The following is a 57671-nucleotide window of genomic DNA, read 5'->3' as shown; positions in this document are numbered from 1 at the left end:
TCGTGGCCACCGCCCCCGGCTGCATGACCGTGGACGCCGACCCCGCCCAGGTTCTCGGTGAAGTCGTCGAAGCCGGAGCCGCGCTGCTGCGCGAGACCGGGCGCCGCTGCGTCGGAGCCGGCCTCGCCGTGCCCTCCGCGGTCGCCGAGCCCGAGGGCACGGCCCTGAACCCGCTGCACCTGTCCTGGAAGCCCGGCGCCCCCGTCCGCGACCTCTTCACCCGCTGCCTCGCCGAAGCCGGCGTCGACGGCCCGCGGCCCGGCACCCCCGCCGCGGGTCACGCCGCCAACGACGTCAACCTCGCCGCCCTCGCCGAGCACCGGCACGGCGCGGGGCGCGGCGCGGCGCACCTGCTCGTCGTCGGTACCGGCCACCGCGGCGTCGGCGGCGCCCTGGTCCTCGACGGCCGCCTGCACAGCGGCAGTTCGGGGCTCGCCCTGGAGGTCGGCCACCTGACCGTCGACCCGGAGGGCCGGCCCTGCCACTGCGGAAGCCGGGGCTGCCTGGACGTGGAGACCGACCCGCTCGCCCTCCTGGAGACCGCGGGGCGTGCCCCCGGCCCCGAGGTGTCGCTGCTGGAGCAGGCACGCACCCTCATCCAGGTCGAGTACCCCCGCGACCCCGCCGTGCGATCGGCGGTGGAGACACTGATCGGACGCCTCGGACTCGGTCTCGCCGGGCTGGTCAACATCCTCAACCCCGACCGCATCGTCCTCGGCGGCCTGCACCGCGTGCTGGTGGAGACTGACGGCGACCTGCTGCGGTCCGTGGTCGCCGACCGCAGCCTGTGGGGCCGCAGCGGAGGCGTACCCGTGCTGGCCTGCTCGCTGGACCACAACAGTCTCGTCGGCGCCGCCGAACTGGCCTGGCAGCCGGTCCTGGACGACCCGCTGGGTACGCTGGGAGCCATGGCGTGACCGGCCCCGCCACTGGCCCGGCCGGGAACGGGCCGCCGTGGCACATCGGGCCCGGGGCCGAGCGGGATCTGCCGGCGCTGCCCGGCCTCGAGGCGGCCGCGGGCGAGGCGTTCCGCGCCCTCGGCATGGACGCCGTCGCCGACGACACCCCGCCCGCCCCCGAGGAACTGCGCCCGTTCCTGCTCTCCGGCGGCCTCCTGGTGGCCCGTGACCGGGAGGACGGCCCACCCGTGGCCTACGCCCTGCTCGAGGTCGTCGACGGCTGCCTGCACATCGAGCAGGTCTCCGTCCGTCCCGACCACGCGCGGCAGCGCATCGGCCGTGCCCTGCTGGAGCGTGCGGCGGTCCGTGCGGTGGCCGAGGGCCTGCCCGCGCTCACCCTCACCACCTTCGCCCACGTCCCCTGGAACGCGCCCTACTACCGGCGCTGCGGCTTCCGCCCGCTCGCCCCGCACGAGGAGACGCCGGGGCTGCGCCGCCTGCGCGCCCGGGAGGCGGCCGCCGGACTCGACCACTGGCCGAGGCTCTGCATGCGCCGGGACCTCGAAACCGCGTCGCGGCAGGGGAAGTAGGCTCGCCGCATGTCTTCTCGACTCCTCGGCGACCACGAGTACGTGAGCCTGGCGACCCACCGCCGCAGCGGCACCCCGGTGCCCACTCCGGTCTGGGCCGTGCGCGACGGCGACGAACTGCTGGTGTGGACCCGCAGCGACAGCGGCAAGGTGAAGCGGCTGCGGAACGACACGCACGTCACCGTCACCCCGTGCGACGTGCGCGGCCGGATCGACGACGGCGCGGTGGCCGTGCCGGGCACCGCGCGGCTGCTGGAGGACGCCGCCGGGCTGCGCCGGGTCCGGCGGGCGATGTCCGGCAAGTACGGCTGGAAGTTCCGACTCGTCGACTCCGGGGGCGCGCTGCTCCGCTTCGGCAAGCGCCCGCACACGGGCATCGCCGTGCGCCTCGTGGAGACGCCCGCGTCCGGCTCCTGAAGCGGGTTACCGAACGGCTCCCGGCCGCCTGTTCACGCACGCCGCCTGCGAGTCCGCGGCGTCACCGCGCGGTCCGGCTACTCCGCCGGGTGCAGCCGGACGGCCGCCCGCCGTACGACGACGCCGCAGGCGTGCCGGGGCCACTCTCGGAAGCGACGCACACACCGCGACCGAAGGAGCCGATCGGCATGAACACTCTGGCGCACTGGGGCGACGGCGGCCCCGGACCCTGGATCCTGCTCTTCCCCCTGCTCTGGGCGGCGGTGATCGCCGGGGCCGTCCTGCTGCTGCGCCGCGTCCTCCCGCCTCGCGGACGCGGCCCCTCGCACGGCGGACCGCCCTGGCAGGGACGGGGCACCGGGGAGGCGAAGGACAGCGCGACCGGTCTGCTGGCACGCCGCTTCGCGGCGGGCGAGATCGACGAGGACGAGTACTGGCTGCGGCTGTCGGTCCTCAACGAGAGCAAGGGCGAACCGGCCTGAGCCGAGGGCGGGCCATCCGCCCCGCGCGCCCGCTCAGGCGCGCTGGGCGCGGGGTCGCCGCTCCCCGAGGGGTGCGGGCCCCGCGCCGTCCGCCGCGGGCACGGCCGCCGGCACCGCCGCCGCCTGACCACCCGCCTCCGGGCGGGCCTCGGCGGCGGTCGCCGCCTCGAACCCCGGCTCGGCGGGTGCCGTGAACGGTGCGGGGAGGGTGAACCAGACGACCTTGCCGGCGCCGTCGTGCTGCTCGCGGATGCCCCAGCTGTCACTCAGCGCCGCCACAAGAGCCAGCCCCCTGCCGTGGGTGGCCGAGGTGTCCGACACGCGCAGGCTCGGCAGTTGCGGGTCGTGGTCGCGTACCGAGACCGTGAGCCGGTCCCACAGGAAGACCATCTCGACCGTGCAGTGCTTGTCCGGCCCGGCGTGCTGGTGGACGTTCGCCAGCAGCTCGGTCAGGCCGAGGGCCACCCGGTCGATCAGCGGATCGAGATGCCAGTAGCGCAGTTGAGCAGAAACGATCCTGCGGACCTGGCCGATCCGCGAGGGCAGCGCCTGGAACTCGACCGCGCAGTGCCTGCTCGGCCTGCTGTCTCGACTCATCACCACTGCGACTCCCAGGAAGGAGGAGGGCCCGATGGAAAACGCCGGAGGGGATCACTGAGGCGTACGCCGCATCCGGCCGTACGCCACGCCCTTCAGAGTGCGTCCGCGCCCGCCCTCCCGCAAATCGGGACAGCCGTTGGGGGTGTCAGCCGCCGAGGACGCCCCGCTCCGCGGCGTCCTTGGCCCGCGCGGTGCGCACCGCGTGCAGCAACCGGTCGCGGTGCCCCAGCCCCAGCCGCAGCAGGTAGCGCGTCCCGTCCACGGTGGCCAGTGCGCGCCGCGCGCCGTACCAGCCGCCGCTGATCCGCACCCGCTCCAGCGGCGCGCTGTCGATCTCCCGCCCGTAGCTGGTCAGCAGCTCCAGCCGGCCGTTGCGCACCAGCACCCGTCCCGCCCGGGTCAGCGAACGCAGCAGGCGCCCGATCCGCACGCCGGTCGCCACGTAGTCGGCCTCGCCCATGCCGCACCGCCCCTCGTCGCTCATCGCACTGCTACCCCGCCACCGCCCTCCGCATCCCTCCGGGCCCTGGCGGTGGCCCCCGCAGCCCGCTCTATGCTCGCCCGATGAGCACCGCAGACGTGGACCGCAGCGACCCCGCCCACCGCACCTGGCTCGCCGACGCCGTCCGCAAGGTCCGCGCGGAGGGCGCGCGGAGCGCCGACACCCACCTGCTGAGCTTCCCGCTGCCCCAGGAGTGGGGCATCGACCTGTACCTCAAGGACGAGTCGACGCATCCCACCGGCAGCCTCAAGCACCGCCTGGCCCGGTCCCTCTTCCTGCACGCCCTGTGCAACGGCTGGATCCGGCCCGGCCGGCCCGTCGTCGAGGCGTCCAGCGGTTCCACCGCCGTTTCGGAGGCCTATTTCGCCGGACTGATCGGCGTGCCGTTCATCGCCGTGATGCCGCGTACCACCAGCACCGAGAAGACCCGGCTCATCGAGTTCCACGGCGGCCGGTGCCACCTCGTGGACGACCCGCGCACGGTGTACGAGGTCTCCGCCGCCCTCGCGGCGGAGACCGGCGGCCACTACATGGACCAGTTCACCTACGCCGAACGGGCCACCGACTGGCGCGGGAACAACAACATCGCCGAGTCGATCTACCAGCAACTGCGCCTCGAGCGGTACCCCGAACCCGCCTGGATCGTCGCGACGGCCGGCACCGGCGGCACCTCGGCCACCCTCGCCCGCTACGTGCGCTACCAGCAGTACGACACCCGCATCTGCGTCGCCGACCCGGAGAACTCCTGCTTCTTCGACGGCTGGGTCAAGGGCGACCCCGGAGTGGTGAGCCACCGCGCCTCCCGCATCGAGGGGATCGGCCGGCCCCGGATGGAGCCCAGCTTCGTGCCCGGTGCCGTCGACCGGATGATGAAGGTGCCGGACGCCGCGACGGTCGCAGCGGTACGTCTGCTGGAACGGGCCATCGGGCGCAGGGCGGGCGGCTCCACCGGCACCGGGCTGTGGAGTGCGTTCAAGATCGTCGCCGAGATGCGCGCGGCCGGGCGCACCGGCTCCGTGGTCACCCTGCTCTGCGACCCCGGCGACCGCTATCTCGACAAGTACTACTCCGACGCCTGGCTCGCCGAGCAGGGCATGGACATCGCCCCGTACACCGCGACGCTCGACGCCCTGCTTGCCACCGGGCGCTGGAGCGAGCGGGCGGGGTGAGTATCCGGGGTGAGCGGGGGCGGGCGGGTCCGGCCGCCCGCCGGTGCGAAGCGTGCCCGTCAGGCGCTCCGGTCCCCCTCCTCGCCGGCCACGAGCATTCCCGGAAGATGCTCCGCCATCTCCGCGCGCGTCGCGTCCGACAGCCCGCCGTCCGTCACCAGGGTGTCGACGTCCGACAGCCGTGCGAACGAACTGAGCCCCACCGTCCCCCACTTGGTGTGATCCGCGACCACCACCACACGCCGCGCCGACCCCACGAACCGCCGGTTCGTCTCCGCCTCCGCGAGATTCGGCGTCGACAGCCCGGCGTGCGGCGCGATGCCGTGCACGCCGAGGAACAGCACGTCGAAGTGGAGTGACCGGATCGCCGCGTCCGCCACGGGCCCGACCAGCGAGTCCGACGGGGTCCGCACCCCGCCGGTGAGCACCACCGTCGCCCCGTGTGCGGCATGCGGGTCGCCAGGCGTCGGCCCCGCGGAGTGGAAGACATCCGCCACCCGCACCGAGTTGGTCACCACCGTCAGGTCCGGCACATCCAGCAGCTGCCGGGCGAGCTGGTAGGTCGTCGTGCCGCCGGACAGGGCGACCGCGCTGCCCGGGCCGACCAGCCGCGCCGCCGCGCGCGCGATCTCCTCCTTCGCGCCCGCCTCCAGCGACGACTTCACCTCGAAACCCGGCTCGTGCGCGCTCGCCTCCGCCACCGGCACCGCGCCGCCGTGCACCTTCTCCAGCGCTCCGCGGCGGGCCAGGACGTCCAGGTCCCGGCGCACCGTCATGTCCGAGACCCGCAGCCGCCGGGTCAGCTCTCCCACCCGGACGCCGCCCCGTCTGCGCACCTCGTCCAGGATCAGCGAGCGCCGCTGCTCCGCAAGGAGGTTGTGGTTGTCGGCCACCGGGCCCCTCCGTTCTTCACCGCACCTGCACCTGGCCGCCGTAACGCCTCATCCTCCCACGGTCCGCGCACCCTGGTCCCGGCACGATTTCCCGTACCTTCCGGGGGAAGGCCTGCGCCGCGCCCCCGGTGGGCAGCATCCTGAGTGCCGACGCGCACATCAGCCCCCGGGGGAGCGACATGCCGACCGAGCCCACGTCCCGCGCCCCGCAGCCCGCCACGCCCGGGGGCGGAGCCGAAGCCCCGGGGCCCGCACTGGAGTTGCTCGTGCATGGCGTCGGCGGCGCCACCCCGCAGGAGATGCTCGGCGACCCCCGCACCGAACGGGTCACCGGCGACGGCACCGCCGCCGTCCACCGCCGCACGGAGGACGTCGGTGCCGAGGACCGCCCCCACTCCGGCGGCACGCCGGCCGTGGTGCCCGAGGCGTACTGCTGGTCCCACCTCACCTCCGGCAACAGCGCCCGCGCCCTCTGGCTGCTCCTGCTGCCGTTCATGATCGTCAACCTCGCGCACTGGATGCGCCCGTCCGCCGCCGGGCGCCCGCGCCTCGTCCGCGCCCACGGCGCGCTGCTGCGGCTGCTGGCGCTCTCCCTCACCGTGCTGCTGGTCGCCGCCGCCTGCGAGGTCGCCCTGGGCCTCGTGGCGTGGCAGTGCGCCGGTTCGCCGGCCTGCGCGGCCGAACGGTCCTGGCTCGGATTCCTCGCGCCCGGCGCCGACGGCAGCGGCGGCTGGTGGTCGCAGCCCGGCCGGCGCCTCGCCCTCGCCGCGTCCCTGCCCACCGCGCTGACCGCGCTCCTGTGGTGGCTCTCCCGCCGCACCTGGAGCGCGTACGAGTCCCAGGCGCCCTGGCACGGCATCGACGGGGAGCCGGGGCCGGACGGCACGGTCCCTCCCGCTCCGGCCCCGGACGGCCCCGAGCGGCCGGACCTGTGCCTGCCCGGCTTCTGGTACGGCAGACGCCTGGTCGCCCGGCTGCGCGCCGCCCACACCGCCGCCGGGCTCCTCACCGTCGCCGCCGCGCTCACCGTCGCGGCCGCCGGGCACGATCTCCGGTCCGGCGGTGCCGCGGCCGTGGCGGGAGGGGTGCTCTGGGCGCTGCTGGCGGCGTCCGCGGCCACCGTCCTGGCCGTTGTGTGCGCACGCGGCCGCGGCGAGGGCTGCCCGGACGTACGGCGGGACGGCCCGCTGGTGCGCCATCTGCCCGCGGCGGCCGCCGTGCTCCTCGCCCTGTCCGTGCTCTACGCCGCCTGGTCGCGGCCCGGCTGGCAGAGCGCGGGGCGGCTGCCCGGCGACGGCACGTTCGCCGTACTGGCCCTCGCGCAGGGCCTGCTGGTCGCCGGAGTCGCCGTGCTCGGCGTGCTGCTGCACCGCACCACCCGGGTGCCCCGCACCGCGCTGCGCGGCCTGGCCGCGGCCGCCACCGCCATGCTGGGGTGCGCGCTGGGGGGTGTCATGTCCGGCGGGGTCGCCCAGCGCGTCGCCGACTGGCTCGACGGCGGCGCCACCCCCGGGGCCGGGGACGGCCCCATCCCCGGCCCGCCGACCGTGCTGACCTGGCAGGCCGCGGCGACACCACTGCTCCTCGTCCTTCTCCTGGTCCTGCTGTGCGTGCACGCCGTACGGGTCTGGCGGACCGGCTCCCGCCTCGCCGCACACGCCCACCTGGCCTACCCGGGCGCCGAACCCGACGCGGCACGCTCCGGCAGCATCGGCCGGACGGTCGCCGCCGCCCGGCTCACCGACTCCGCGCCGCGCGTCGTGGGCGTCACCGCCTTCGCCACCCTGCTGCTGGGCGCCGCAGCCGTGGCGGGCGCGCTGCTCACCGGCCTGGTTCCGGGGGAGGCGGCGGACGGCGCACCGGTGGTGCTGGACGGAGCCGCCGACACCGTGCAGGCGCTGGGCTCCTGGCTGATGGGCTTCGGCTTCCTGCTGCTGCTGACCCTGGGGCGCCGCGCCTACCGGGACGCCTCGACCCGCCGCACCGTGGGCATCCTCTGGGACGTCGGCACCTTCTGGCCGCGTGCCGCCCACCCGTTCGCGCCGCCGTGCTACGCCGAGCGCGCCGTTCCCGACCTCGTGTGGCGCATGGCGACCTGGACCCGCCGTTACGGCGGCGGCCGCCTGGTCCTCTCCGGGCACTCGCAGGGCAGCGTGCTGGCCGCCGCGGCGGTGTGGCAGCTCGACCCCGCCACCCGGCGGCAGGTCGCCCTGCTCACCTACGGCTCACCGCTCGCCCGGCTCTACGGCCGCTGGTTCCCCGCCTACTTCGGGCCCGGCCCGCTCCGCGCCCTGCACCGCGAACTGGACTGCTGGCGCAATCTGTGGCGCGCCACCGACCCCATCGGCGGGCCGCTGCGCCTCCCGGACGGCGACGGGACCGCGGTGGACCGCGGGCCGCTGGCCGACCCGCTCGCCTACGGCCGTACGGCCGCCTCTCCGCTTCCGGCTCCGATCCTGGGGCACGGCGAATACCGGGCCGATCCGGCCTTCGCGGTGGAACGCGCCGGGCTCCTGGCCCGCCTCTGCCCGGAGGCGCTGGGGGGAGCGGAGGCATCCGCGGAGGCCGCAGCGCCGTCCCCTGCCCCCGCACTGCCCGCCCAGCACGCGCCGGCTGGCGCGGTGAGCGAGGGCGCTCACGCCCCTCGGGACGTCCGACCGGGTCAGGACGCGGAGGCGCCCGGCAGGTCCTCCGGGTAGAGCAGCGTCAGGTCGTCGGTGTCCGGCTCGTCCAGCTGCGCCACCCGGCCCGCGTGGCGTTCCACCATGGCCTCGAACGTCTGCCGCGCGGTGCGGCCGTTGCCGAACGAGGGCCCCTTGGGCAGCGCCGCGAAGTGGTCCAGGAGTGCGTCGCCGGTGCCTTTCGCCAGGTGGTACTCGTGCTCGGCGGCCTGCTGCTCGACGATGTGCAGCAGCTCCTCCGGCGCGTAGTCGCCGAAGGTGATGGTGCGCGAGAAGCGGGACCCCACGCCCGGGTTGACGGCGAGGAACCGCTCCATCTCTGTCGTGTACCCGGCAGCGATCACCACGACCTCGTCTCGGTGGTCCTCCATCAGCTTCACCAGCGTGTCGATGGCCTCGCGCCCGAAGTCGCGCCCCGAGTCCTCCGGTGACAGCGCGTACGCCTCGTCGATGAACAGCACGCCGCCGCGTGCCCGGTCGAACGCCTCCTGGGTGCGGATCGCGGTCGAGCCGATGTGCTCGCCCACCAGGTCCACCCGCGACACCTCGACCAGGTGACCGCGCTCCAGCACGCCCAGCGCGTGCAGGATCTCGCCGTACAGGCGCGCGACGGTGGTCTTGCCGGTGCCGGGGGAGCCGGTGAAGACCAGGTGGCGCCGCGCGGACGCCGCCTTGAGCCCCGCCTGCTCCCGGCGGCGGCCCACCTCGATCATGCTGGTCAGCGTCCGCACCTCACGCTTGACGCTGTCCAGGCCCACCAGGCCGTCGAGTTCGCCCAGCACCTCCGCCGCCGGACGGGCCGCCTCCGCGGCCGGTGCCTCGGGCGCGGAGGCGGCGGCGCCGGTCGCCTTCGCACCGCCGCCGCGGGGTGGCGGGACCGCCTCGGTGGCGGTCAGCAGCCCCGCGGTGACCGGAGGGGCGGACGCCGTGGTCGCCGGGGGAGCGGCGGCCGCCGTGGGGACCGCGGCGGGTGCGGCGCTCTCGTCGCTGCTGCAGTCCTCCACCACCGCGCCCTCCTCCGCGAACTCGTACCCGCCGCGTGCGCAGCGTTCGGTACGGCAGCGGCGCAGCGTGCTGCGGCAGCCGTCGATGACGTGGAAGCCGTAGCCGCGCGACCCGGTGACCCGACAGCCGTGGAACGTTCCGCGGCCCTCGGCCGACACGTACACGCCCGCCTCCTCCGGGGAGGTCACCGTGCAGCGTTCGACGACCGGGTCCGCGCCCTTGGTGACGATCATGCCGGTCGCGGTGGCGTCGATGGTGCAGTTGGCCAGGGTGCCGCCGCTGCCGTGGTCGCGGAACCAGGCGCCGGTGGCGGCCTCCCGGACGCGGCAGTCGTCCAGCCGCACCGTGGCCCCGTCGCTCACCGAGACCGCGGTGCCGCGCACCTGCGTCAGGTCGCAGTCGAGCACGTCCACCTGCGAACCGCGGTCGAGGACGAACAGCGCGTCCGGGACGCCGTGCACCCGGCAGGAGTCCAGCACGGCGGAGGCGCCGTCGCTCACCCACACCGCCGGGTAGTCGCCGGTGCTGTCGTGTATCTCGCAGCCGTTGGCGTCGGCACGGGTGCCCGGGTCCCACACCGACAGGCCGTTGCGGCCGAACCGGCGGATTTTGGAGCGGGTCAGGGTGAGCACCGAACGGGAACGCAGGTCGACCGCGTTCTCCGGGATGTCGTGGATCTCGCAGTCCGCCAGGGTGAGCACCGCGTCGGTGTCGAGGGTGACGCCGTCAGCCGTGGTCCGGTGCACCCGGCAGTCGGTGAGGTGCGCGGTCGCACGGGCCGTGACCTGCACTCCCGCGCCCTTGATCTCGTACACCTCGCAGCCCACGGCCTCGGCGGCGCTGCCGTCGCCGTGGAGGGAGAGACCGGCACCCGAGGCGTGGTGGATGCGGCACCGCTCCAGCCGGGGGTGCGCGCCGTCGCCCACCGAGACGCCGGCCTGCCCGGCGGCCACCACCTCGCACTCCTCGTACACGCCGCCGGCCCCGCCGCTGACACTGACGCCCAGTCCGGCCGGGTTGTCCACGGTGCAGCGCCGCACGGTGGGGCGGGCTCCGCCGCGCACCTCCAGCCCTGCGGCGGAACGCGTCATGATGCGGATGCCGGAGAGCTCGGGCGCGCAGTCCTCGACCAGCAGCGCGGGGGCGGAGGCATCCTGACCCTCGATCTGCAGGTCACGGACGGTCGCCGAGGACCGGACGGTGAGCGCGACGCCGTCCGGTGGAGCGATCCGCACCGAGCCACCGCCCGCCCGCTCGGGGCCGCGCAGCGTCACGGCCCGGTCCAGGACCAGATTCTCCCGGTAGGTTCCCGGGGCGACGGTGAGCACGTCCCCGTCGGCGGCGGCCTCCAGCGCCGCAGCGAGCGAACCGTACTCTCCGGTGCGGCGCCGCCAGCGGGAGGTGCCGGTGTGCGTGACCTGGACCGAGGCCTGTCCCATGGACTGCTGCGTCCTCACTTCGTGCGGGGGTTGCCATGACGTGCGGGGGATGCGGGGCTCCACCGTAGCGTGCGCCCACGCCACCCGATGACCGGTCAGCTGTTGCTGCCCGCACGGCCCCAGTCCGGGCCGATCCGCGCCCACTCGTCCTCCCACGCGGCATACCTGCGCCGCAGCAGCCGTGCCATGGCCGCGCGGCGGCCCGCCTCCACGGCAGCGCCGGTCAGCGCCCCCGCGACCAGGCCCGTCGCCACCGCGTAGGCGGCGGCCGTGCCGTGCGCCAGCGGAGGGGACGTCAGGCTGCCCCCGGCGTCCGTCCAGACGCGGAACCGCTCTCCCGGGTTCATGGGTCTCGCGGCGTGCACAGTCCCGGTGTGGGTAACGCCGTCGGGGCCCTTCCAGAAGGCCAGCACCGGGTGGTCCTGCGCCCCCTCGTCGTCGTCCGCTTCGCCGGGAGCCGTGGGCGGGCGGTCCACCGGCTGCTTCGCGGTGGCCCACACCGCGTGGCGCTGCGCGTGCTCCTGCCGCACCAGCGCGGCCAGTTCGCCGTAAGCGGCCGTGCCGCCGACGACGCCGGCCAGCGGCACGCCGAGGAGCAGCAGCGCCAGTCCGCACAACGCGAGCCACGCCTCCGCGAGATCGGAGCGGCGGCACAGAGAACTGCGGCGCCACGTCCACAGTCCCGCGATGCTCCGCACGTCTCGTGCCCCCTTCTGTTCCCCCAGCGGACTCTACTCCGATGCTCCCCTGCGGGGGAGTGGTGCGGAAGGCGCCCGTGTCCGTCGCGCGCCCGGACTCCGTGCGCCCACCCGGACGACGCCCCGCGCAGGCCGTGCCCGTCGCTCACCGTGAAGGACCCCGGGTGCCGTGGTGACGATGCGTCGAGAACGGCACCCCGAAACGCCGCGTTACCCGCGGCACGCGGAGGACATTCCTTGCGGCTGCTTATCTTTCGAGCGATTGCGGACATCGAGAGCGCCTGGCTAACTTCGTCGCGCGGCGCGGGAAATTCCCGCAGCCAGCCGGAGATTGGTGGTCCTCCATGACGACTTCGATGGAATCGCATTCCGATAGCGACTACGTCGAAGACCAGCGCCCCTCGAGCCTCGGAACCGCAGCCGCGCGGAATCTGGCCACCACCACCAAGACGGTCCCGCAGATGCAGGGAATCTCCTCCCGGTGGCTGCTGCGGGTCCTTCCGTGGGTACAGGTGTCCGGCGGCACGTTCCGGGTGAACCGGCGGCTCGTGCACACCCTCGGGGACGGCCGGGTGGAATTCGTCTCCACCGGTTCCGACATCCGCGTGATCCCCGCCGAACTCACCGAACTCCCGTTGCTGCGCGGATACGCGGACCGTCCCGTGCTCGAGGCCCTGGCGGACCGCTGCGAGCAGCGCGACTTCTCCGCGGGCGAGACCCTCGTCGAGGCCGGTGCCCCCGCGGACCGTCTGGTGCTCGTCGCGCACGGCAAGCTGCGCAAGGTCCGGCCCGGCAAGTACGACGAGGACGTCGACCTGGGCGTCCTGGCCGGCGGGGACTACGCGGGGGACGCGGACCTTCTCGACGAGCCGGGGCGCTGGGAGTTCTCACTGCGCGCGCTGACCGGCGGCACCGTACTCACCCTCTCACGCTCCGACTTCGAGGACGTCTGCGGCCGCTCCGACAGCCTGCGTGCCCACTTCGAGGCGGCGCGGGGCGCCCTGCCCGCCCAGCGCACCGCGGATGGCGAGTCCGAGATCGCGCTCACCGCGGGCCACAGCGGCGAACCGGCCCTGCCCGGCACCTTCGTGGACTACGAGACCTCGCCCCGCGAGTACGAACTGAGCGCGGCGCAGACCGTGCTGCGGGTGCACACCCGGGTGGCCGACCTCTACAACGACCCGATGAACCAGCTGGAGGAGCAGCTGCGGCTGACCGTCGAGGCCCTGCGCGAGCGGCAGGAGCACGAGATGGTCAACAACCGGGAGTTCGGTCTGCTGCACAACGCCGACACCCGGCACCGGCTGCACACCCGCTCCGGTCCGCCCACGCCGGACGACCTGGACGAGCTGCTCGCCACCGTCTGGAAGGAGCCCAGCGTCCTCCTCGCCCACCCCAAGGCCATCGCCGCGTTCGGTCGCGAGTGCAGCAGGCGCGGCATCCAGCCCGCCAACGTCGACTTCGGGGGCCACGCGGTGCCCGCCTGGCGAGGCGTTCCCCTCCTGCCCTGCAGCAAGATCCCGGTGTCCCGCGAGGGCTCCACCTCCGTCATGGCCCTGCGGACCGGCGAGGAGCGCGGCGTCGTCGGACTCCACCAGACCGGCATCCCCCATGAGTACCGGCCCGGCCTGTCCGTGCGGTTCATGGGGATCGACGACAAGGCCGTCATGTCCTATCTGGTGAGCGCCTACTATTCCGCAGCCGTTCTCGTGCCCGACGCACTGGGAATTCTCGAGGACGTCGAAATCGGCCACTGATCCTTCCTCCAGGAATCCGCCGCACGGTCCGGAACACGCGACCGCACGCATCCCCGAAGCGCAGAGAGGCAGACGCCCTTGACGACCCGTCCGGAAGCCGAGACCGAGCACACTACCTCCGCGGAATCCGTGCCCACGAGTCTCCCGACCGCGGCAGCACGGAATCTCGCGACCACCACCAAGACGCCCCCGCAGATGCAGGGCATCTCCTCGCGCTGGCTGCTGAAGGTCCTGCCGTGGGTGGAGACCAGCGGCGGCACGTTCCGGGTGAACCGGCGTCTGACCCACACCTTCGGGGACGGCCGGGTGCAGTTCACCAACACCGGGGCGGCGGTGTCCGTCATCCCCTCCGGACTGCGGGAGATCCCGCTGCTGCGCGGGCTGACCGACGAGGACGCCCTGCGGCAGCTCGCCGACCGCTGCGAACAGCACGAGTTCTCCGTCGGCGACACCGTCACCGACGTCGGCGGGCCCGTCGACGCGCTGCTCCTCGTCGCGCACGGCAAGATCCACCGGATCGGCCGGGGCAAGTACGGCGACGAGGCCGCGCTGGGCACGCTCACGGACGGCGACCACGCCGGAGACCAGGCGTTGACCCCCGAGCCGGGGGTGTGGGAGTACGGACTGCGCGCAGGCACCCGCTGCATCGTGCTCTCCCTGCCGCGCTCCGCATTCCAGGAGGTCGCCGGCCGGTCCCCCGCGCTCCGCGACCACCTGCACGCGTTCCTCTCGCGTGCCATCCCCCGCCAGAACCGGCGCGGCGAGGCCGACATCGCGCTGACCTCCGGCCACTCCGGCGAACCCGTCCTCCCCGGAGTGTTCGCCGACTACGAGATCGGGCCGAGGGAGTACGAGCTGAGCGTCGCGCAGACCGTGCTGCGGGTGCACACCCGGGTAGCTGACCTCTACAACGACCCAATGAACCAGCTGGAGGAGCAGCTGCGGCTGACCGTCGAGGCCCTGCGCGAGCGGCAGGAGCACGAGATGGTCAACAACCGGGAGTTCGGGCTGCTGCACAACGCCGATCTGTCCCAGCGCATCCCCACCCGTTCCGGCCCGCCCACCCCCGACGACCTGGACGAGCTGCTCTCCCGGCGCCGCAAGACCGAGTACCTGCTCGCCCACCCCAAGGCGATCGCGGCGATCGGCCGGGAGATGAGCGGCCGCGGCCTCTGCCCGCCGGAGACTGAGCTGCACGGCGCCCGGGTGCGCACCTGGCGCGGCGTGCCGCTGCTGCCGTGCAACAAGATCCCCGTCGCGGACGGCACCACCTCGGTGCTCGCCATGCGGACCGGGCAGCAGAACCAGGGCGTCGTCGGGCTGCACCAGACGGGCATCCCCGACGAGTACCAGCCGGGCCTGAACGTGCGGTTCATGGGCATCGACGACAAGGCCGTCGTCTCCTACCTTGTCAGCGCCTACTACTCGGCCGCCGTGCTCGTGCCGGACGCCCTGGGCGTGCTGGAGGACGTGCAGGTCTGACGGCTGCAGGAGGTGCAGGTCCGGCGACGGCTCCCGGCGGACCCGGGCCGGGCGCGCCCGGGTGGTGCGCCCGGCTCACTCCTCCCACCGCCAGCCCGCGACCTCCGGCAGGTCCGTGCCGTGCTCGAGGATCCAGGCGTGGTGCCGGGACCGCACGTCCGCCATCGCCTGCCGCACGCCGGCCGCCCGCACCGCCAGGCCCGGCACGCGGTCCAGGACGTCCATCACCAGCCGGTACCGGTCCAGGTCGTTGCGGACCACCATGTCGAACGGCGTGGTCGTCGAGCCGGACTCCTTGTACCCGCGGACGTGCAGGTGCGGGTGGACGGCACGGCGGTAGGCGAGCCGGTGGATCAGCCACGGGTAGCCGTGGTACGCGAAGACGACCGGCCGGTCCCGGGTGAAGACGCCGTCGAAATCGGCGTCCCGCATCCCGTGCGGGTGCTCCTCGTGCGGCAGCAGCCGTGCCAGGTCCACGACGTTCACCACCCGCACGGCGAGTTCGGGCACGTGGTTGCGCAGCAGCGAGGCGGCGGCCATGACCTCCTGGGTGGGCACGTCCCCGGCGCACGCGAGCACCACGTCCGGTTCCTTGCCGTAGGTCTCGGTGCCGGCCCATTCCCAGATGCCCACTCCGCGGTCGCAGTGCGCCCGGGCGTCTTCCAGCCCGAGCCAGTCGAAGCACTCCTGCTTCCCGGCAACGACCACGTTGACCGTGTCGCGGGTGCGCAGCACGTGGTCGGCCACGCACAGCAGGGTGTTGGCGTCCGGCGGCAGGTAGACGCGGACGACCTCCGGGCTCTTGTTGAGCACGTGGTCGACGAAGCCGGGGTCCTGGTGCGAGAAGCCGTTGTGGTCCTGCCGCCAGGCGTGCGAGGTCAGCAGGTAGTTGAGCGCCGAGACGGGGAGCCGCCAGGGCACCTCCCGCGCACTGTGCACCCACTTGATGTGCTGGCTCGCCATGCTGTCCACGATGTGCGCGAACGCCTCGTAGGAGGCGAACAGGCCGTGCCGGCCGGTCAGCACGTACCCCTCCAGCCAGCCTTGGCACAGGTGCTCGGAGAGCGCCTCCAGGACCCTGCCGTGCGGGCCCAGGTGCTCGTCGGTGGGCCGGGTGCGCGCCTGCCAGCCCTTCGGGGTCGCGCCGTAGACGTCGTCGAGATGGTTGGAGGCCGTCTCGTCCGGCCCGAACATGCGGAAGTCGCGCCGCTCGTGGGTCGCCGACATCAGCTCGCCGAGCCAGCCGCCCAGCACCCGGGTCGGCTCGTGCATGCTCGCGCCCGGCCGTTCGCGGTCCACCGCGTGCGGTTCGAGCGCCGGCAGCGGCAGGTCGCGCAGCAGGCGGCCCCCGTTGGCCTGCGGCAGCGCGCCCAGCCGGAGGTCGCCGGCCGGTACGCAGTCCAGCACGTGCGGCAGCGGCCGACCGCTGTCGTCGAACAGCTCCTCGGGGCCGTAGCTGCGCAGCCAGCCCTCCAGCTGCCGCAGCCGCTCACGGTCCTCCCGCACCCCGGCGAGCGGGATCTGGTGCGCCCGCCAGGTGTCCTCCACCGGGACCCCGTCGACCGACGCCGGGCCGGTCCAGCCCTTGGGGGTGCGCAGGACGATCATCGGCCAGCGCGGCCGGTCGGCTCCGGTCTCCGCGCGGGCGGCGCGCTGCAGGGCACCGATCCGGTCCGCGGCGCTGTCGAACGCGGCGGCCATCGCCGCGTGCACCTCGAGCCGGTCGCTGTCCGGTGCCGCCGTCACGTGCACCGGGTCGTACCCGTAGCCCCGCATCAGGGCGTCGAGTTCGTCCTCGGGGATACGGGCCAGCACCGTGGGGTTGGCGATCTTGTAGCCGTTGAGGTGCAGTACGGGTAGTACCGCGCCGTCGTGGACGGGGTCGAGGAACTTGTCGGCGTGCCACGAGGTCGCCAGCGGACCCGTCTCCGCCTCGCCGTCCCCGACCACGCAGCAGACCAGCAAGCCGGGGTTGTCCATCGCGGCGCCGTAGGCGTGGGCCAGGGAGTACCCCAGCTCGCCGCCCTCCTGGATGGATCCGGGCACTCCGGGAGCGGTGTGGCTCGGCACGCCGCCGGGCGTGGAGAAGGCGCGGAAGAGCCGGGTCATGCCGTCGGCGTCGCGCGGCACGTCCGGGAACAGCTCGCCGTAGGTGCCCTCCAGCCAGCTCCCCGCGAGCACGGCGGGCGCACCGTGTCCGGGGCCCCACACGCAGAGCGCCTCCAGACGCCGGTTCCGGATCAGCCGGTTCAGGTGGGTGTAGACCAGGCCGAGACCGGGACACGTGCCCCAGTGGCCGAGGAGCCGCGGCTTGATGTGCTCCGGGCGCAGCGGCTGGCCCAGCAGTGGATTGTCGCGCAGGTAGAGCTGGCAGGCGGCGAGGTAGACCAGCGCGCGCCAGTGCGCGTCCAGCCGCTCCGCCTCCTCGTGCGTGAGCCGTGGGGAGGTCTGCATGCCGGAGGAGTACCAGGCCGCCGCCGGGATGACACGTCGCGGGCGGCGCCCTCCCCCTGATGGGTCGCCGCCACGTCGTTCCCCGGCCCCGCGGCGCGGAGTCCGGAGGTCAGTACCCCCGGCCCTGGTACGGACGTCCGTACGGGTCGTCGTAGCCGCCCGGCATCTGCCGCGGCGCGGCGGGACGCGGGGCCACGGGGCGCATCTGGTGCTGCGGCTGCTGGCCGGCGCCCGGGTAGCCCTGCTGACCCTGGTGGCCGCCCTGCGGACCCGGGTGGCCGTAGCCGCGCTGCTGGCTCTGCTGCTGCGGGATGTACGGGGAGGGGGCCTGGTGGAGCGGCGCCGGCTGCTGGGCGGGATAGCCGTGCTGCTGCCCGTAGGGGTGCCCCTGCCCGGACGGGAGCGCGGGGAGCGCGGACGGCAGCGCGGGCAGGTGACTCCCGGTGTCGTACGCGGCGGGCACCCGGATCGGGGCGATCTGCGGGGTACCCCGCTCGGCCACGAGCATGTCGTAGATCGGGGTGTCGGGGAATGCAGGAGCAGCGTAGTAACCGCCGCCGTAGGTGCTGCGGGGGGAGGTCATAGTCCATAAGTTAAGCCCACGATGTGCTGGTTGGGGAGCCTGATAAGCGGGTCATTTTGCGCGTCACACATGACCGGACGTCACCAATTCGAGCGAAAGAGGGAAGAAACGGTCGCACCGGTGCCTTGTGTTCGTGTAAAGGGCATGATCCGGCCAACATCGGGCGGGGACGGGCCGGGAGTCAGGTGCCGGCGTACGTCCGGCCCTTCCACGCGGCACCCGCGCCACGGTGATGCCGGACCGCCGAGTCCACCGTCATCAGCAGGTACAGCACCGCCACGGCGGGCAGCGTCAACACCACCCACCACGGCACCCGGTGGTACCGCACGGCCGGCAGGTAGCTGAGCGTCATCAGCGCCCAGGCCGCCCAGCCGGCGGCATGCCCGGCGAGCGCCGTCGTGGGCGGCGCCACGTACACCAGCAGCAGACCCGCCACAGTCACGGCCAGCAGCGACCGGCTGTACCGCAGCTGGGCGTACGCGCTGCGCGCCACCATCGCCCACAGCGGAGCCAGTCCTTCGTACGGCCGTACGCTCGCCACCTCCTCCGCCAGGCCCAGCCACACCCGTCCGCCGCCGCGCTTCACCGCACGACCCACGGCGACGTCGTCGATCACCGCGCCGCGTACGCTCCCGGGGAGGCCCGCCCGGTCGGCGGAGTCCGCGTGCAGCAGCATGCAGCCGCCCGCCGCAGCCGCCGTACGGCCACCCGACCGGTTGACCCGGGAGAACGGGTACAGCTGCGCGAAGAAGTACACGAACGCCGGTACCACCAGGCGCTCCCAACCGGTGGTCACCCGCAGCCGGGCCATCAGCGAGACGAGGTCCAGGCCGCCGTCGCGCGCGGCGCGGACCAGGGCGTGCAGCGAGTCCGGCGGGTGCGCGATGTCGGCGTCGGTCAGCAGCAGGTACGTCGCCGCACCCCGCGAGCGGGCCACCGCTACGCCGTGCCGGACCGCCCACAGTTTGCCGGTCCAGCCCTGCGGGGGCGGTCCCGGGGAACACACGGTCAGCGGCAGCGCCCCGGGCACCGACGCGGCCAGTGTGCGGGCGAGGTCGCCGGTCTGGTCGCTGCTGCCGTCGTCGACCAGGACCACCTCGGCCGGGCCCGGGTACCGCTGGGTGAGCAGCGAGGGCAGCGTGAGAGGCAGCACGGCCGCCTCGTCGCGCGCCGGCACCACGATCGCCACCGGCGGCCACGGCTCCCCGTCCGCATCCGCCCGGGCCCCTTCGCCCGCCGGGTCGGCGTCCGGCAGCCGCACATCGGTGCGCCAGAAACCGCCGTGGGCGAGAAGCAGCCACAGCCACGCCGCCAGCGACAGCCACGAGGTCCACGTCAGCGCGTTCACCTGCGGCAGTCTGCCGCAGGGCGCCCGCACGCACCGGGAGCGCGGCGTGGCGATCGGTTAGAGTTTCCGCCGTGAAGATCGCGCTCGTGGACTCCGGAATCGGACTGCTGCCCGCCGCGGCCGCGGTACGCCGCCTCCGTCCCGACGCCGATCTGGTGCTCTCCAGCGACCCCGACGGACTGCCGTGGGGACCGCGCACCGCAGGTGACATCGCCGCCCGGGCGCTGGCCTGCGCGCGGGCCGCCGCAGCCCACCGTCCCGACGCGCTGATCGTCGCCTGCAACACCGCCTCCGTGCACGCACTGCCCGCTCTGCGCGCCGAACTTGAGCCGCTGGTACCGGTCGTCGGCACCGTGCCGGCCGTCAAGCCCGCCGCCGCCTCCGGCGGCCCGGTCGCGGTCTGGGCCACCCCGGCCACCACTGGGAGCGCCTACCAGCGGCGGCTGATCGGCGACTTCGGCAACGGCGCCCGGATCACCGAGGTGCCCTGCCACGGCCTCGCCGAGGCCGTCCAGTCCGGCGACGAGGATCGGATCGACGCGGCCGTCGCCGCCGCCGGGCGGCTGACCCCGGCCGGATCCCGCGCCGTGGTCCTCGGCTGCACGCACTACGAACTGGTCGGAGGGCGTATCCGCACCGCCGCCGCGCACGGCGGCCCCCTCCCCGAGCTGTACGGCTCCGCCGACGCCGTCGCCGCCCAGGCGCTGCGCCGCCTCGACACCGCGCCGGCCCCGCAGGCCCCGGCGACCGGCGGACTCACCGTCCTGCTCAGCGGCCGGCCCGGAGAGCTGCCGCAGGCGGCCCGCACCTACGCGGAGGGCCGCCTGCTCGCCGACGTGCTCCCCGCCCCGGCGGGCCGCCGCCCGCCCGCCTGACCCCGGCCCGCCCGCCCTCCGCGCCGAGGTCCCTCTCACGGACGAAGCCCCGCGGGGGAGGACGCCGCCGGCCGCGCTTCACGTCCTAGAGTCGGGCGCATGGCGACACCCGAGTTCATCCGCGCGATCCGTGCCACCGCCGGTCAGCAGCTGCTCTTCCTGCCCGGCGTCAGCGCGGTGGTGTTCGACGACGAGGAGCGGGTGCTGCTCGCCCGGCGCGCCGACACCGGCCGCTGGGCCATCATCGGCGGCATCGCCGAGCCGGGGGAGCAGCCCGCCGACACCATCGTGCGCGAGGTGCGCGAGGAGACCGCCGTCGAATGCGTTCCCGAGCGCATCATCTCCGTCCAGGGACTGGAGCCCATCCGCTACCCGAACGGCGACCGCTGCCAGTTCATGGACATCTCCTTCCGCTGCCGCGCCGTGGGCGGCGAGGCGCGGGTGAACGACGACGAGTCGCTGGAAGTGGGCTGGTTCGCGCAGGACGGCCTGCCCTCCCTGGAAGAGTTCGCGGTGCAGCGGATCAAGCGGGCAGCGCAGGAGGGCCCCGCCTGGTTCGCCTACGACGCGCCCACGGGCGGCGCCCCCGTACCCGAGGGGCCGCCGCCCGGCTGAACGGCCGTACCGGTGGGCGGCGGCGGGGCCTCAGACCTTCCGGTATTCGTACGCGTCCCGTGCCGCCGCTGCGACCGCCGCACGGTCCGCCCCGGCCGACGCGGAGACCACCGCGGCCACGGCGCCCTCCACGAAAGGGGCGTCCAGTAGTTCGCTGTCCTTCGGCAGTTCGTCCTCCGCCAGCAGCGCGCGTACGGTCAGCACCGCGCTGCCCAGGTCGGCGAGCAGCAGCACCCCGGCGCCCTCGTCCACGGACAGCGCCGCCTCCCGGATGGCGTCGGCGTCGGTGCCCAGCCCGCCGTCCGGCGCACCGCCCGCCGCCGCGACCGGCACCGACCCGCCTGTGCCCACCAGCCCGGACACCATCTGCGCGACCGCGGCCGCCACCTGCGAGCTGTGCGAGACGAGCACCAGGCCGACCCGCGGTTCCTTCTGCTCACTCACCGGCGCCCACCGCCTCCGCCAGCGCGGTCACCAGCAGCACCGAGGACGCGGCGCCGGGGTCCTCGTGGCCCACGCTCCGCTCGCCCAGGTAGCTCGCCCGGCCCCTACGAGCCCGCAGCGGCACGGTCGCCGCGGCACCCTCCGCCGCCGCCCGCCCGGCGGCGGCCAGCGCGTCGGCGAGATCCTCCCCGGACTCCAGCGCCTCCTCCAGCGCGGTCAGCGCCGGGAAAAGCGCGTCCAGCATCGTCTTGTCGCCCTCGACGGCGCCACCCAGTTGCGCCACGGCCTCCACACCGATGCGCAGCGCGGCCGCGACCTGGCGGCCGTCCGCCGCGGACTCGTCGCCGAGTGCTTTGCCGGCGCGGCGCAGCAGGGTGCCGTACAGCGGGCCGGAGGCGCCGCCGACCTTGGAGACCAGGAGCCGTCCGGAGAGCAGCAGCACCGGTCCGGGCCCGGAGGGCTGGTCGTCGCGCAGACCCTGCCGTACGGCCGTGAAGCCGCGCCGCAGGTTGGTGCCGTGGTCGGCGTCGCCGATCGGCGAGTCGAGCTCGGTGAGACGGTCCGCCTCACGGTCCACCGCGTCCGCGGCGGCGTTCATCCAGCGCAGTGCGCGCGTGGTGTCGAGTACGGAACCGGGGGAGTCGGGCAAGGGAGTCTCCTGACACGTCGGGCGACGGGAACACGGCGGGCGGAACGGGGGTGCACGGCGGGTCCTAGGCGCCCCAGCGCAGCCCGGGGGTGGCCACGGGAGCTTCCCACAGCCGCAGCATCTCCTCGTCCGCCCGGCACAGGGTGACCGACGCCCCTGCCATGTCGAGCGAGGTCACGTAGTTGCCGACCAGCGTGCGGGCCACCGGCACGCGGCGCTCCGCGAGCACCCGGTGCACCTCGCCCGCGAAACCGTACAGCTCCAGCAGCGGCGTTGCGCCCAGGCCGCTGACCAGCGCGAGCACCGGACCCTCCGGCCTCAGGTCGTCCAGCACCGCCTGCACCGCGAAGTCGGCGATCTCGCCGGAGGTCATCATGGCCCGGCGTTCCCGGCCGGGTTCGCCGTGGATGCCGATGCCCAGTTCCAGCTCGCCGGCGGGCAGGTCGAAGGTGGGGCCGCCCTTGGCGGGCGTGCTGCACGCGCTGAGCGCCACCCCGAAGCTGCGAGAGGACTCCGAGACGCGGCGGGCCAGGGCCTCCACCCGCTCCAGCGGCTCCCCGGCCTGCGCCGCCGCCCCGGCGATCTTCTCCACGAACAGCGTGGCCCCGGTGCCGCGCCGGCCCGCTGTGTGCGTGCTGTCCTCCACCGCCACGTCGTCCGCCACCAGCACGCTGGCGACCTGCACGCCCTCGTCCTCGGCCATCTCCGCGGCCATCTGGAAGTTGAGCACGTCGCCGGTGTAGTTCTTCACGATGAACAGCACACCCGCCCCGCTGTCCACGGCGGCCGCGGCGCGCACCATCTGGTCCGGCACCGGCGAGGTGAAGACCTCGCCCGGACATGCCGCGTCGAGCATCCCGAACCCGACGAACCCGCCGTGGAGCGGCTCGTGGCCGGAGCCGCCGCCGGAGATCAGCCCGACCTTCCCGGCCACCGGCGCGTCCCCGCGGAGCACGATCCGGTTCTCGACGTCCACGGTGAGGTCCGGATGCGCGGCGGCCACGCCGCGCAGCGCTTCCTCGACCACCGTCTCCGGCACATTGATCAGCTGTCGCATGGAGTCCTCCCGGCTGGCACCGACACCGAACACCTCACTCAACCAGGCTCGCACCGGGTGGGGAACGGCGCGACACTCGGGGATTCCCTAGATCGCCTCCCGGCCGTTCGTCGCCGCTCCCCCGGAGCCCCGCCCCTGGTCGGAGCGGGGAGGTCCGTGTAGACAGGGGGCATGCCAGACAAGCCCTCCTACGACGCCGTGATCGTCGGCGGCGGCCACAACGGCCTGGTCTCCGCCGCGTATCTCGCCCGCGCCGGCCTTTCCGTGGCCCTGCTGGAACGCTCCGACTACACCGGCGGCGCCGCCGTCTCCACCACCCCGTTCGTCGGCGTCGACGCCCGCCTGTCCGCCTACTCCTACCTGGTCAGCCTGCTGCCCCGGCAGATCGCCGACGATCTCGGGCTGCGCCTGCCGCTGCGCAAACGCGCCGTGTCCTCCTACACGCCCTCCGTCACCGGCGGCGCGGCCGGGGGCCTGCTGGTCACGGACGACGACGCCCGCACCCGTGACTCCTTCGCCCGCCTGACGGGCTCGGACCGGGAGTTCGAGGAGTGGCAGGACTTCTACGCCATGACCGCCCGCGTCGCCGAGCGGGTCTTCCCCACCCTCACCGGTCCGCTGCCCACGCGGGAGGAACTGCGTGCGGCCGTGGCCGACGACGCGGCCTGGGAGGCGCTGTTCGCACGTCCGCTGGGCGAGGAGATCGAGCGGCGCTTCCGCGACGACCTGGTGCGCGGCGTGGTGCTCACCGATGCCCTGATCGGCACGTTCTCGCACGCCCACGACCCGTCGCTGGCCCAGAACCGGTGCTTCCTCTACCACGTCATCGGCGGCGGCACCGGCGACTGGGACGTTCCCGTCGGCGGCATGGGCGCGGTCACCGGGGCACTCGCCGACGCCGCCCGCTCGGCCGGTGCCGAACTGCTCACCGGGCACCACGTGCACCGGATCGCGCCGGACGGCGCGGGCGCCGAGGTCCACTACAGCACCGGCGGCACCGAGGGCATGGTGGCCGCCCGGCACGTGCTGGTCGGCGCGTCCCCCGAGGCCCTGGCCGCGATGCTGGGTGAGGAGCCCGCCGAGCGTGCCTCCGGGTCGCAGCTCAAGGTCAACATGCTGCTGCGCCGGCTCCCACGGCTGCGGGACACCGCGGTGGACCCGAGGGAGGCATTCGCCGGCACCTTCCACATCGCTGAGGGGTATCAGGCGCTCGCCGACGCGCACCGGCAGGCGGCGGACGGCCGGGTGCCGTCGGCGCCCCCGTCCGAGATCTACTGCCACTCGCTCACCGACCCCTCGATCCTGGGCCCGGACCTGGTCGAGCAGGGATACCAGACGCTCACCCTGTTCGGGCTACTGATGCCCGGGGAACTGTTCACCGGCGACAACGACGCCCGGCGCGCGGAGGTGCTGAAGGCCACGATCGCCCAGCTCGACGCCCACCTGGACGAGCCGCTGGCCGACTGCCTGGCCGTGGACGCCGAGGGGCGGCCCTGCATCGAGGCCAAGACGCCGGTCGATCTCGAACGCGAACTGCGGCTGCCCGGCGGCCACATCTTCCACGGCGACCTGGCCTTCCCCTACCGGGACCCCGACGCCGGGCGGTGGGGCGTGGAGACCGGGCACGCGGGCGTCCTGCTGTGCGGGTCGGGTGCGGTGCGCGGCGGCGGCGTCAGCGGGGTGCCGGGGCACAACGCGGCGATGGCTGTCCTCGAGGCGGAGGGCCGGAAGTCCGGCTGAGCGTCCGACGCGGGCGCCCCCGCGCGGCGGGCGGTGTCCCGGGCTCCCGGGCCCCGGGCTCCCGGGACACCGGCGTCACTCCCGCTCGTCGACGATGCGCCTGATCTTGCCGACCGAGCGTTCCAGCGTCTCCGGTTCGGTGATCTCCACCGCCACGGAGACGCCGATGCCGTCCTTCACTTCGCGCGCGATCGTCTCCACCGCCTCGGTGCGCTGCTCCGGTGTCGCAGCCGACCGCGCCTCGGCCCGCACCGTCAGCCGGTCCATCCGGCCCTCGCGGGTCAGCCGCAGCTGGAAGTGCGGCGCCACACCGGGCGTACGCAGCACGATCTCCTCGATCTGCGCGGGGAAGAGGTTCACTCCGCGCAGGATGATCATGTCGTCGCACCGTCCGGTGACCTTCTCCATGCGCCGGAACGCCGGCCACGCCGTCCCCGGAAGCAGCCGGGTCAGATCCCGGGTCCGGTAGCGGATCACCGGCATCGCCTCCTTGGTGAGCGAGGTGAAGACGAGTTCGCCCGTCCCGCCCTCCGGCACCGGCTCCCCGGTGACCGGGTCGACGATCTCCGGCAGGAAGTGGTCCTCCCACACGTGCAGGCCGTCCTTGGTCTCCACGCACTCCTGCGAGACGCCTGGGCCCATGACCTCCGACAGGCCGTAGATGTCCACGGCGTCGATGCCGGCGCGTTCCTCGATCTCCTGGCGCATCTCCTCCGTCCACGGCTCGGCACCGAAGATCCCGGTCCGCAGCGAGGAGCTCCGCGGGTCGACGCCCTGCCGATCGAACTCGTCCAGCAGGGTGAGCATGTAGGACGGGGTGACCATGATGATCTCCGGACGGAAGTCCTGGATCAGCCGCACCTGCCGGGCCGTCATCCCGCCCGAGGCGGGCACGACCGTGCAGCCGAGCCGCTCCGCGCCGTAGTGCGCGCCGAGCCCGCCCGTGAACAGGCCGTAGCCGTAGGCGACATGGACGAGGTGCCCGGGCCGGCCGCCCGCGGCGTGAATGCTCCTGGCCACCAGGTCCGACCAGATCTCGATGTCCCGCTCGGTGTAGCCGACGACCGTCGGCTGACCCGTGGTGCCACTGGAGGCGTGCACACGGCGCAGCCGTTCCCGCGGCACGGCGAACATCCCGAACGGGTACTGCTCGCGCAGGTCGTCCTTCACGGTGAACGGGAAACGTGCCAGGTCCTCCAGGCTCCGGCAGTCCTCGGGCCGCACCCCCGCAGCGTCGAAGGCCCGCCGGTAGTGGTCCACGTTCTCGTACGCGTGGTGGAGCGTGGCGCGCAACCGCTCCAGCTGCAGCGCGCGCAGCTCCTCTCCGGACAGCCTGCGCGCGGCGTCGACGGCCTCGGTGACCTGCATGTGCATCGCCCCAACCGATCATTCGGTAGCTTGATCCCGTTCAAACAACCAGGAAGCGTCGAGGTCCGTCAAGGGGTCGCTGCCGGCGGACTCCGCATTCCGCCTCCGGCCGGTCCTGCGCCCGCCCGACCGCACCGTGGCCCCCGGTGGCCGCGACGTACCATGGCGGGCATGTCCTTCCTCCGCCGCCGCAGCGCCCCCGTCCCCGCCGGGCCCGACTTCGACGTCCTGGCCATGGACCCGTCCGACTGGCCCGGGAACCTGGGTGCCGGACTGCTGCCCGCGCCGGACGGCACCTGCCAGGGCGTCTTTTTGCGCTACGACCTCTTCGGCGGCCGGGGCCCCGCGATGATCATCGGCAACCTCCCCGCGGGTTCGCCGTTCCGCGACCTGGGGGAGGGGCAGGTCCCGCTGGAGGTGGCCCAGTTGCTCGCCGCACTGGAGGACGAGGAGCAGGTCGAGGTCTTGGCCGTCGAGGACGATCCGGTGATGCACGAGGACAACCTGCTGATCGTCCGGCGGGTGAAGTGCACCGAGGAGCGCATCTCCTGCGTGCAGTTCGACCGCAGCGACGGCGTGCTGGTCACCATCGCCTCCTGGGACCGGCCCATCACCAGCGACCTGTACGCGCTGCTCAAGCCGCTCCCGCCGGAGATCTTCAGACCGTAGTCACGCGCACGTCCCGGGCGTCGACGAACGCGACCCGGTGCCCGAACTGGACCTGCACGTAGCGCCGTTCCCCGCGCACCAGCACCGCCTTCCTGCCCGACGGGTCGTAGCTCTGCGCCGACAGGAAGCTGCCGCGGGTACGCAGGCCGACCACGTACCGCTGTCCGGCCTTCAGTTCGTACGGCAGCCGCTCGATGGCCTGCACGGGCACGTCCTCCGGGTAGGCGCCCGCCTCGGGGTAGGCGCGGCCGTACACGGCGACGGGGCCCCTGCCCTCCTTCGGGGTGACGACCCTGCCCCGGGCGGGCACCGCCGTCGGCCGGTCGGCGGGGTTGTGGAACCAGGCCTTCTGGCCGAGGTACCAGATGGCGGTCCAGTCGCCGTCGCGGCCGGCGAGGGCGTACTGCTGGCCGGTGGTGGCCCGGGCGCCGGTGTCGTTGACGCCGGTGGTCGACGGGTCGCCGTCCGGGCGCAGGCCGATGTCCTTCACCAGTGGGGCGTCCGGGTCGGGGGCGGTGTGCAGGCGGACGGCGGCGGAGCCGTGCGGGGCGCACGGGTCGCCGGAGTCGTCGCAGCGGGTGTAGACCGGCCGGTGCGCGTCGTAGTCGGGCAGGATCGTCACCATGTCCGCGCCGCGCCAGGAGCCTTCGGGGCGGAAGGGGGCGCCGAGCAGGCGGAAGTAGTGCGCCCAGTCCCAGTACGGGCCGGGGTCGGTGTGCATGCCGCGGACGGCGGACGGGGTGGTGCCCGGCACGTTGTCGTGGCCGAGGACGTGCTGACGGTCCAGCGGAATGTCGTACTTCTTCGCCAGATACCGCACCAGGCGGGCGGAGGAGCGGTACATCGCCTCGGTGTACCAGGCGTCCGGGTCGACGAGGAAGCCCTCGTGCTCCAGGCCCACCGACCTGGCGTTGACGTACCAGTTGCCCGCGTGCCAGCCGACGTCCCGGGTCCTGAGGTGCTGCGCCACGTGCCCGTCGGAGGACCGCAGGGTGTAGTGCCAGGAGACGTAGTCGGGGTTCTCGATCAGACTGGTGGCGCCGTTCCAGTACCCCTCCACGTCGTGCACCACGACGTAGTCGATGGGGCCCACGGCCGGGCGCCGTGCGCGGTCGTGGTTGCCGTAGTCGGTGGAGCTGTCCTCCTTCTCCCACCGTTCGTAGGCCGCCGGCTGCCAGGTGCAGGACAGCTGCGCCGGGCACTCCACCGGGCCGTCCGGGGCGCCCGCGCGCACGCCGGGCCCGGACGCCCGCCCGCGCCCCGGACGCAGGGCCGGCGAGGGCTCGAGCTCCACCGGCTGCCCCGAGTCGGTGACCCTCCGCGCCCCTCGACGCAGCACGGAGAACACCTCCTCGGCGAACGCGGCGGCCGTGGTCTCGTCGTCCGCTCCGGAGTAGGCGGCGACCGCGCCGAACCAGTCCGCGGGGTCCTCGCTCGCCGGGAGACCCAGCTCCCGCTGCGCCTGCGCCAGCAGCGCCGCACCGCCCGCGATGTTCGCCGCCGGGTCCTCCCGCAGCCGCTCCGCCGCGATCCCCGTAAGCTCCGCCGCCTCCGGCAGCGTCCGCAGCCGCTCCGGCACCCGCCCGGCCTCCCGGCCCTCGCCCGCCCGGGCGGTCTGGGACAGCCCCGCCACGTCCAGCGGCCGCGCCGTGTCGCCCCGCGGATCCTCCGCACCCCCGTGATGGTGCTCCCCGGCCTCCGCCAACGCCGTCCGCAGATCCGTCAGATGCATCGGCCCGTACCCGCCCGACACGCTCGCCGCACCCGCATGCCCGTCCCACCGCGACTGCAAGTACGACACCCCCAGCAGCACACTCCGCGGCACCTCGTACCGCTCCGCCGCCCGCTGGAACGCCCCCTGCAGGGAGCCGGCCGGCGGCTCGCCCGGGCGGGCGGAAGCGAGCACGGGAGTGGCGGCGGCCGTCTGCAGCAGCAGTACGGCGGCACAGATCCCCGCCGCGGTGCGTCCGGGTCCGCGCGAGGAGGAGGCGGCGGGGCGAGAGCCCCCGCCGGGGGAACGGGGAAGGGAACCGGGTGAGCCGAACACGGCGGTCTCCTCGGCGGCTGGTGCGGTCCGGGTACCGGGGAGGTATTGACCCCGTGGGTGGCCCCCAATCACCGCCGTACGGGTGCCACGCCGCCGCCGCGCCCGGCGCCGGGCGCGGCGGCGGCGCGCGGGTCAGCCGGTGCCCACCGCCGCACGTACCGCCCGGCGCGCCAGCCCGCAGTCGTCGTGCAGCCGCCGCAGCAGCAGCCGCTGCTCCTCGCCGACGGTCATCGCGCCCGACCCGTCCGGGCAGGGCACGGACCCGGCCGGCGCGGGGCCCGGTCCGCGCATCGTGCGCTGCACCGCCGTCTCGTAGGTGCGGATCTCTCGGGTGAGCACGAGCATCAGGTTCACCAGGAAGGCGTCCCGGGCGGCGGGACCGGCGGCCTGTGCGAGCTGGCTGATCTGACGCCGAGCCAGCGGGGCGTCGCCGAGCACGGACCACAGTGTCGCCAGGTCGTACCCGGGCAGGTACCAGCCGGCGTGCTCCCAGTCGACCAGCACCGGACCGTTCGGGGACAGCAGGACGTTGGACAGCAGGGCGTCCCCGTGGCAGAACTGCCAGGCCGCACCGGGCCGGCCGCCCGGACGCGTGGCCCCGTGCAGCAGTTTCTGCAGGTCGCCCATGTCCCGGTCGGTGAGCAGCCCCAGCTCGTGGTAGCGGCCCAGCCGCGCCGGATAGTCCAGCGGCCGGTCGAACGCGTCCGCCGGGGGCCGCCACATGTTCAGCCGGCGCAGCGCTCCCATCACCGTGCGCACCTCGTTCCCCGACGGAGTCTCGAACGGGTGGCGCTGCAGTGCGGCGGGACGTCCGGGCATCCGCTCGGTCACCAGCATCCCGCCGTCCGGGTCGGCGGCCACCAGCCGGGGCGCCCGCACCGGCGGCCTGAGCCGGGTGAACGACCGGTACACCGCGCCCTCGTGCTGGAACCGCTCCACCCACGCGGGAGAGGTGTCCAGTAAACACTTGGCGACCACCGGCCGCGGCCCGACGGTTCCGGCCAGCAGCACCGAACGGCCGCTGCGCCGCAGCAGTTGGACGGGCCGGAAGTCGGGGCAGATCCGGTGTACCGAGGCGATGACGGCACGCAGCTGCGCCCCCTGCGTGCCGGACAGGTCGAGCCTGCCGCTGAAGGGTGCCGGGCCTCCGGGCGCCCGGCGGTTCCTGCCCCCGAACTGGGTGGAACGGGGCCGGGGCGGGGCGGCCACGGGGGACGTTGCTGAATACATGGGTGAGCAGTTCCCTTCGTGCGCCGACGGTTGACGTGCGCCCCCGGCCCGGAGGAGGGAACCGGAGCAGACCGGTGCACCCTGGGGAATGCGGATCGCGACGGGACCGCTCCCCGGGCCGGGTGGCGCGTTCCTACAGCACACCCGTCCGCGGGTGGCACACCATCTGGCGAACCCTGGCGAACCCTGGCGAATGCTCGAAGCCGCGTCCGGTGCGGGCTACTGTCAACTCAGCCGAGAACCTGGGGGCTTGACGTGAACAAGGAACCCAACTCCCGTCTGGCGGACCTGTTCGGCATGGCCGGCTGGTCCAAGGGCGAACTCGCGAGACGGGTCAACCGGCAGGCGGCGGCCATGGGCCATCCGCAGCTGGCGACCGACACCTCGCGCGTGCGGCGCTGGATCGACATGGGGGAGACCCCGCGTGATCCGGTGCCGAAGGTGCTGGCAGCCCTGTTCACCGAGCGACTCGGTCGTGTCGTGACCACCGAGGACCTCGGGTTCCGCAGATCAGCACAAGCAGGGGACAGGCAGTCCGCCGACGGACTGCCCTGGGCCCCGGAGCGGATGGCCGCGGTCCTCACCGAATTCACGGGAATGGACCTCATGCTCAACCGACGCGGCTTGGTGGGCGCGGGCGCTGCGCTCGCCGCAGGATCGGCACTCAGCGGTGCCCTCCACGACTGGCTCCGGGCGGATCCCGCCTCGGCTGCCGGTACCCTCCACAACCCACTCGACCCCGACTCCACTCTCCTCGACCGCTACGAGGCCGCCCCCGTGGGCGTCCAGGAGGTCGAAGCCCTCGAGCACTCCGTCGAGGTCTTCCGCGCCTGGGACGCCGCCAGAGGCGGGGGGCTCCAGCGCAAGGCCGTGGTCGGTCAGCTGAACGAGGTGGGCGGCATGCTCGCCTACCATCACAGTCCGCAACTCCAGCACCGGCTGTGGGGCGTCGCCGCGAACCTTGCGGTCCTCGCCGGATGGATGTCCCACGACGTGGGCCTGGAACCGACGGCGCAGAAGTACTTCGTCATCGCCGCGCACGCCGCGCGAGAGGGCGGCGACCGGCCGCGGGCCGGCGAGGCGCTCTCCCGGGCCGCCCGCCAGATGGTGCACCTGGGCCGCCCGGACGACGCGCTGGACCTGATGAAGCTCGCCCAGTCCGGTTCCGGCGAGGAGACCCTACCCCGTACCCGCGCCATGCTCTGCACCGTGGAGGCATGGGCGCAGGCTTCCATGGGGCGCGGCCAGGAGATGCGCCGCACCCTCGGCCGGGCCGAGGAACTGTTCGCCTCCGACCCCGGCGACGTGCCGCCGCCGAGCTGGATGCAGATCTTCAAGGAGGAGGACCTGTACGGCATGCAGGCCCTCGCCTACCGCACCCTCGCCGAGCACGACCCCGGCGTGGCCGGCCAGGCCCAGTTGTACGCCGAGAAGGCGCTCGCACTGCGCGTCGACGGCCGGCAGCGGTCCAAGATCTTCGACTACCTCACGATGGCGTCGGCCTGCTTCATCGCCGACGACCCCGACCAGGCCGACCGGTACGCCCGGCTGGCGTTGCTGAGTATCGGGCAGACGTCGTCCCACCGCACCTGGGACCGGCTGCGCGAGATGTACCGCCTCACCGGACGGTACGCGGGGCAGGGGGAGATCGATGGCCTGCGCGAGGAAGTGCGGCAGTCGCTCCCCAAGGCCCCTCGCGGCGCACGGACCAGGGGCGTGAGCGCCGTGTGAACGGCTCCCCGGGCGCCGGAAGCCGCCGTCAGGTGCCGCCACGCGCTCACCGCTCTCGCGACCGCTGCTCCCGCACCGTCACCGCACCCGCGCGATCAGCACGCAGGCGTCGTCCTCGCGGTCCCGGCCGCCGAACTCCTCCACCACGGCCCGCAGACACTCCTGGGCGTTCCGTGCGGAGGCGATGCGGGGGGCCATCGAGAGGAGCCGGTCCGTGGCGCGTCCCGGGCGCACCCCCGTCGTACCGGCGTGCGCAGCAAGCCCTTCGGTGTGCAGGACCAGCACGTCGCCGGGTTCGAGGTGCTCGGTCCGCTCCCCGTACGCCGCCCCGTACGTGGCGCCCAGCAGGACGCCGTCCGTTGGGGACAACACCTCTCCCGCTCCGCCGCGGAGCAGCAGGGGAGCGGGGCGACCGGACTGCGACCAGGCCAGGGTGCGCGTCGCGGCCTCGTAGCGGCAGCACAGCGCGCTGCCGAGCGCCGGCTGCGGGGCGGCGTCCAGCATCCGGTTGAGGTGACCCATCAGCGGGCCGGGCCGGACGCCGGCGAGTGACATGCCGCGGAGCGCGCCCACCAGCTGTGCCACGCCCGCCGTGGCGCTCGCGCCGTGCCCGGTGAGGTCGCCGACGGTGAGCAGCACGGCGCCCCCCGCGGCGGCGCCGTCGGAGATCTCGAGGGCGTCGCACCAGCCGCCGCCGACCAGGGCGCCCTCTGCGGACGGCAGGTAGTGCGCGGCCAGGTCCAACGTGCCCACCGGACCGCCGCGCAGCGGCAGTCGCTGCGAGCCGCGCCACGGCGGGAGGACCGCCTGCTGCAACTCCACCGCGAGTCGGCGCGCGGTCCGTTCGGCGAGGCGCTCCTGCCGCACGGAATCGCGGCTCTCCCGCACGGCCCGCTCGGAGCGGCGCAGTGCGCTGACGTCGCGCAGCACCGCCCACATCGAGGCGGTGCCGCCCTCGTCGTCGAGCACGGACTCACCGGTCATGTGCACCGTGCGCACCCCGCCGTCGGGCCGCACGACGCGGAACTCGCCGTCGAGAGGGCGGCCGTCCACCAGGCAGTCGGTGACGGCGGCCATCAGCGGCCCCCGGTCCTCGGTCCACACCCAGGACGGCAGCTCGTCCAGGGAGAGCGGACCGTCAGCCTCGGTGCGTCCGAAGATCCGGTACAACTCCTCCGACCAGCTCACTTCGTCGGTGAGCAGGTCCCACTCCGCGCTGCCCACCTGCCTGACCAGCGACGTGCCCGACCCGGACGCGGAGGGGGCCGCGTACGCCGCGGAGCCGGGCTGGGCGGGCACGGCGGGCACGCCTCGCCGGGCCGGGGCGCCGATGTCCGCAGGATCGTCGCAGTCCCCGGGAGCGTCGGCGAGGCCGTCCCGGAGCTGTGCGAGCTGTCCGCCCAGGTCGTCCGCCTGGTGCGCCGCCAGCTCCCACAGCGCCTGCTGCCAACGGCGCTCCGGTGCGTCTCCGCCGCCGCCGTCGGGCCCGCCGCGTCGCAGGGCGTCTATACGGCCGCGCAGGCGGTCCGCCTGAGTGATCAGGGCTTCGAGCCCGCCGTCACCGGCGGGTTCCAGCGGGTCCGCGGGGGAAGAGGACGGCATGGGCACTCCGATGCAGAGGGGGGACGCTCACGACTCTCGCACAACCGGCGACTGTGCGTAAGGGAATCGGCGACACCCGATTCGGTGGTGCTTCCGGCATATGTCGACGGCCCTCCGTTTTCGCTCCCGACCGCTCTGCGCCCAGGGGAACGCGCCCCGGGTGCCTTCGCCCGGGCTCGCGTGCCCTCCCGGTGCCCCGGGGGGTAGGCTGCGGCGCCGGACGGGGGAGACCCGGGGCCGCAGGAAGGGAAGGCGCAGGAGTAGAACCGCCGACGACGGCAAGACTGCCGGTCGAAGAGAAATCCCGTTGCCAGCTCGAGACCCCGCACCGGATGCTGACTCCCATGTACGTCGATCCCGTCGATTCAGACATAGCGCCCAGCGGTACGCTGCTCGGCCTCCTCCAGCGAGGCCGCGGCGACGGGACGCTGCACGCCCTCGCGGCGCCGCGCGCGGAGGCGCTCGCCGCGCTCACCCACTGCGTGCTCCACGACCCCCGGCGCGACTGGCAGATCGAACACCGATCGCTCTACTACGCGCGGCTGCACACGGAACTCGACGCCGGCCTCGACGCCGTGGAGGCCCACCTCTTCCACCCCGACGACGGCCTTCCCGGCGAAGGCATGGAGGAGCGCACCGGCCTGGCGCTCTCCGTCCTCGGCCACCTCGCCTCCTACGGTGACGCCGACGCCCTGCACCTGCTGCGCCGGTACGCCGTTTCCGGCGCCAACTGGCAGTGGGCGCTGGACGAACTCGCTGTCCGGGACGACGACGCCGGACTCCGCCCCCTCGGCCCGGCCGTCCTCGCCCGTTTCCCGCGCACCCCCGACGGCGAAGCCGAACTGGCCGCCGCCGCCCGCGAGGCCTTCGAACCCCGCCCCTGGCGGCTGTGGGAGGAAGACCCCGCGCACCCCGCCCAGGCCGAACGCCTCCGCCGGGTGCGCGAGGCCGGTTCCTTCGACCGGTGGCAGCGGCAGCTGCGCACCAGCGGACCCCGTCCCGGCTGGAGCGTGCACGAAGTCCTCGCCTGGGCCCAGGAGGAGCCCGGCCCGCGCCGCGAGGCCGCCGCCGCGCGCTGCCTGGCTGCCGTCGCCACCCCTGAGGACCGGCCCGAGCTGCTCGCCGCCGCCCGCAGCGGCCCGGACGCCGCGCGCGCCGCGGCGATCCGTCACCTGGCCGAGCGCGACGACCCCGCCGCCCTCGACCTGGTGCAGGAGGCCGCCGACGAAGCCGCCGCCCTCGCCCCCTCCGCCTCGCCGCCCGGCCTGCTCGCCTTCGTACTCGACGCGTTCTCCCGGATGCGCGGCGCCGCCGCCCTCGACCGCGCCCGGCACTGGGCCGCCCGGCGCGACGACGCCCTGGGCACGGTCGCCGCTCGCATGCTCGCCTGCCGCGGCGGCGCGCAGGACGCCGACACCGTCCTCGCCGCGCTCCGCCGTACCGTGCGCACCCTCGGGCCGGACGCCGACGCGCTGGCTCCGCTCGTCGACGGCGCCGGCCGCCTCACCATCCGCTGCGCCGCACCCGTGCTGCGCCACATCTACCGGGAGACCGCCTCCTCCCAGCTGCGCGGCCGCGCGGCACAGGCCCTCGCCGCCACCGACGAGACCTTCCCCGCCGGCTTCGCCGTCGAATGCCTGTGGGACTGCGAGGAGTCGACCCGCGAGATCGCCGCCCGGCACGCCACCATCGGCGACACCCAGGTCGTCGAACGGCTGCGGAGGCTGGCGACCGACCCGGCCGAGGAGGCCGGTGTGCAGAGCGCGGTGCGCGGACGGCTGGAGCCCGACGGGACGTCCTGACCCGCCGGCCGACCGCCCACGCGCCGTTTCGGTCGCTGTCGGTTGCACGCCGTAGGCTGTCCGTCGTGACCGAGCACCCCCCGGCGGGCCCTTCCGCGCCCAGCCTCTCACCAGCGCCCGGCCCCGCCGCCGACGAGGGCCTGGCCCGCCGGCTGAGGGCGCTGGCCTGCACCGCGCCGCTGCACGACCTCGACGTGCGGAAGGCCAACCTGGCCGGCGAGTACGGCACGTACGCCATGGCCGAAGTCGCCCTCGCCGCCATCGATCTGGTCACCCTCAGCATGGACTTCGACACCGGAGCCGACCACGACCGGGTCGTTTCCCGGCTGTTGCCCCGCGTCGCCGCGCAGGCCCCCCGGCGCGCCGCCGCCGAGCACGAGCGCGTCGCCCGCTGGGTCCTGGAGAACCTCGTCAACGTCGGCAGCGTCGACCGGGGTTTCCGCACCGCCTACGGCACCTTCGACCCGGACGGCACCTACGTGCGCCGGGACTACGACTTCAAGCTCGTCGAGGAGGTGCCCGGGCCGGGCGGCGCCGTCTACCTGCGCACGACCGATGAGGCCGTCAACGTCCTCGTCGGGGCGCTCGACACCGATGTCACCAGCGCGCAGATCGCCGCCGAGGTCAAGCTCGAGGTGCTCATCAGCCGCGGCCGGCTCGCCGACGCCCAACTCGCCGCCGAACAGGCCCGCTACCGCACCGTCCAGTACGCCGAGACCCTCCGCCGCACGCTGGAGGCCACCCGGCGGAACGTGCGCGCGGTGGACTGGCTGCAGACCGTGCCCGACATGATCACCGAGGCGCTGCAACACGTCGCGGACCGCTACCGGCACGAGAACGCCATCCTCACCAACATCCGCCGGGTACGCGACGAGGCCGCCGCCGAACGCGGACCCGACCACAAGCGCCGCGCCGCCGAACTCGTCGACATCGTCAAGGACTGCATCCGGCGTCACACCCAGCTCCAGTCCCGGCTGCTGGAGGCGGGGCCGCTCTTCCGCGCCGAGCAGGACCGGCAGGCTTTCGCGCCGCCCGCCGCGCACTCCGGGATCGACCTCTACGGCCAACTCCTCCACCCCGCCCTTCCCCTGCCGCTGGAGGCCGCCACCCGGGTCACCGACGCCTGGTTCGCCCACGGCACCGGCCTGCGCACCCCCGCCGCCGTACGCCTCGGCGACCTCACCGACCTGCTGCTCACCCCGCCCGTGCCGCGCGAACACCTGGGTGCCGAGATGCCCGAACCGGACCTCGTCGCCACCCCGGACGACAGCCGCTTCAGCGAGGAGCAGTTCGCCGCCGCCTGGGAGCTTCTGGACCTGCCCGCCGACGCCCCCCGCCGGCTGTCCGGACTGCTCGCCGACGCGCGCCGCCGCGACCCCGAACTGCCCTACCTCGTCGCCCTGCTGGCGGTGCACGCCGCCAGCCCCCCGGTCGGCAGCGCCTACCGCCAGGGCGAGCAGCACCTGCTGTTCGCCGCCGACGACGGCACGGAACTGGACGATCCCGAGTTCGGCGGCGCCGACCTCGTCGTGGGCACCGCGCTCCTCGACGCCGCCGGCATGACCGCCGACCGCACGGAGGCGGCGTGACGCCTCACCGCGGACCGCACCCCGACCGACCACGCGGCCGCAGCCGAGCCATCACAGGAGCTGACCACCCGTGACCGACCACGGCGCTCACCACGAGGCGCCGCCCGCCGCTCCCGAGAGAGACGAGCACGCAGCCCGCTCCGCGGCCGTGACCCCGGCCGACGCCGCCGACGCCGCACGGCTCGTCTCCTTCGGCCTGCATCCCAAGCTGCTGCCTGCCCGCGACGCCGAGTACGCCGAACTGCTGCGGCGCTACCGCGACGAGCCGCAGTTCGCCCGCCTCGCCGACGCGGTCGCCACCGGGCTCGGCCTGGTCGTCCTCGAGGTCTCCACCCGCGCCGGCATGGCCGTTGCCGCGGCCGAGGACTCGGTGTTCGCCGTCCGCATGGGCGACTACGCCCGCCGTGCCACCGCCGACGCGGGCGACCGGTTCCTGCACGGGCTGGCGCACCTCGCCGTGGCGGCCATGGCTTTCCCCCGCCCCGACGACCTCGCCGACGACGGCTACATCGGCCGGATCACCGTCAACGGCGTCGACGCATTCGTCCGGCAGGCGTGCCGCCGTCTCGAGGAACGCGCCGCGGAGGCCGGCGAGAACACCGACCCCGCCACGGGCACCCCCGGCCTGGAGGCCGCCTGGCGGGTCTACGCCCGCCGCAGCGCCACCGGCGCCACCAAGGACGCCCGCCGCCTGGCCGGTTCCACCACCGGCATCATCGCCAAGGCCGTCACCTTCCTCGTCGACTCCGGCTTCCTCCAGCGCACCGGCGACGAGTCCGGCGGCACCTACCGCACCACCGCCCGCTACCAGCTCCAGGTCCGCGACATGGCCGGCAGCGCCGCCATGGCCGAACTCCTTGAACTCGGCGTCGTCCCCGTCTCCGACGGCAGTGCCTCGCTGGTGCCTGCGGACGACGGCGACGACCTCGAACTGTCCGCCGACGCCGGCCTCCCCTTCCACTCCTGACCTCCCCGACCCGACCGAGAAGAGCCCCGCACACCCATGTACGAGCTGTCCCGGATCCGCCTCTACTCCATCGGTCCCGCTGGTGCGCGCTACGCCGACACCGTCCTGGACCTGCGCGGAGTCGGTGCGCCCGTGCCCACCCCGGCGCCGGCCCAGGCGGACTTCTTCGAGGACGACCCGGTCGGCCCGCCGCGCCGCCCGGCGCCCGCCGGCGTGCTCTTCCTGGAGAACGGCGGCGGCAAGTCGGTCCTGCTCAAACTGATCTTCTCGGTCATGCTGCCGGGCCATCGCAACACCCTCGGAGGCGCCAGCTCCGGCGTGCTCCGCAAGTTCCTCCTCGCCGACGACTGCGGCCACGTCGCCCTGGAATGGCAGCACACCCGCACGGGCGAGACCGTCGTCGTCGGCAAGGCCAGCGAATGGCGCGGCCGCCAGGTCTCCGGCGACCCGCGGAAGTTCGCCGAGGCCTGGTACTCCTTCCGCCCCGGTCCCGGCATGAGCCTCGACTCCCTCCCGGTCGCCGAGTCCTCCGCCATGCGCCCCGCACGCGAGGGCGCCTCCACCGCCCGGGGCCGTCGCCGGACCATGAAGGGCTTCCGCGACGTCCTCACCGAGACCGGCAAGGCCTACCCCAACCTCGACGTCCACTGGGAGGAGATCCACGAACGCTGGAACGAGCACCTCACCTCGCTCGGCCTCGACCCCGAACTCTTCCGCTATCAGCGCGAGATGAACGCCGACGAGGGCGAGGCCGCCGGACTCTTCGCCGTCAAGAACGACTCCGACTTCACCGACCTGCTGCTGCGTGCCGTCACCGACACCCGCGACACCGACGGGCTGGCCGACCTCGTGCACGGGTTCGCCCACAAACTGGGCCGTCGCGCCGAGCTCACCGCCGAACGCGACTTCACCGCCGGCTCCCTGGATCTGCTCCAGCGCATCGCCGACGCCTCCGCGGAACGGCAGCGCGCGCGCGACGTGCACGCCGGCGCCGAGCGCCGAGCCCGCACCCTCGCCCGCCGTCTGCAGGCCCGCAGCGCTGTCGAGCGCGGCGACGCCGCGGCACTCGCCGAGCAGGTCGGCACTGCCGAGGCGGCCGTCACCGACGCGGAACGCTCCCGGCACCGCGCGTCCCTGGTGGCCGCCGAGCTCGCCTACCGGCACGCCTCCCTCGCCCTCGCCGCGGGTGAAAGGGCCGCCGCAGCCCAACGCCGTGAACTCGCCGACGCCCGTACCCTGCACGCCGCGTGGCAGGCAGCCGAGACCGTGCTCCAGCACCGCGCCGCCGCCGACCGGGTCACCCGCGTCGCCGCCGCCATCCGCGACGCCGAACGGGACGCGGCTCCCGCCCTCGCCGCACGCGCCGACGCCGCGGCCGCCCTCGTCCGGGCCCTGCACGCCGCCGCCCAGGAGTCCGAGGAGTCCGCCGCGGCCCACGAGGAGCGCTCCGCCACGCTCCAGCAGCAGAGTGAACGCGCCCACCGCGACGCCACCGCGGCCGCCACCTCCGCCGAGCGTGCCCGTAGCGAGAGCGACCACCTCCGTCAGCGCCTCGCCGAGGTCGAGCAGGAGACCACCGAGGCCGTACGCGCAGGCTGGCTCGACGACTCCACACCCGACGCCGACCCCGCCCGCGCCGCCCTTGCCGCCAGCGACGCCGAGAAGCAGGCCGTCGCCGCCTGGGACACCGCCCGGGAGGCCGCCCGGCGCGCCGCCGAGCAGGCGCGCGAGACCGCCGCCGAGCACGCCCGCGCCGAACTGGCAGCCGCCCGTGCCGCCGACGCCGCCGAGAACGCACGCGCCGCCCACGGCGCGGAGGAACGTGCCGCCGCCGCGCTCGGCACCGCCCAACGACTCGCCGACCTCCTCGGCCTGCCCGCGGCTCCCGCCGACCCCGCGCAGACCGAGCTGCCCACCCAGCGCGGCAGCCGCCCCGACGCCGACCCGCCCGCCGGCACCGAGGGCCGGAACACGCCGCTCACCGCCGAGGAGCTCGACCGCAACGCCGACACCCTCGCCGGACTCCTCGACGACGCGCTCGCCACCGCGGAACGCCAGCTGTTCGACCTGCGCACCGCCGCCGCCGAGGACTCCCGCATGCTCAGCGCCCTCGGCGACGGCGGGCTCCTCCCCCCGGGCGCCGACGTCACCAGCACCGTCGAGTTCCTCGGAGAGCACGGCATCCCCGCCCTGCCCGGCTGGCGCTACCTCGCCCAGGCCGTCGACCCCGTCGACCACGCCGCCGTGCTCGCCGCACGCCCCGAACTCGTCGACGGCGTCGTCATCACCGACCCCGACAGCCATGCCCGGGCCCGCGAGGTGCTCGCTGGGGCATCCCTGCTGCCCCGCTCCGCCGTCGCCGTCGGCACCGCGGCCGCACTGCTCGCCCCCACCCCCTCGCCGCACACCGCGGACCCCGACCGCGACCAGGTCTTCCTCGTCCCGCCCAACCCGGCCATGCACGACGAACGCGCCGCCGACGACGAACGGCGGCACCTGCGGGAGCGCGCCCAGCGGCGCGACGAGGAGATCCGCACCCGGGCCGCCCGCCTCGGCGACGACCGCGCGCTGGCCGCCCGGCTCGCCTCCTGGCGCGCGGGCTGCCCCGCGGGCCGCCTGGCCGAACTCGCCGGCGAGGCCGTCCGTACCCGCGAGGCCGCCGACGCCGCACGGCAGCACCTGGAACGCAGCGCCACCGCCCGCAAGGAGGCCGAGGAGAACGCCGCCGAGACCGCCCAGGCGCGGGAGGAGACCCAGGAGCGGGCCCAGCAGGCCCGGCGCAGCGCCGACGCCCTGGCCGGCCTCGCCTTCCGCCTCCGCGAACGGGCGAAGTGGCAGGCAAGGCTCCGTGAACTCGCCGACGAGGCCGCCGAACCCGAGGGCGTCGCCGCCGACTGCCTGGAGCGTGCCCGCATCGCCGACGAGGACCGCAGGGCCGCGCAACGCGCCGCCGACGACGCCCACCGCACCGCCCGCGCGCTGCGCGCCGAACGTGCCGACATCGCGGGCGTGCCCGACGACCTCGACCTCGCCGCCGCGGGCCCCGGCTCCTCCCTTCCGGCGCTGCGCGAGGCGTACCGCTCCGCCTCGCAGCTGTACGAGAAGGTGCGAGTGGGCACCGACCTGCGTGCCGAACAGGCGCGCGCCGAAGGCGATGAGAGCTCCGCCCTCGCAGCCCTGGAACGGCTCACCAACAAGGTCCGCAACCGCGCCGCGCAACTCCTCGACGGGCCCGAGGGCGCCGACGGCCCGTCCCGCCAGTCCGCAGCCGCCCGCGCCGAGGCACACGTCCAGCTGCTGGAGACCCGCGCCTCGGGCGCCAGCGAACAGCTCGGCAGGCTGCGCGGCGAGGCCGAACGCCTCGCCCCCGCCAACGGCGAGGCCCACACCGAGCTGCCCGACGCGCGGGTGCCGGGGGACGCGGAGGCCGCGCAGTCGCTCCTGCGCGCCGCCAACGCCGAACTCGCCGCCTGCGACGACGCCTTGGCCACCGCGCGCGAACGGCACACCGAGCTCCTCCGCGCCCACCGCGCCGCCGAGGAGGCCACCGAAGCGTTCGACGAGACCTCCGCGATGCTGCGCGATTTGCTGCGCGATCCTCAGCACGCCGAGACCCCGCCCGACGAGGCGCCCGACCCCTACCCCGGCTCACCGTCCGACGCCCGGCACTCCGCCGCCGAGGCGCGCCGCTCCCTGCGCGGCTGCGCCGCCGACCTGTCGACCGCGGAACAGACCGTGCGCGAGGCCGGCGACGTGCTGGTGCGGCACGCCAACTCCGCACGCTACGAACAGGTCCGCACCCCTGCCCGGCAGCAGATCCGTGAGCTGCCCGCCGCAGCCCTGCCCGACCACGCCGCCGCCTGGGCCGAGGCATTCGCGCCCCGCCTGCGCGTCCTCACCGACGAACTCCAGCAGCTCGAACGCAATCGGGACGGCATCGTGGACCGGCTCCGCGGCCTCGCCGAGTCCTCCCTCGCCACCCTCCGCTCGGCGCAGCGCCTCTCCCGGCTCCCCGAAGGGCTGGGGGAGTGGTCCGGGCAGGAGTTCCTGCGCATCCGCTTCGACGACCCCGACCAGGCCACCCTCACCGAACGCCTGGGCGAGGTCATCGACGAGGCCACCCGCGCCGCGGTGGCGAAGAACTCCGACCTGCGACGCGACGGCATGACCCTGCTGCTGCGCGGCGTCCGGGCGGCTCTCCAGCCCCGCGGCGTGTCCGTGGAGATCCTCAAGCCGGACGCGGTGCTGCGCGCTGAACGCGTACCGGTGGGCCAGATGGGCGACGTCTTCTCCGGCGGTCAGCTGCTCACCGCCGCCATCGCGCTGTACTGCACCATGGCGGCGCTGCGCAGCAACGACCGCGGCCGGGACCGGCACCGGCACGCCGGCACCCTCTTCCTCGACAACCCGATCGGCCGCGCCAACGCCACCTACCTGCTGGAGCTCCAGCGCGCCGTCGCCGACGCACTCGGCGTTCAGCTGCTCTACACCACCGGCCTCTTCGACACCACAGCGCTCGGTGAGTTCCCGCTCGTCATCCGGCTGCGCAACGACGCCGACCTGCGCGCCGGATTGAAGTACATCAGCGTCGAGGAGCACCTGCGGCCGGGGCTGCCCCGGCCGCAGGAGGAGGGCGAGCCGGTGGTGCACGGCGAGGTCACGGCGACGAGGATGTTCCGGCGTCCGGCCGGTGACCGGGACTGACCGGCCGCCCGCGCCGCGCCACACTGCTGGGCTCCGACACCACGCCGTGCCGCTGGACCCACACCTGACGGGTGATCCACACGTCCAGCGCGCTCCAGGTCGCCACCACTGTGCAGGCTATGGCGGCGAGTACCGCGGGGAACGCGAACCACACCCCCGCGAGCGAGCACAGCACGGCGATCACGACCAGGACCAGCGTCAGCGCGATGATCAGGACCGCCCGCACCGCTGCCGTACGCACCGGATCCGGCAACCGGGGCTTTGCGTACATGACTTCTTCACTCCCCCTCCACGCCGGGGTGCAAGTGCGACGATTCGCGCACTCCGCCGCCGCGACTTCCGCGCGTGGCCTGCGCCACAATCGTCCAGCATGCCGCAGGGCATCGACGGACAACTCAGGATGAGGCACCCTGTACCACCGGGTGATCGTTCGGACACACCTGCGAGCCCCTTCCGGGGTGGTAGTAGGCTCGCGCCGTTTGCTCATGAAACACGCCTCCGCGCGGAGGAGTTGACGTAGGGGAGGCCATGCGCTTTCGCGGCAAGTCGATCCGCCGGAAGATCGTGGCCCTGCTGCTCGTGCCGTTGGTGTCCCTTGTGTCGATCTGGGCGTTCGCCACCTATCTCACCGGCCGTGAGGCGTTCCACCTCCGCGCGACGGCCACCTCCATGGACGCCCTGAACGACCCCGTGCTGGAGCTGGTGCACGCACTTCAGGGCGAGCGCCGCCAGGTCATGGTGCACCTTGCCGACCCGCGCCGCTCGGACGCCCTGAATCGGTTCGGGCGCGCCCAGCGCGCCACCGACCGCGCCGTCGGCGGGCTGCGTGCCACCGCGGGCCGCGACGACGTGCGCGGCGACCTCCAGCACGACACGCACGACCGGCTGGACGCGGTGCTCCGGGGACTGGACGGCCTGGGCGAACTGCGCCGCAACGCCGGGAACAACACCCTCACCCGCGGCGGCGCCTTCCAGGGCTACAACGACCTGGTAGGTCCCTCCTTCACCCTCCTGACCTCCCTGCACGGCCTGCACGAGCAGCACCTCGAACAGGAGGGCAACGCCCTCGTCGGCGTCGCCCGGGCCCGCGAGTACCTGGCCCGCGAGGACGCCCTGTTGGCCGCGGCCATCGCGGCCGGGGAGATGACCAGCGGCGACCGCAGGGCGTTCTCCGATCGCATCGCCGAACGCAACCTCGCCCTCGAGACCAGCATCCAGCAGCTCCCCGCCGAGGACCGGGAGGCGTTCCAGGAGTACTGGGCCACCACCGACGGCCGCACCCTGCGCAGCTACGAGGACGCCGTCATCGCCGCGGGGTCCGGCGGCGCCACCGAGGTGGTCAACGCGCAGCGCTGGCGGCAGGCCACCGCGACGGTCCTGGACGACCTGGAAGACCTGAGGGCGCAGTCCCACCAGCGCTACCACGAACGCATCCGGCCGGCCGCCACCCAGGTGTGGCTGCGGGCCGGCGCCGCCGGCGTCCTGGGCCTGGCCGCCGTGGTCGCCTCACTGGTCGTCTCCGCGCGCGTCGGCCGCGGCCTGGTCCGCGACCTGAGCACGCTGCGCAGACAGGCCAACGAGTCGGCCGGGGTGCGCCTCCCCAGCGTCATGCGGCGCCTGGCCGCCGGGGACCAGGTGGACGTGGAGACCGAAGCGCCGCGGCTGGAGTTCCCGCCGGACGAGACCGGGCAGGTCGGGCAGGCGCTCAACACCCTGCAACGCGCCGCGGTCGAGGCCGCGGTGAAACAGGCCGACATGCGGCGCGGCGTTTCCGAGGTCTTCGTCAACCTCGCCCGCCGCAACCAGGTGCTGCTGCACCGTCAGCTCACCCTGCTCGACACGATGGAACGCCGCACCGAGGACGCGGACGAACTCGCCGACCTGTTCCGTCTCGACCACCTGACCACCCGCATGCGGCGGCACGCCGAGGGCCTGGTCATCCTCTCCGGCGTCGCGCCCTCCCGGCAGTGGCGCAAGCCCGTACAGCTGATGGACGTGGTCCGGGCAGCCGTCGCCGAGGTCGAGGCCTACGAACGCATCGAGGTACGCAGGCTGGCGCGGCTGGCCGTGGACGGCGGCGCCGTCGCCGACCTCACCCACCTGATCGCCGAACTGCTGGAGAACGCGACCGTGTTCTCCCCGCCGCACACCGCGGTGCAGGTGCTCGGTGAACGGGTCGCCAACGGGTTCACCCTGGAGATCCACGACCGCGGCCTGGGCATGCCCGCGGACGCCCTGCTCGATGCGAACCTGCGCCTCGCGGAGACCCCCGAGTTCGAACTCTCCGACACCGACCGCCTCGGCCTGTTCGTGGTCTCCCGCCTCGCGCAGCGACAGGGCGTACGGGTGTCGCTCCAGCCCTCCCCGTACGGCGGCACCACCGCCGTCGTCCTCATCCCCGCCTCCGTCCTCAGCGAGCCCACCGGTCGTGAGGGCGGTCCGGAGACCGCGGCGGTGGCAAACGGCCGCCGCCCCCGCCCCAGAGCGCCGCTGTCCCCGGTCGGCACGTCCGGGCCGCTCGACGGACCCGTCGAACTCGAGGCAGGGCTCGCCGACCTCGACTCCCCGGACAGCGGCGGTCTCTTCCGCCGCCCGGAACGCCCCGGGGGCCAGGACGCCGAGCAGCACCAGCAGGCCGCCGAGGACCCGGGCGCGGTGCGCGAGGACCCGCCCGCAGGGGGGTACGGAACCGCCCCGGAGGCGGCTCCCGTACCGGACGGGGGGCCCGCCCCCGACCCCGCAGGGCTGCCCCGGCGCCGCCGCCGGACGCCGGTGCTGGTCTCCGACAACGGCCGCCGCGTCGAGGACGGCCCCGGCGGACTGCCCCGCAGGGTGCGGCAGGCCAGCCTTGCTCCGCAACTGAAGGAGGTTTCCGCCCCGGAAGCGGACCGCTCCGCCGGGCAGGGTCCCGATCCCGACGACCGGGACGCGGAGGAGGTGCGCAGCCGGATGGCCGCACTCCAGCGCGGCTGGCAGCGCGGACGCGAAGAGATCGACACGCCGCCCGGTGGCACACCCGCCGCGGGCCCGGCACCCGAGACCGACCACCCGGAGAGGGAGGGGCGATGACCTCACCGAACGCGGCCGCGCGGACCACCGGCGCCGGCGGTGAACTCAACTGGCTGCTCGACGAGCTCGTCCAGCGCGTGGGCAGCATCGACAAGGCCATGGTGCTCTCCGGCGACGGACTGCCCCGGGGCACCTCCGAAGGGCTCAGCCGGGAGGACGGCGAGCACATGGCGGCCGTGGCGTCCGGTTTCCACAGCCTCGCCAAGGGCGTCGGCCGGCACTTCGACGCCGGGGGCGTCAGGCAGACCGTGGTCGAGCTGGACGAGGCGTTCCTGTTCGTGACGGCGGCCGGCGACGGCAGCTGCCTCGCCGTGCTCGCGAGTTCGGAAGCCGACGTCGGCCTCATCGCGTACGAGATGACGCTGCTGGTCAAGAGGGTCGGCGTCCACCTGGGCACCGCTCGTCGTTCCGACCTGCCCGGCCCGCGCTGACCAGGGGCCGGACGGGGATCGGTGGCATGAGCGAGCGCTGGTTCGACGAGGCTGCCGGGCCGGTGGTCCGGCCGTACGCCATGACGCGCGGCCGCACCCGGTGCAGCCCCGAGGCGGCACGGCTGGACCTCATCGCCCTCGTCATCGCGCGGACCGCGGGCACCGGGGCCGGCAGCCGGCACGAGGACGACCTGCACGACCCGGCGCTCACTCCCGAACACGTGGACATCGTGCGGATGTGCCGCCGCAGTCCGCTGTCGGTGGCGGAGCTGGCGACCGACCTCGACGTGCCGGTGGGCATCGTCCGCGTCCTCGTCGGCGACCTGCTCGACGCGGGCCTGGTCCGCGTCTCCCGACCCGTACCTCCGGCCGAACTGCCGGACGAGAACATTCTCCGCGAGGTGATCAATGGTCTTCGGGCGCTCTGAACGCGACCGCGGCCCGGCAGCCGCTCCCACCGAGCCGGCCGCCCCCGCCGAGCCCGTGACGCTGAAGTTGCTGGTGGCCGGCGGCTTCGGGGTGGGAAAGACGACTCTGGTCGGTGCGGTGAGCGAGATCCGTCCGCTCCGCACGGAGGAGATGCTGACCGAGGCGGGCCGCCCCTACGACGACACCGCGGGAGTGGAGGCCAAGTCCACCACCACGGTCGTCATGGACTTCGGCCGGATCACCATCAACGACGACCTGGTGCTCTACCTCTTCGGCACGCCCGGACAGGACCGGTTCTGGTTCCTGTGGGACGAGCTGGCGCAGGGCGCCCTGGGCGCGGTGGTGCTGGTGGACACCCGCCGCCTGGGCGACAGTTTCGCCGCCGTCGACTACTTCGAACGCCGCGGGATCCCGTTCACCGTCGCCGTCAACTGCTTCGACGGCGCCGAACGCCACCCGGCCGAACGGATCCGGGAGGCCCTCGACCTCGACGCCGGGGTGCCGGTGATGCTGTGCGACGCGCGCGAGCGGGACTCCGTGCGCGACGTGCTCATCTCCGTGATCCGGCACGCGATGCGGGCGGCCGCCGCCGAGGAGGCCGCGACCGCCCGCTGAGCGCTCCGGGGCTCTCAGCCCGCCGGCTCCTCCTCGTACCAGCCGAAGCTTCGTTCGACCGCTCGCTTCCAGTTGCGGTACTCCCGGTCGCGGACCGCCGCGTCCATCCTCGGCGTCCACTCCGCGTCCTGCCGCCAGTGCGACCGCAGCTCGTCCAGGTCGGACCAGACGCCGGTCGCCAGGCCGGCCGCGTAGGCAGCGCCCAGGCACGTCGTCTCCGAGATCACCGGCCGGATCACGGGGACCCCGAGCACGTCCGCCTGGTGCTGCATCAGCAGGCCGTTGGCGGTCATGCCGCCGTCCACCTTGAGCGTGGTGATCTCCACGCCGGAGTCCTGGTACATGGCGTCGACGACCTCACGCGTCTGCCAGCTCGTGGCCTCCAGCACGGCGCGGGCCAGGTGCGCCTTGGTGACGTACCGCGTGAGGCCGGTGATTACGCCCCGCGCGTCGGACCGCCAGTACGGCGCGAAGAGGCCCGAGAACGCCGGCACGATGTACGCCCCGCCGTTGTCCTCCACGCTTTCCGCCAGCGTCTCGATCTGGTCCGCGGACGAGATGATGCCGAGCTGGTCGCGGAACCACTGCACCAGCGCTCCGGTGATGGCGATGGCCCCCTCCAGGCAGTACACCGGCCGCTCGCCGCCCAGTTGGTAGCCCATGGTGGTGAGCAGCCCGCTCTTGGAGGACACGGGCCGGTTGCCGGTGTTCAGCAGGAGGAAGGAGCCGGTGCCGTAGGTGTTCTTCGCCTCGCCGACGCCGTAGCAGGTCTGACCGAAGACGGCGGCCTGCTGGTCGCCGAGCGCCGACGCCACGGGCACGCCCGCCAGCTGTCCGACGGCAGTGCCGTAGGTCTCCGACGAGGAGCGGATCTCCGGGAGGACCGCCTCCGGGATCCGCATCGCCTCCAGGATCGAGGAGTCCCACTGGAGGGTCTCCAGGTTCATCAGCATGGTGCGTCCGGCATTGGTCACGTCGGTCACGTGCACGCCGCCGTCGGGGCCGCCGGTGAGGTTCCAGATCAGCCAGGTGTCCATGGTGCCGAAGGCGATCTCGCCCGCCTCGGCACGCTCCCGCAGCCCCGGCACGTTCTCCAGCAGCCACAGTGCCTTGGGGCCGGAGAAGTAGCTGGCCAGCGGCAGGCCGGTGCGGTCGCGGAAGCGGTCCTGCCCCACGTCACCGCCGAGCTGCGTGCACAGCCCGGAGGTCCGGGTGTCCTGCCACACGATTGCATTGTGCACCGGCCTGCCGGTCTTGCGGTCCCACAGAACGGTGGTCTCACGCTGGTTGGTGATGCCCAGGGCGCTGAGCTGGTCGGCGCGCAGTCCGGCCTTGGCCAGGGCTCCTGCGACCACCGCCTGGACCTTGGACCAGATCTCGGTGGCGTCGTGCTCCACCCATCCGGGCTTGGGGAAGATCTGCTCGTGTTCACGCTGGTCGACGGCGACGATGGCGCCGCCGGAGTCGAAGATGATGCAGCGGCTCGATGTGGTGCCCTGGTCGATCGCTGCGACGAAGGCGTCCTTCATGGTCGCGTCTCCCTGCTCAGAAGGCGAGTGAGTAGATTCCGGCTCCCACCAGGCCGCCGATGACCGGACCGGTCACCGGAACCCAGGCATACCCCCAGTCTGACGTCCCCTTGTTGGGTATGGGCAGCACGGAGTGGGCTATTCGGGGGCCCAGGTCCCGGGCCGGGTTGATCGCGTAGCCGGTGGGCCCGCCCAGCGACAGGCCGATGCCGACGACGAGCAGTGCCACGACCAGGACCGTGCTGCCCGAGCGGCCCAGCTCCTTCGTGACCCCGAAGGCCAGGATGGGCAGCACCAGGGCTGCGGTGGCGATGATCTCGGTGACCAGGTTGGTGACCGGGTTGCGCACCTCGGGGATGGTGGAGAAGTTGCCGAGGGTCGGCTGCGCGGTCTCGCTGTCGGCGTTCGCCGCGAACTGGGAGTAGTACGCGGCCCACGCCAGCACCGCACCGACGAAGGCACCGATGACCTGGGCCACGATGTAGAGCGGCGCCTTGCTCCATTCGCCGCTCTCGGCCGCGACGGCGATGGTCACGGCCGGGTTGATGTGACCTCCGGAGAGGGGCAGGGCGGTGTAGGCGCCGGCGAGCACCCCGAATCCCCAGCCGAAGGCGATGACGATCCAGCCGGCCCCGTTGGCCTTGGAGAATCTCAGGTTGACCGCGGCGCACACGCCCGCGCCGAACAGGATCAGGATCGCCGTGCCGATGATTTCGCCGACGAAGATGTCCCCGTTGCTGAACTGGTCCACTGCGGCTCCAATCGACCAAGCGCCCGGGGCGGCTGCCCCGGGCGCGTGTGTCAGGTGGGTCGTGCCAGGTGCGACGAGCGTGACGGCAGTGTTCAACCGGACCGAAGGGGCGTCAAGGTCGCCTACAAAATCACTCGTACGAGTGAGCGTGTCGGCTCAGCGGTGACCGGTCATCGAGCGGGGCGAGACAGGGAAGTCGAAGTAGTCGTCCGGGAACGTCTCCGGCTGGAAGGTGTAGTGCCACCACTCGTTCGGGTAATTGACGAATCCGACTTTCTCCAGGCCGCGCTTCAGGAGCAGCCGGTTCGCCCGCTGCTCGCCCCCGATCCGCTCGTCGAGCGTGTGCGACAACGTGTCGAAGCAGTCGTAGCCCGTCCCCATGTCCAGCGACGCGTCCGGGAAGCGTTCCTCCTGCGGTGCGTAGCACGGCACCAGCGGCTCGCCCGGCACGTAGGGCCGCGTCGGCTCCACCGGCAGCCGCACCAGCGTCAGGTCCACCGTGCTGCCCCGGCTGTGCCCCGACTTCTCCGCGATGTAGCCGTCCTCGAACAGCGACGCCTTGTCCACCCGGGGATAGAACTCCCGCTTCATCCGACGGTCGTCGAGGTCCTTCGCCCACTCCACGAAGTGGTCGACGGCGCGCTGCGGGCGGTAGCAGTCGTAGACCTTCAGCGTGTACCCCTGGCGGAGGAAGGCCCGCTGCGCCGAGCGCAGCGCCTTCGCGGCGTCCTTGGTGAGAATGCACATCGGCCACCGGTAGCCGTCGATCCGGTCGCCGACGAAGTTGTGCCGGGTGACGTAGCGGATGTCCTGGAGAATCGTCGGCGCGACCCGCCGCAGTGACACGAACGCGTCGGGAGCCTTCGGCTCCGGACGGGCGGCGGCGTGCGGCGCGGGCACCGCGGTGACCAGCAGCACCGCGGATGCGAGGCCCAACAGCAGGCGGAGCGGGGAGTGTCGGCGCATGCGCTCCTGCCTACCGCACCGCCGCCCTGCCGGGAAGAGCCCCCGCACCGGCGGGACGACCGGACGCGACCGCGCGAGCCGAGCGCGGCCCGCCCCGGGCGGGAACTGCCCCTCAACCGCGCACCCGGACCGGAAGGTCCACCCGGTGACCGTCCTCGCCCGTCACCACCGTCCGGCCGGCGGCCTCCGACACCGTGAGCCGTTCCACCTCCGGTCGCGCCCAGGCGTCGGCCGGCTCCCGTATCAGCAGGCCGCTGCCGGTCCGCCCGGCCGGCGGCCGCCACACCTCCAGCGCCGTCCCGCCTCCCGGCACCTTCACCGGAACGGCCGCCCCCGCCCGTGCCAGCACGGGGACACGCTCCAGCGGCGCGTCCAGCACCACGGTGCGCCCGCCGTCGTACCGCACCCCGGTCGCCGTGTCGTACCAGCAGCCGCGCGGCAGCCGCACCGCACGGCGCCGCAGACCCGCCTCCAGCACCGGCGCCACGAGCAGTGCGTCGCCCAGCAGGAAGGCGTCCCCGCAGTCCCGCAGCGCCCGGTCGGCGCAATGGTGCCACCACAGCGGCCGCACGTAGGGAGCGCCCGTCCGCCGCGCCAGATGCGCCAGCGTCACCAGGTAGGGAACCAGCTCCTCCCGGCGGGCCGCCGCCGCCCGCACGGCCGCCATAACCTCCGGCCCGTGGCCCCGCGGTCCGCGGTCCCCCGCCCCCCGCCCCGCGTCCGGGCGGTCGCCGCCGCGGAACAACGGCAGGTACGCCGCCAGTTGAAAGCGGCGCACCAGCAACTCCGGTGACGGCCGGCCACGCTCGTCCCACGCCGCCGCCTCCGGCCCCGTGAACGGCACGCCGCACAAGCCGAGCCCGAGCACGGCCGCCAGCGAGGCCCGCAGCCCGTGCCAGTCCGTGACCGGGGCGCCGGCCGAGACGCCCCCGTACCGCTGGGAACCCGCCCAGCCCGCCTGCGACACCAGCAACGGCCGCTCCTGCGGGCCCTGTTCCACTAGGCCAGCCCAGCCCGCCTGCGCCATCGCGAGCCCGTACACGTTGTGTGCCTCCAGATGGGCGCCGCCGCGCCCCTCCAGGTCGTGCCGCACCCCCCGTGCCGCGTCCGCGTCCCCGAGGACGTGCGGTGACGCCGGCGCGTCGCCCTGGTGACACACCCCGGAGAAACCCTCGCCGACGAGCCCGGCGTACAGGCCGCCCCACCACTTGCGCACGCGCGAGTCCGTGAAGTCGGGGTACACCGACGCCCACGGCCGCCCTTGGCGTCGCACCGTTCCGCCCCCGCCGTCCCGTACGAACGCGCCCAGCGCCAGGCCCTCCTCGTACAGCACACCGCCCGGCCTCGCCCACACCTCCGGCCGCACTGCTGCCGCGAGCCGCACCCCCTCCGCCCGCAGCTCCCGGGCGACCTCCCGCAGGGCGGCTCCGGGCTCCCGGAAGCGCGCCCCGTCCGGAGTGGCGGCGCCCGCGCCCCGCCCGGAGCCGTCGTCCGCACCCAGGTGCACCCCGTGCAACGGCAAAGCGTGCTCCCGGTGCGCCGAGACGGCTTCCCGCACCTCCCGGGGCGACGCGCCGGACGGCAGCACGTGCTGGTATCCCAGCGCCCACACCGGCGGCCGGGCCGGCGTGCCGGTCAGCGATGCCCAGCCGCGCAGCAGCCGGGCCGGAGGTCCGGTGATCATCCAGTAGCGCAGCGGCCCGCCCGACATCCGCACCTCGCAGCGGGCGTCCCGGTCGTGTCCCGACCCGGCGCCCTCCTCCCCCTCCCGGAGCACCATCTCCCCGTCCCACGTCGCATCGTGGAACACCAGATGGCAGCCCACGTCCGCGACCACCAGCTGCACGGGCATCGTCACCGACGCGGCGCGCCCGCCCGCCCTGTCCACCCCCGCGTTCCACAACCGGTACGCGCCCGCCGGAAGCCGAGGACCCGCCGCCGGGCCGCCGAGCCCGAAGAACCGAGCGTCCGGCGACACCCGCGAGTGCAGCACCCAGCGCCCCCCACCACCCGGCTCCGTCTCCCACCAGCGTGGCGCCGCGTCCCGGCGCAGTACCACTCCGCCCGGCGTGCCCACCTCCACGGCACCCCGCCGCGAGACGGTGATCCGCAGCCGCTCCGACACCACCCGCCATCCGCCGTCGGTGTCCGGCTCCAGCACCGCGCGGGTGTCCGCCTCCGGACAGCGGCCGCCCAGCGCGTACGACGGCTCCGGCGCCGCCTCGTCCCAGCCGCAGAAGACAGCGCCGCCGGCTGCCACCCGCACCCGCAGCGCGGACCGCTCGAAACGGACCAGGCCACCGCCCGGCCTCGGCTCGGCCCCCACCGCCTCGCCCGGCACGCGCGCCCGTTCCCGCGACCCGGCCACGAAGCCACCCGCGTCTCCACCCCGCCGCAGCGCCGCCCGGACAGGACCCCACCGGCGGACCACCCCGACGACACCACCGACACCCGCAGACCGCACCCGGTCACGCCCCTTCATGCAGCTCAGCCTGCCACCAGCGGGCGCACCGGTCACCCTCGTTCAACAGCCGTTCACCGGGCGTCCGCCCCGCCGTCGCCCGCGCGGGCCCCCGGCGCCGCCCGCCGTCGGCCCTGTGCCCACCTCACATGCCGCATACGCCCTTTATGGGGGCGTCGGCCCTGGTGAAGTGAACGATCACATGGCATCGTCCTGCTCAGCCGCCGCGTACGCGCACACACCCCGGCACGTGCGCGGACACGACGCCCACGAAGCGCAGAGAACCACGGGAGCCGCCACATGACCGCAGCGCACAGCAGTCCGCAGCCCGACACGCCCGCACCGCAACCGCTGTGGCGTCCCGGGCCGGAGCGGATCCGCAGCGCCGCCGTCACCCGCTTCCAGGAATGGGCCGCCGACCACCACGGCGCGCCCCGGGGGCTCCCGGACGCCCCCGAGGCAAGCTACGCCGCCCTCCACCGCTGGTCCGTCGAGGCCCTCCCGGACTTCTGGCGCGCCGTCGCCGCATGGTTCGACGTACGCTTCGCCACGCCCTACGACACCGTCCTCGCGGACGATGCGATGCCCGGAGCCGTCTGGTTCCCGGGCGCCACGCTCAACTACGCCGAGCACGCCCTGCGCGCCGGCGAGGACCCCGGCCGCGCCGACGAGCCGGCCCTGCTGCACGTCGACGAGACCCACGAGCCCGTCCCCGTCTCCTGGGGCGAGCTGCGCCGTCAGGTCGGCTCGCTGGCCGACCGGCTGCGACGCCTCGGCGTCCGCCCCGGCGACCGGGTCAGCGGCTATCTCCCCAACACCCCGCAGGCCGCCGTCGCCCTCCTCGCCACCGCCGCCGTCGGCGGCGTGTGGACCTCCTGCGCCCCCGACTTCGGCGCCCGCAGCGTCCTCGACCGCTTCCAGCAGGTCGAGCCCAAGGTGCTGTTCACCGTCGACGGCTACCGCTACGGCGGCAAGGAACACGACCGCACCGAGACCGTCGCCGAACTGCGCCGCGAACTCCCCACCCTCGAAGCGGTCGTCCACATCCCCCTCCTCGGCACCCCCGCCCCGGAGGGGGCGCTGGAGTGGGACGCCCTCACCGCAGCCGACACCGAACCCGTCTTCGAGCAGGTGCCGTTCGACCACCCGCTGTGGGTGCTGTACTCCTCCGGCACCACCGGACTGCCCAAGGCCATCGTCCAGTCTCAGGGCGGCATCCTCCTGGAACACCTCAAACAGCTCGGCCTCCACTGCGACCTCGGCCCCGCGGACCGGTTCTTCTGGTACACCTCCACGGGCTGGATGATGTGGAACTTCCTCGTCTCCGGCCTCCTCGTCGGCTCCACCGTCGTCGTCTACGACGGCAGCCCCGGCTACCCCGACACCGCCGCGCAGTGGCGCGTCGCCGAACGCACCCGCGCCACCCTGTACGGCACGTCCGCCGCCTACGTGATGGCCTGCCGCAAGGCCGACGTCCACCCGGGCCGCGACTTCGACCTGAGCGCGCTGAAGTGCATCGGCACCACAGGCTCCCCGCTGCCGCCCGACGGCTTCCGGTGGCTGCACGACGCCGTCGCCGCGGACATGTGGATCGCCTCCGTCAGCGGCGGCACCGACGTCTGCTCCTGCTTCGCGGGCGCCGTACCGACCCTCCCCGTGCACATCGGAGAGCTCCAGGCCCCCTGCCTCGGCACCGACCTCCAGTCCTGGGACCCCCAGGGCAAGCCCCTCGTCGACGAGGTCGGTGAGCTCGTCGTCACCAACCCCATGCCGTCCATGCCCGTGCGCTTCTGGAACGACCCCGACGGCAGCCGCTACCGCGACAGCTACTTCGACACCTACCCCGGCGTGTGGCGGCACGGTGACTGGACCACCCTCACCGGCCGCAACTCCGTGATCATCCACGGCCGTTCCGACTCCACCCTCAACCGGCAGGGCGTCCGCATGGGCTCCGCCGACATCTACGAGGCCGTCGAACGGCTCCCGCAGATCCGCGAGTCCCTCGTCATCGGCGTCGAACAGCCCGACGGCGGCTACTGGATGCCGCTCTTCGTGCACCTCGCGCCCGGCGTCACCCTCGACGACGCGCTGCGCGACACGGTCAAGCAGACCATCCGCGGCTCCCTCTCGCCCCGCCACGTGCCCGACGAGATCATCGAGATCCCCGCCGTCCCGCACACCCTCACCGGCAAGCGTCTCGAAGTCCCGGTCAAGCGCCTCCTTCAGGGCACAGCGCTGGAGAAGGCGGTCAACCCCGGCTCTGTCGACGACGTGGAACTCCTGAGGTTCTACGAACGCCTCGCCCGCGAACGCACAACCTGACCGGCCGGACGGCGGGCCGGCCCTCCCGGGGTCCTGGGGACCGGCCCGCTGTCACACCCCCCGACTACGGTGAGTCACATTAGTTCTCACCGTCAGTGAGGGGGACCATGTCGCACACCCGAAGCCGCAGGCGACGCCGCCATCAGGCCCTGTGCACCGAGACGCCCAGCACCGTCGCCGTCCTGACCACGGAGACGGACTTCACCGCGATGCGCGGCTACCGCAGCTTCGCCTTCGACGACTACGCCGCCTACCTGCAGCAGGTCCAGGCCCTCCTCCGCCACCTGTCGGGACAGGGTCTCCACACCCGCGTCGCCCCGTTCGACCCCGACCGCTTCGCCGCCTACTGCCTGCGGGACGGTCTCGACCCGGACGCTCCCGTCAGCCGCACGCGCTACACCGCGGAGATCGCCGGCACCGGCCTCACGGTGCCCTACGACGGACAGCCCTGCGACGACCTGCTGCCCCTGCTCCGGGCCTGGCGCGCCCGGGACGCCGTGTGGGACGAAGCCGACCGTGTCCTGGACACCCTCGGCGGGGGCGAAGCCTCCCTGCACACGGCTGCCGAAGCGCTCGACTCCCTGCTCACGGCGCTCGGCGCCGGTACCCACCACCTGGTGTGCAGCGTCGACACACCGCGCGCCCCGCTGCTGGCCGTCCTGCACACGGACACCGCGGCCGACGGCACCTGGGAGCTCGCCGAGTCCGACGTCCTGCTCTTCTGCTCCGTCCTCGCCGCAGGACTGGCCACCGGCTCGCCCGGCGGGCTCGTCACCCGCACCACGTCACCGGCCTGCCGCGGCGACCGCCCGAGCGAGACCGTGCGCGGATGGTGCCTGCACCGCGGCTGGCTCGCCCCGCTCACCGAGGCCCAGGTGTTCAGCGCCTACTGCACGCACGCGGAGACCGGCGAACCCGTGCCGCCCGAGCCCGGCGTCACCTACGCCGCTGGCGTCCCGCTGTCCCGCACCGCACCGGGGGGCGCATGAGTCCGCCCGGCCGCTCGCGGATCACTCGCCGGAGAGCACCGCGTGCGCTGCGGAGCGCGCCTGCTCAGCGCCGTCCGCGGCCCGCGCGGCCGAGGCGGCCCGCTCGCACTGCGCGAGCGTGTGCCGCGCCAGAGCGGCCCGGACGTACGGAATCGCCGATGCGCCCATGGACAGGCTCGTCACGCCCAGTCCTGTCAGCACACACGCCAGCACCGGGTCCGCAGCCGCCTCCCCGCACACCCCGCAGCCCTTGTCCTCCGCGCGCGCGGCTTCCGCGGCCAGCGCGACCAGGTCCAGCAGCGCGGGCTGCCACGGGTCCTGGAGCCGTGACACCGCGCCCACCTGCCGGTCCGCCGCGAACGTGTACTGCGCCAGGTCGTTGGTGCCCAGCGACAGGAACTCCACCTCTTGCAGCACCGACCGGGCCCGCAGCGCGGCCGACGGGATCTCCACCATCACGCCGCACTTCGCCCGCAGACCCACCGCCCGGCAGACCTCGGCGAACGCCGCGGCGTCGGCACGGTCGGCCACCATCGGAGCCATCACCTCGAGGTACACGGGCAGTCCCGCCGCGGCCCTGGCCAGCGCGGACAACTGATCCCGCAGCACCTCCGGGTGGTCCAGCAGCGCGCGAAGACCGCGGACCCCCAGCGCGGGATTGGGCTCGTCGGCAGGGGTGAGGAACCCGAGGGGTTTGTCGGCGCCCGCATCCAGGACCCGCACCACGACACGTCCCTGCGGAAAGGCCTCCAACACCTGCCGGTACACCTTCGCCTGGCGCTCCACGGACGGCGCCGCCGCACCGTCCTCGAGGAACAGGAACTCGGTGCGGAACAGCCCGACCCCCTCGGCCCCTGCCTCGACGGCGGCCTGCACGTCCGCCGGGCTGCCCACGTTCGCCAGCAGCGGCACCTTGTGTCCGTCCGAGGTGGCGCCGGGCCCGCTGACCGCGGCGAGCGCCGCCCGGCGCTCCCCGGCCGTACGGGCCAGCATCGCCTGTTCCGTGTCCGAGGGGTTGACCGTCACCTCACCGGTGCTGCCGTCGACCGCGATGACCGTGCCCTCCGCCAGCTCGCCTGCCCCGGGCAGCGCCACCACGGCGGGCACCCCCAGAGCGCGGGCGAGGATGGCGCTGTGGCTGGTGGGGCCGCCCTCCTCCGTGACGAACGCGAGCACCTGTGTGGGGTCGAGCAGAGCGGTGTCCGCCGGAGCGAGGTCCCGGGCGATGAGTACGAAGGGGGCGTCGCTGTCCGGGACCCCGGGCATGGGCACCCCCAGCAGCCGGGCCACGATGCGGTTCCGCACGTCATCGAGGTCGGCGACGCGACCGGCCACGTACTGCCCTGCCCCGGACAGCAGAGCCCGGTAGGCGGCGAAGGCGTCGTACACCGCCCGTTCCGCACTGCTGCCCACGGTGATGCGGCGCTCCACGTCCGCGATCAGTTCGGGATCGCGCGCCATCATCGCCTGCGCTCCCAGCACCTCCTGCGCGTCACCGCCGGCGAGCTGGCCCCGCGCCTCCAGGTCCGCGGCGACGGCATTCGCCGCGGACCTGGCGCGCCTCTGCTCCCGGGGCGCCTCGTCCCGTCCGATCCGCTTCGCCGGGGGCTCCAGCACGGCGGTCCCCATGTGCCGCACCTCGCCGACGGCCAGGCCGTGGCTCACACCCACACCCCGCAGGGTCGCGTCCATCCGGCTCAGCTCCAGACGAAGAGGGGGCCCCCGCACGCGACCGTGCCCTCTTCCACCAGTCCCGTGAGGGAGCCCGTCGAGGCATCCAGCGCGATGACGGGGGAGAGGGGCGACTTGCCGGCGCGTTCCACGGCTCCGGGGTCCCAGCGCACGATTGCCTGACCGCGCTCGACGGTGTCCCCCTTCGTCGCCACCACCTCGAAGCCGTCGCCGTTGAGCTGCACGGTGTCGATGCCCAGGTGGACGAGGACGCCGCGGCCCTCGGGGTCGACCACCACGAAGGCGTGCGGATGCAGGGAGACGATGATCCCGTCCATCGGCGAGACGGC

At 74.1% G+C, this 57671-nt stretch carries 45 protein-coding genes (2 of these 45 only partly in view); 23 read left to right on the top strand and 22 right to left on the bottom strand.

Annotation, left to right across the window (positions count from 1 at the left end):
- The 4 genes from E4198_RS00940 to E4198_RS00925 all read left to right on the top strand — a co-directional run.
- Positions 1–917, top strand: the 3' portion of a protein-coding gene (locus tag E4198_RS00940) for an ROK family protein (RefSeq protein ID WP_136181437.1). It extends 322 nt beyond the left edge of the window; 917 of the gene's 1239 nt are visible here — the last part of the coding sequence; its start codon lies beyond the left edge, outside the window; its stop codon occupies positions 915–917.
- Between the two features lie 44 nt (positions 918–961).
- A complete protein-coding gene (locus tag E4198_RS00935; protein WP_247597837.1) occupies positions 962–1489 on the top strand; it encodes a GNAT family N-acetyltransferase in 528 nt (175 codons plus the stop codon).
- 9 nt (positions 1490–1498) lie between these two features.
- Positions 1499–1906 carry a PPOX class F420-dependent oxidoreductase gene (locus E4198_RS00930; RefSeq protein ID WP_136181436.1) on the top strand — a complete coding sequence of 136 codons (408 nt, stop codon included), beginning with the start codon at positions 1499–1501 and terminating at the stop codon, positions 1904–1906.
- 188 nt (positions 1907–2094) lie between these two features.
- A complete protein-coding gene (locus tag E4198_RS00925; RefSeq protein WP_136181435.1) occupies positions 2095–2388 on the top strand; it encodes an SHOCT domain-containing protein in 294 nt (97 codons plus the stop codon).
- Between the two features lie 33 nt (positions 2389–2421).
- Here E4198_RS00925 and E4198_RS00920 read toward each other — a convergent pair whose 3' ends face one another.
- Entirely contained in the window at positions 2422–2985 is a 564-nt protein-coding gene (locus E4198_RS00920; protein ID WP_136181434.1) for an ATP-binding protein, read from the bottom strand.
- A gap of 148 nt (positions 2986–3133) precedes the next feature.
- Positions 3134–3448, bottom strand: a complete 315-nt coding sequence (locus E4198_RS00915) for a hypothetical protein (protein ID WP_136185103.1) — start codon at positions 3446–3448, stop codon at positions 3134–3136.
- Between the two features lie 104 nt (positions 3449–3552).
- Here E4198_RS00915 and E4198_RS00910 point away from each other — a divergent pair, with 104 nt between their 5' ends.
- A complete protein-coding gene (locus E4198_RS00910) occupies positions 3553–4659 on the top strand; it encodes a PLP-dependent cysteine synthase family protein (RefSeq protein WP_136181433.1) in 1107 nt (368 codons plus the stop codon).
- A gap of 59 nt (positions 4660–4718) precedes the next feature.
- On the opposite strand, the gene E4198_RS00905 is transcribed toward E4198_RS00910, so the two are convergent.
- On the bottom strand, positions 4719–5552 hold the full coding sequence (locus tag E4198_RS00905) for a DeoR/GlpR family DNA-binding transcription regulator (protein WP_136181432.1): 834 nt from the start codon (positions 5550–5552) through the stop codon (positions 4719–4721).
- Positions 5553–5851: 299 nt separating this feature from the next.
- Between E4198_RS00905 and E4198_RS00900 the strand changes: the two genes are divergently transcribed.
- Positions 5852–8251, top strand: coding sequence for a hypothetical protein (locus tag E4198_RS00900; protein ID WP_247597836.1), 2400 nt, complete (start codon positions 5852–5854; stop codon positions 8249–8251).
- Here the strand turns inward: E4198_RS00900 and E4198_RS00895 are convergent.
- Both E4198_RS00895 and E4198_RS00890 read right to left on the bottom strand, forming a co-directional pair.
- Complete coding sequence (locus E4198_RS00895) at positions 8215–10677, bottom strand: right-handed parallel beta-helix repeat-containing protein (protein ID WP_136181430.1); 2463 nt, start codon at positions 10675–10677, stop codon at positions 8215–8217. The genes E4198_RS00900 and E4198_RS00895 overlap by 37 nt on opposite strands.
- A gap of 95 nt (positions 10678–10772) precedes the next feature.
- Positions 10773–11375 (bottom strand): hypothetical protein, encoded by a 603-nt coding sequence (locus tag E4198_RS00890; RefSeq protein WP_136181429.1) that lies wholly within the window; start codon positions 11373–11375, stop codon positions 10773–10775.
- Between the two features lie 344 nt (positions 11376–11719).
- Here E4198_RS00890 and E4198_RS00885 point away from each other — a divergent pair, with 344 nt between their 5' ends.
- Together E4198_RS00885 and E4198_RS00880 are read left to right on the top strand one after the other, a co-directional pair.
- Entirely contained in the window at positions 11720–13132 is a 1413-nt protein-coding gene (locus tag E4198_RS00885) for a family 2B encapsulin nanocompartment shell protein (RefSeq protein WP_136181428.1), read from the top strand.
- Between the two features lie 129 nt (positions 13133–13261).
- Entirely contained in the window at positions 13262–14614 is a 1353-nt protein-coding gene (locus E4198_RS00880; protein WP_247597495.1) for a family 2B encapsulin nanocompartment shell protein, read from the top strand.
- A gap of 75 nt (positions 14615–14689) precedes the next feature.
- Here the strand turns inward: E4198_RS00880 and E4198_RS00875 are convergent, their stop codons facing one another.
- The 3 genes from E4198_RS00875 to E4198_RS00865 all read right to left on the bottom strand — a co-directional run bounded on the left by E4198_RS00875 (position 14690) and on the right by E4198_RS00865 (position 18999).
- Positions 14690–17068, bottom strand: coding sequence for a phosphoketolase family protein (locus E4198_RS00875; RefSeq protein WP_136181427.1), 2379 nt, complete (start codon positions 17066–17068; stop codon positions 14690–14692).
- Positions 17069–17177: 109 nt separating this feature from the next.
- A complete protein-coding gene (locus tag E4198_RS00870; protein WP_136181426.1) occupies positions 17178–17651 on the bottom strand; it encodes a DUF6643 family protein in 474 nt (157 codons plus the stop codon).
- Between the two features lie 181 nt (positions 17652–17832).
- Positions 17833–18999 carry a glycosyltransferase gene (locus E4198_RS00865; protein WP_136181425.1) on the bottom strand — a complete coding sequence of 389 codons (1167 nt, stop codon included), beginning with the start codon at positions 18997–18999 and terminating at the stop codon, positions 17833–17835.
- A gap of 71 nt (positions 19000–19070) precedes the next feature.
- Between E4198_RS00865 and E4198_RS00860 the strand changes: the two genes are divergently transcribed.
- Both E4198_RS00860 and E4198_RS00855 read left to right on the top strand, forming a co-directional pair.
- Positions 19071–19874 carry an aspartate/glutamate racemase family protein gene (locus E4198_RS00860; protein ID WP_136181424.1) on the top strand — a complete coding sequence of 268 codons (804 nt, stop codon included), beginning with the start codon at positions 19071–19073 and terminating at the stop codon, positions 19872–19874.
- Between the two features lie 99 nt (positions 19875–19973).
- Positions 19974–20489 (top strand): NUDIX domain-containing protein, encoded by a 516-nt coding sequence (locus tag E4198_RS00855; RefSeq protein ID WP_136181423.1) that lies wholly within the window; start codon positions 19974–19976, stop codon positions 20487–20489.
- Positions 20490–20519: 30 nt separating this feature from the next.
- Here the strand turns inward: E4198_RS00855 and E4198_RS00850 are convergent, their stop codons facing one another.
- From E4198_RS00850 to dhaK, 3 genes are all read right to left on the bottom strand, one after another.
- Positions 20520–20933, bottom strand: coding sequence for a PTS fructose transporter subunit IIA (locus tag E4198_RS00850; protein WP_136181422.1), 414 nt, complete (start codon positions 20931–20933; stop codon positions 20520–20522).
- A complete protein-coding gene (dhaL, locus tag E4198_RS00845) occupies positions 20926–21531 on the bottom strand; it encodes a dihydroxyacetone kinase subunit DhaL (RefSeq protein WP_136185101.1) in 606 nt (201 codons plus the stop codon). The genes E4198_RS00850 and dhaL overlap by 8 nt, the downstream gene beginning before the upstream one ends.
- Before the next feature lie 115 nt (positions 21532–21646).
- The gene (gene dhaK, locus E4198_RS00840; RefSeq protein WP_136181421.1) at positions 21647–22639 is read right to left on the bottom strand and encodes a dihydroxyacetone kinase subunit DhaK; all 993 of its coding nucleotides are present in this window, start codon (positions 22637–22639) and stop codon (positions 21647–21649) included.
- A gap of 171 nt (positions 22640–22810) precedes the next feature.
- On the opposite strand from dhaK, the gene E4198_RS00835 reads away from it, so the two are divergent.
- Positions 22811–24379 carry an NAD(P)/FAD-dependent oxidoreductase gene (locus E4198_RS00835; RefSeq protein WP_136181420.1) on the top strand — a complete coding sequence of 523 codons (1569 nt, stop codon included), beginning with the start codon at positions 22811–22813 and terminating at the stop codon, positions 24377–24379.
- Positions 24380–24454: 75 nt separating this feature from the next.
- Here E4198_RS00835 and paaK read toward each other — a convergent pair whose 3' ends face one another.
- Positions 24455–25753: a phenylacetate--CoA ligase PaaK gene (gene paaK / locus E4198_RS00830; protein WP_247597494.1), complete on the bottom strand. Its 1299-nt coding sequence runs from the start codon at positions 25751–25753 to the stop codon at positions 24455–24457.
- 165 nt (positions 25754–25918) lie between these two features.
- Between paaK and E4198_RS00825 the strand changes: the two genes are divergently transcribed.
- Positions 25919–26416 carry a hypothetical protein gene (locus tag E4198_RS00825; RefSeq protein WP_136181419.1) on the top strand — a complete coding sequence of 166 codons (498 nt, stop codon included), beginning with the start codon at positions 25919–25921 and terminating at the stop codon, positions 26414–26416.
- Here the strand turns inward: E4198_RS00825 and E4198_RS00820 are convergent.
- A complete protein-coding gene (locus E4198_RS00820) occupies positions 26406–28322 on the bottom strand; it encodes an N-acetylmuramoyl-L-alanine amidase (protein ID WP_247597835.1) in 1917 nt (638 codons plus the stop codon). The two genes, E4198_RS00825 and E4198_RS00820, sit on opposite strands and share 11 nt — an antisense overlap.
- Positions 28323–28595: 273 nt before the next feature.
- Positions 28596–29693: an aminoglycoside phosphotransferase family protein gene (locus E4198_RS00815; RefSeq protein WP_136181418.1), complete on the bottom strand. Its 1098-nt coding sequence runs from the start codon at positions 29691–29693 to the stop codon at positions 28596–28598.
- Positions 29694–29948: 255 nt separating this feature from the next.
- Here E4198_RS00815 and E4198_RS00810 point away from each other — a divergent pair, with 255 nt between their 5' ends.
- On the top strand, positions 29949–31424 hold the full coding sequence (locus E4198_RS00810; RefSeq protein ID WP_136181417.1) for a hypothetical protein: 1476 nt from the start codon (positions 29949–29951) through the stop codon (positions 31422–31424).
- A gap of 78 nt (positions 31425–31502) precedes the next feature.
- Here E4198_RS00810 and E4198_RS00805 read toward each other — a convergent pair whose 3' ends face one another.
- Positions 31503–33026, bottom strand: coding sequence for a SpoIIE family protein phosphatase (locus tag E4198_RS00805; RefSeq protein ID WP_136181416.1), 1524 nt, complete (start codon positions 33024–33026; stop codon positions 31503–31505).
- Between the two features lie 344 nt (positions 33027–33370).
- On the opposite strand from E4198_RS00805, the gene E4198_RS00800 reads away from it, so the two are divergent.
- From E4198_RS00800 to E4198_RS00785, 4 genes are all read left to right on the top strand, one after another.
- Positions 33371–34828, top strand: coding sequence for a HEAT repeat domain-containing protein (locus tag E4198_RS00800; protein ID WP_136181415.1), 1458 nt, complete (start codon positions 33371–33373; stop codon positions 34826–34828).
- Positions 34829–34893: 65 nt separating this feature from the next.
- Positions 34894–36417 carry a hypothetical protein gene (locus E4198_RS00795; protein WP_136181414.1) on the top strand — a complete coding sequence of 508 codons (1524 nt, stop codon included), beginning with the start codon at positions 34894–34896 and terminating at the stop codon, positions 36415–36417.
- 148 nt (positions 36418–36565) lie between these two features.
- The gene (locus E4198_RS00790; RefSeq protein ID WP_136185098.1) at positions 36566–37384 is read left to right on the top strand and encodes a hypothetical protein; all 819 of its coding nucleotides are present in this window, start codon (positions 36566–36568) and stop codon (positions 37382–37384) included.
- A gap of 36 nt (positions 37385–37420) precedes the next feature.
- Complete coding sequence (locus tag E4198_RS00785) at positions 37421–42088, top strand: hypothetical protein (RefSeq protein WP_136181413.1); 4668 nt, start codon at positions 37421–37423, stop codon at positions 42086–42088.
- On the opposite strand, the gene E4198_RS00780 is transcribed toward E4198_RS00785, so the two are convergent.
- Entirely contained in the window at positions 42042–42497 is a 456-nt protein-coding gene (locus E4198_RS00780; protein ID WP_247597834.1) for a hypothetical protein, read from the bottom strand. The two genes, E4198_RS00785 and E4198_RS00780, sit on opposite strands and share 47 nt — an antisense overlap.
- 119 nt (positions 42498–42616) lie before the next feature.
- On the opposite strand from E4198_RS00780, the gene E4198_RS00775 reads away from it, so the two are divergent.
- Genes E4198_RS00775 through E4198_RS00760 form a run of 4 tightly spaced genes read left to right on the top strand, consistent with a single transcriptional unit; the run spans position 42617 to position 46632 of the window.
- Positions 42617–45157: a nitrate- and nitrite sensing domain-containing protein gene (locus tag E4198_RS00775; RefSeq protein WP_136181411.1), complete on the top strand. Its 2541-nt coding sequence runs from the start codon at positions 42617–42619 to the stop codon at positions 45155–45157.
- Complete coding sequence (locus E4198_RS00770) at positions 45154–45588, top strand: roadblock/LC7 domain-containing protein (protein WP_136181410.1); 435 nt, start codon at positions 45154–45156, stop codon at positions 45586–45588. The genes E4198_RS00775 and E4198_RS00770 overlap by 4 nt, the downstream gene beginning before the upstream one ends.
- 26 nt (positions 45589–45614) lie before the next feature.
- A complete protein-coding gene (locus E4198_RS00765) occupies positions 45615–46016 on the top strand; it encodes a DUF742 domain-containing protein (RefSeq protein ID WP_136181409.1) in 402 nt (133 codons plus the stop codon).
- Complete coding sequence (locus E4198_RS00760) at positions 45997–46632, top strand: ATP/GTP-binding protein (RefSeq protein WP_027765085.1); 636 nt, start codon at positions 45997–45999, stop codon at positions 46630–46632. The genes E4198_RS00765 and E4198_RS00760 overlap by 20 nt, the downstream gene beginning before the upstream one ends.
- 14 nt (positions 46633–46646) lie before the next feature.
- On the opposite strand, the gene glpK is transcribed toward E4198_RS00760, so the two are convergent.
- From glpK to E4198_RS00740, 4 genes are all read right to left on the bottom strand, one after another.
- Complete coding sequence (glpK, locus tag E4198_RS00755; protein ID WP_136181408.1) at positions 46647–48161, bottom strand: glycerol kinase GlpK; 1515 nt, start codon at positions 48159–48161, stop codon at positions 46647–46649.
- A gap of 16 nt (positions 48162–48177) precedes the next feature.
- A complete protein-coding gene (locus E4198_RS00750) occupies positions 48178–48912 on the bottom strand; it encodes an MIP/aquaporin family protein (RefSeq protein ID WP_136181407.1) in 735 nt (244 codons plus the stop codon).
- Positions 48913–49068: 156 nt separating this feature from the next.
- Complete coding sequence (locus E4198_RS00745; protein WP_136181406.1) at positions 49069–49878, bottom strand: M15 family metallopeptidase; 810 nt, start codon at positions 49876–49878, stop codon at positions 49069–49071.
- Positions 49879–49990: 112 nt separating this feature from the next.
- On the bottom strand, positions 49991–52360 hold the full coding sequence (locus tag E4198_RS00740) for a TIM-barrel domain-containing protein (protein ID WP_136181405.1): 2370 nt from the start codon (positions 52358–52360) through the stop codon (positions 49991–49993).
- 279 nt (positions 52361–52639) lie between these two features.
- Here E4198_RS00740 and E4198_RS00735 point away from each other — a divergent pair, with 279 nt between their 5' ends.
- Together E4198_RS00735 and E4198_RS00730 are read left to right on the top strand one after the other, a co-directional pair.
- Entirely contained in the window at positions 52640–54661 is a 2022-nt protein-coding gene (locus tag E4198_RS00735) for an acetoacetate--CoA ligase (protein WP_136181404.1), read from the top strand.
- Between the two features lie 107 nt (positions 54662–54768).
- Positions 54769–55650, top strand: coding sequence for a hypothetical protein (locus E4198_RS00730; protein WP_136181403.1), 882 nt, complete (start codon positions 54769–54771; stop codon positions 55648–55650).
- Positions 55651–55671: 21 nt separating this feature from the next.
- On the opposite strand, the gene ptsP is transcribed toward E4198_RS00730, so the two are convergent.
- Complete coding sequence (ptsP, locus tag E4198_RS00725; RefSeq protein WP_136181402.1) at positions 55672–57342, bottom strand: phosphoenolpyruvate--protein phosphotransferase; 1671 nt, start codon at positions 57340–57342, stop codon at positions 55672–55674.
- A gap of 5 nt (positions 57343–57347) precedes the next feature.
- Positions 57348–57671, bottom strand: partial view of a PTS glucose transporter subunit IIA gene (locus tag E4198_RS00720; protein WP_136181401.1) — the 3' portion only. Its footprint extends 126 nt past the window's final position; only the last 324 of its 450 coding nucleotides appear in the window; its start codon lies beyond the right edge, outside the window; it ends in the stop codon at positions 57348–57350.

The organism is Streptomyces sp. RKND-216 (genome assembly GCF_004795255.1).
GTDB lineage: Bacteria > Actinomycetota > Actinomycetes > Streptomycetales > Streptomycetaceae > Streptomyces > Streptomyces hazeniae.
Note: the sequence above shows the minus strand (reverse complement) of the source record. Positions and strands in the feature narration are given on the sequence as shown.

Coding starts and splice junctions, on each gene's coding strand:
- E4198_RS00930 (WP_136181436.1), top strand. CDS start 1,499: ATGTCTTCTCGACTCCTCGGCGACCACGAGTACGTGAGCCTGGCGACC.
- E4198_RS00925 (WP_136181435.1), top strand. CDS start 2,095: ATGAACACTCTGGCGCACTGGGGCGACGGCGGCCCCGGACCCTGGATC.
- E4198_RS00920 (WP_136181434.1), bottom strand. CDS start 2,985: ATGAGTCGAGACAGCAGGCCGAGCAGGCACTGCGCGGTCGAGTTCCAG.
- E4198_RS00915 (WP_136185103.1), bottom strand. CDS start 3,448: ATGGGCGAGGCCGACTACGTGGCGACCGGCGTGCGGATCGGGCGCCTG.
- E4198_RS00910 (WP_136181433.1), top strand. CDS start 3,553: ATGAGCACCGCAGACGTGGACCGCAGCGACCCCGCCCACCGCACCTGG.
- E4198_RS00900 (WP_247597836.1), top strand. CDS start 5,852: ATGCTCGGCGACCCCCGCACCGAACGGGTCACCGGCGACGGCACCGCC.
- E4198_RS00895 (WP_136181430.1), bottom strand. CDS start 10,677: ATGGGACAGGCCTCGGTCCAGGTCACGCACACCGGCACCTCCCGCTGG.
- E4198_RS00885 (WP_136181428.1), top strand. CDS start 11,720: ATGACGACTTCGATGGAATCGCATTCCGATAGCGACTACGTCGAAGAC.
- E4198_RS00875 (WP_136181427.1), bottom strand. CDS start 17,068: ATGCAGACCTCCCCACGGCTCACGCACGAGGAGGCGGAGCGGCTGGAC.
- E4198_RS00870 (WP_136181426.1), bottom strand. CDS start 17,651: ATGACCTCCCCCCGCAGCACCTACGGCGGCGGTTACTACGCTGCTCCT.
- E4198_RS00855 (WP_136181423.1), top strand. CDS start 19,974: ATGGCGACACCCGAGTTCATCCGCGCGATCCGTGCCACCGCCGGTCAG.
- dhaL (WP_136185101.1), bottom strand. CDS start 21,531: ATGAACGCCGCCGCGGACGCGGTGGACCGTGAGGCGGACCGTCTCACC.
- dhaK (WP_136181421.1), bottom strand. CDS start 22,639: ATGCGACAGCTGATCAATGTGCCGGAGACGGTGGTCGAGGAAGCGCTG.
- E4198_RS00835 (WP_136181420.1), top strand. CDS start 22,811: ATGCCAGACAAGCCCTCCTACGACGCCGTGATCGTCGGCGGCGGCCAC.
- paaK (WP_247597494.1), bottom strand. CDS start 25,753: ATGCACATGCAGGTCACCGAGGCCGTCGACGCCGCGCGCAGGCTGTCC.
- E4198_RS00825 (WP_136181419.1), top strand. CDS start 25,919: ATGTCCTTCCTCCGCCGCCGCAGCGCCCCCGTCCCCGCCGGGCCCGAC.
- E4198_RS00815 (WP_136181418.1), bottom strand. CDS start 29,693: ATGTATTCAGCAACGTCCCCCGTGGCCGCCCCGCCCCGGCCCCGTTCC.
- E4198_RS00805 (WP_136181416.1), bottom strand. CDS start 33,026: ATGCCGTCCTCTTCCCCCGCGGACCCGCTGGAACCCGCCGGTGACGGC.
- E4198_RS00800 (WP_136181415.1), top strand. CDS start 33,371: ATGTACGTCGATCCCGTCGATTCAGACATAGCGCCCAGCGGTACGCTG.
- E4198_RS00785 (WP_136181413.1), top strand. CDS start 37,421: ATGTACGAGCTGTCCCGGATCCGCCTCTACTCCATCGGTCCCGCTGGT.
- E4198_RS00775 (WP_136181411.1), top strand. CDS start 42,617: ATGCGCTTTCGCGGCAAGTCGATCCGCCGGAAGATCGTGGCCCTGCTG.
- E4198_RS00770 (WP_136181410.1), top strand. CDS start 45,154: ATGACCTCACCGAACGCGGCCGCGCGGACCACCGGCGCCGGCGGTGAA.
- E4198_RS00765 (WP_136181409.1), top strand. CDS start 45,615: ATGAGCGAGCGCTGGTTCGACGAGGCTGCCGGGCCGGTGGTCCGGCCG.
- E4198_RS00760 (WP_027765085.1), top strand. CDS start 45,997: ATGGTCTTCGGGCGCTCTGAACGCGACCGCGGCCCGGCAGCCGCTCCC.
- glpK (WP_136181408.1), bottom strand. CDS start 48,161: ATGAAGGACGCCTTCGTCGCAGCGATCGACCAGGGCACCACATCGAGC.
- E4198_RS00745 (WP_136181406.1), bottom strand. CDS start 49,878: ATGCGCCGACACTCCCCGCTCCGCCTGCTGTTGGGCCTCGCATCCGCG.
- E4198_RS00740 (WP_136181405.1), bottom strand. CDS start 52,360: ATGAAGGGGCGTGACCGGGTGCGGTCTGCGGGTGTCGGTGGTGTCGTC.
- E4198_RS00735 (WP_136181404.1), top strand. CDS start 52,640: ATGACCGCAGCGCACAGCAGTCCGCAGCCCGACACGCCCGCACCGCAA.
- E4198_RS00730 (WP_136181403.1), top strand. CDS start 54,769: ATGTCGCACACCCGAAGCCGCAGGCGACGCCGCCATCAGGCCCTGTGC.
- ptsP (WP_136181402.1), bottom strand. CDS start 57,342: ATGGACGCGACCCTGCGGGGTGTGGGTGTGAGCCACGGCCTGGCCGTC.